We start from the raw sequence: 57,671 nt of genomic DNA on the forward strand, positions 1-57,671 counted from the left end.
GTGTTCTTCTGCTGGGTGCTCGTAAAGGTAAATATGGTAAGAACGGTGAGATCTACCCGATTCCAGGTTCAAACATGCCACTGGCAACGCTAGGTACATTTATCCTTTGGTTTGGTTGGTTCGGTTTCAACGGTGGTTCTCAACTTATGGTTTCTGACTTTGAGAACGCGACAGCGGTTGGCCAAATCTTCCTTAACACCAACGCAGCAGCAGCAGCAGGTGCTATCGCAGCACTACTAGTATGTAAAACGACTTGGGGTAAAGCTGACCTAACAATGATTCTTAACGGCGCGTTAGCTGGCCTAGTAGCAATCACTGCCGATCCTTTATCACCATCACCTTTATTTGCTGTAGCGATTGGTTCGGTATCTGGTGCATTGGTTGTATTCAGCATCATCGCTCTAGACAAAGCTAAGATTGATGATCCAGTAGGTGCTATATCGGTACACGGTGTGTGTGGTTTCTTCGGTCTAATGGCTGTGCCACTAAGCAATGCTGATGCAACGTTTGGTGCTCAACTATTGGGTGCAGCAGTAATCTTTGCATGGGTATTCGGTGCTAGCCTAGCGGTATGGGCAGTGCTTAAAGCAACAATCGGTATCCGAGTAACTGAAGATGAAGAACTTGAAGGTATGGACATGCACGATTGTGGTGTCGGCGCCTATCCAGAGTTTGTGTCTGTAAAATAGAACATTATGTATTAATCCATAATTTACAAATATTTACATATTACCCACTTGAAACCTGCTCTCATGAGCAGGTTTTTTTGTGCTCTATCATTGAAATTAATATTTTAATAAATATAATAACGCAACTGATATAGATTATCATTTCGATATAAAGGACTTTACCAATGAAAAAATTGCTAACTCTTTCAGCTCTAGCATGTAGCGCAATCGCACCAACGGCTGCAATCGCTGCTGAAGAAGTAAACGTATACTCTTACCGTCAACCTTTCCTTGTTGAACCTATGTTTGATGAGTTCACAAAAGAGACAGGCATCGAGGTGAATGTTAAGTTTGCTAAGAAAGGTTTAGCAGAGAAGCTAGCTCAAGAGGGCGAATACAGCCCAGCAGATGTGGTATTAACTGTTGATATCAGCCGTCTATCTGAGCTAACTGAAAAAGGTTTAGTTCAAGCTGTAGAAAGTGATGTTCTAGAAAAGAATATCCCAGCTCAGTACCAAGACACAGCTAACGAGTGGTTCGCTCTAACAACTCGTACACGTAGCGTTTACTCTTCTCGTGACCGTGTTGGTCGTCTAGGTGAAGATTTCACTTACGCTGATCTAGCTAAGCCAGAATTCAAAGGTAAAATCTGTACACGTAGTGGTAAGCACCCATACAACGTTTCTCTAGTATCTTCGATGATTGCTCACAAAGGTGAAGCTGAAACGAAAGAATGGCTAGAAGGCGTAAAAGCAAACCTAGCACGTAAGCCTCAAGGTAATGACCGTGCACAAGTTAAAGCGATCAAAGAAGGTCTATGTGACGTTTCTCTTGGTAACAGCTACTACCTAGGTAAGATGGTTAACGATAAAGAGCAAAAAGCTTGGGCTGACGCTGTTTACCTTAACTTCCCTAACCAAGAGACAACAGGTACTCACGTAAATATCTCTGGTATGGCAATGGCTAAATTCTCTCCAAATAAAGAGAACGCAGTTAAGCTAATGGAATTCCTATCTGGTGACGTGGCGCAAGGCATGTACGCAGAAGTGAACTACGAATACCCAGTTAAAGCTGATGTTAAACCTTCAGAGCTTGTTGCTTCTTGGGGGGAATTCAAAGCTGATACAATTTCTCTAGACCAGATTGCTGACCACCACGCAGCTGCAATCAAGCTACTAGACGAAGTCAAGTTCGATCTATAATTTTTTACTGTAGGCTTCGGCCCAAGTAAAATGACAGCCTCAAGTCGCCATTCCGGTAACTTGGGGTTGTTTTGTTTTGGAAAATCACTTTTTGATACAAAGCTCCCCGTTAATCCCCAGAGTTATGAGCATCTCACCTTGAAGTCATTACAGTATATGGGTATAAATAACCCCCCATTAAAAGGATATGAGATGTATTTGCAAATGCATTTGTGTTTCATTAAGCCTCGTTGTAGTTAGGCGATGAAAGAAAAGAATTATTTATGGAACACCAGTAGCTGCATCATTGCTGTATTGCTGGTTTTACCGATTTTAGCGATTTTTACGACTGCTGTTGGAGAAACTGATGAGCTATTTTCTCATCTTATGTCCACAGTAATGCCCACCTATACTTATAATACGGTGGTTTTAGTCATAGGAACCTTATTCCTGTCTTTGGCTTTTGGTATTCCGTCAGCTTGGATTATGGCAATGTGCCGTGTTCCAGGAGAGCGCGTTTTACAGTGGGCGTTAGTGCTGCCATTAGCAATGCCAGGCTATATTGTCGGGTATATCTTTACCGATTGGTTCGACTTTGCAGGTCCTGTTCAAATTCTGCTACGAGATTTAACAGGTTGGGGGCCCGGAGAGTACTGGTTCCCAGACATTAGAACCTTGTTCGGAGCTATTTTTGTTCTGTCACTTGTTCTCTACCCCTATGTTTATTTGCTATGCCGCGCGGCTTTTATGGAGCAAAACGTCTCCTTATTGCAATCCGCTCGGTTGTTAAAGTGTTCACCTTGGGAAAGCTTTCGTCGTATTTCCTTGCCGCTTGTTCGTCCATCAATGGCGGTCGGGCTATCACTGGTTGCAATGGAAACCATTGGTGACTTTGGTACCGTAAGTTACTTTGCAGTCAATACCTTAACGACTGCGGTTTACGATACTTGGTTAGGTTACTCAAGCTTAACGGCTGCTGCGAAAATATCGGCGATCATGCTGGTTATTGTGATCCTACTATTGAGTTCAGAGCGATACAGCCGTCGCAAACAGAAATTATTCCAGAATCAATTCAGTAGTCGTGAAGATTTTCGTTACGACCTTTCCGGTTGGAAGAAGTGGTTAGCATTGTTTTGGTGCTGGGGGTTGGTGTGTGTCGCATTCTTGTTCCCTCTTGCCCAGTTAATGATTTATGCCTACAAATATTTTGCTCAAAGCTGGACCCCTGAATTTAGAGAGTATGCCGTTAATAGCCTTTATGTTTCGGTAGTTGCTGCAATTATTGGTGTCGTTATTGCTTTGATTGTGAACTTCAATCAACGTGTTAGCCCAAGTAAGAAAAATCAGGCTTATATGCGTATCGCTTCTATGGGCTATGCCGTTCCAGGCACCGTGTTAGCCATTGGTGTGATGGTCCCAGTTTTGTTTATGGATCATTTAGTCAACGACATTGCAAAAGTGATGGAATGGACAGGACCAGGTTTGATCTTCTCTGGTTCTATGTTTGCACTTATCTTTGCCATGGTCGTGCGTTTTTCAGCGGTTGCAATTGGCAGCATTGAAAGCAGCTTGAGTAAAGTTTCTCCTTCATTGGATATGGCATCTAAAACAATGGGCTGCAATACCAACCAGATGTTACGTCGTGTTCATTTACCTTTGATTAAACGAGGCGCATTGATCGCCGGATTATTGGTGTTTATCGAATCAATGAAAGAGTTAAATGCAGCATTGCTGTTACGTCCTTTCAACTTCGAAACATTGGCGACCTATGTTTATAACTATGCCTCAGATGAGCACCTAGAGTTGGCGGCGATGCCTGCTGTATTATTGGTGTTAGTGGGTTTAATTCCTCTGATTATCGTAAACCGTTCCTTGGAGCAGAAACACTAATGAGTTGTGCATTATCAATTAAAGATCTGACTTGTAAGTACGAGTCCCAAACTATTTTGGAATCTCTTTCTTTAGAAGTTGAGCATGGTGAAATTGTTTGTCTGCTTGGTGCCAGTGGTTGTGGTAAGACAACACTTCTTAAAGCGATAGCCGGTTTGCTTCCATTGAGTAGTGGTGTCATGAGCTTGAACTGTCAAACCATCGACGATGGAGACAACTGGTTACCACCTGAGCAGAGAAACATCGGAATGATCTTTCAAGATTACGCCCTGTTTCCGCACTTGACGGTAAACCAGAATATCTGCTTTGGCCTCAAAGGCCTCTCTGATCAGCAAAAGAAAGAGAAAGTTCAAGAGATGTTGGAGCTAGTTCACTTAGATGAATTCGGTGACCGATACCCACATCAACTTTCTGGTGGTCAACAGCAGCGCGTAGCGATTGCTCGTTCTTTAGCGTACAAGCCAGACTTATTGTTATTGGATGAACCCTTCTCAAATATTGATACTCAAGTTCGCCATGAGTTGATCTCTCAGATTCGTAAAATATTTAAAAAGCAGGGTGTTACTGCTATTTTTGTAACGCACAGCCGTGAAGAAGCATTCGCTTTTTCAGATAAAATGGCGGTAATGAACCATGGTGTGATTGAGCAATATGGTTCAGCATCTGAGTTGTACTTCCACCCATCGAGTAAGTTTGTTGCTGATTTCTTAGGTGGTGGTAGCTACTTGAATGCACAGCGTATTTCAGATAATGAATTTGAAACGAGCTTGGGTCTGATAGAAGCGAAAGCACAAACTCAAATCGAAGTGGGAGCGGAATGTGCGTTGTTACTAAGACCACAGCATATAGTGGCGAGTCATGATGTCGACAGTAACCTGTCAGTGTTGGAACAACAATTTATGGGCGACCACTGTCGTTATGTGATTGAAGCTAACGGTCAGAAACTGTTAGCAACGTCTTCTGAGGCTCTAGGTGTTGGTATGCCAGTCACCGTAAAAGTAGATACCAAAGGTGTATTGGCGTTTTAATGATACGCAGTAAGTATCGTTTTGCCGAAAAGTAAAATGCATTCGTAAAAAAGCCCAGTACTTTGATACAGAGTACTGGGCAAGAGTTCTTCACCTATAGGGGTTAACAAGGCAGTGGTTTGTTAAGTCCCATTCAAAACTGCTGCACTCTATAAGTCTATAGAGAGAGGAAGTCTTTCACTTTTTGAAGAACACGTTCTGCAGTGTCTTTATCTTCCATTTCTGCGAAGATTCGCAGTAACGGCTCTGTTCCTGAGAAACGAGCGATCACCCAGCCGCCATTCTTGAAGTACACCTTGGCACCATCTTCATAGCTAACTTTTTCAATTTCGTATTCAAATTCAGGCAGTTGTTTCTCTACGTAAATCTTGGTGTAGAGGGCTTCTTTCTCTGAGGGCTTAAACTGGCAATCTCCTTCTGCCGTATAGGCATAGCCATACTTAGAGTAGATTTCATCAAGTAACTCAGATAGTTTTTTGCCTGTTACACTGATCATCTCAACCAGTAAGCTTGAAGCAAATACGCCATCCTTACCTTTGATGTGACCTCGAATGGTTAAACCGCCCGAGCTTTCACCACCAATCAGTGAATCATCTGCTTCCATTTGAGAGCTGATATGCTTAAAGCCTACAGGAACCTCAAAGCTCTTCTCACCATGATCTGCCGCTACTTTGTCGAGTAGATGCGTGGTGGCGATGTTACGAACGACAGAGCCCTTCCAGCCTTTGTATTCCAGTAAGTAGTAGTAAAGTAGGAGTAGCACTTCGTTGGGGTGAATGAAGTGACCTTTCTCATCAATGATGCCTAAACGGTCAGCGTCACCGTCGGTACCAATACCAATATCATAGCCTTCAGCTGCCACTAAATGTTTTAGGCGGTATAGCGTTGCTGCATTTGGGGACGGCATAAGACCGCCGAAATCTGGGTTCTTACCATCGTTGATTACGTCGACATCACAGCGACCGTTGATCAGTACGGTTTGCAGAGCATTTTTCGCAACACCAAACATTGGATCAATCAGTACGCGCAGGTTGGCTTTCTTAATCGAATCGATATCGATGAAGTTGATGATTGAATCAACAAAGTCGTTCATCGGGTTGATGATCTCGATTTCTTTGTCGTTTAACGCTTGTTCGAAATCGACTCGTATAACATCTTCGTTGGTCAGTGTTGCGATTTGCTGTTCGATCTTCTCTGTGATGATCTCGTCAGCATCGCGTCCACCTTCAATGAAGATCTTTATGCCGTTATAGTCCGCTGGGTTGTGAGAAGCGGTAATACACGCAGAGTAAATACATCCCATCTCTTTTGCTTGGAACATCACGATAGGTGTTGGAACGAACTTATCAATGAAGCTTACTTTGATGTTGTTCGCCGCAAGTACTTCTGCAAACCAGCATGCCGCTTTATCTGAAAGGAAGCGACGGTCATAGCCAATAACGAAGCCATTCTTGGCTGCATCTTCATTATTGATGATGTTAGCGAGCGCTTGCGCTACAAGGCGAACATTGTCTCTGGTGAATTCTTCACCAATGAAAGCGCGCCAGCCACCTGTACCAAATTTAATCATTAGAAAATCCTTTTAGTCTCATTGCCTCAAGTCGATAAAGACTTGAGGCAAGAGCTGTTCGTTAAATTAAGTGACTAGCCTAGAACAACGACAACATCGTTCACGCTGCCTTCTGCTTGTACTGGGATTGCACCTTCAACTGACTCACCGTTGATAGTGATAGAGGTAACCCCTTTGCTTACTGCATTCGGGTTTTGCACTGTGATGTTGTAAGTCGCGCCACGCCATTGACGAGTAACCTCGAATTCCGGCCAATCAGTCGGGATACAAGGATCGACTGTTAATCCTTCAAAGCCAGTGCGAACACCAAGAATAAAGTTGGTTACCGCGAAGTAAGCCCAACCAGAGGTACCCGTTAACCAAGGGTGGTTTGCACGACCATGGTCTTGGTGATCTTGACCCATGATGAACTGCACGTACGAGTAGGGTTCTGCGTAACGCGTTTCAATCATGTCGTTTTGGTTGTATGGGTTCAGTGCGTCGTAGAACTTCATAGCACGGTCACCACGACCTAGCTTCGCTTCTGCTACCCAAGCCCATGGGTTCGGGTGAGAGAAGATTGCGCCATTCTCTTTTACGCCTTGATAAACGCGAGTCACAAAGCCGATATCATCGTTTGGTGTTGCGAATGAAGGAGAATTTAGGTGCAGGCCGTATTCAGAGAAAAGGTTCTCATCGACAGCGTCCATCGCTTTCTCGCCACGCTCTTGAGATACCGCGCCAGATAGAACCGCTAGCGTGTTTGACTCAAGGTGCACACGACCTTCAGCTTGTTGAGCGGTACCGATCTTGTCGCCATTTTTAGTCAGGCCACGGATGTACCAGCCACCCTCGTCATCCCAAAGGTGTGTTTCACACGCTTCACGAACGTTCGCTGCCATTTCAGTGTACTTAGCAACGTCAGCATCGTTATTACGGAACTTAGCAAGATCTAGGAATTCTTGTAGCGCCCAGAAGTGTAGGAATGAAACCATTGAAGATTCACCACCACCTAGGTTCAAACAGTCATTCCAGTCTGCGCGAAGACCCTTACAGATACCGGTTTGACCTACGTATTCTGCAGAGAAGTTCAGTGCCGCTTTCATGTGTTCGTAAACGGTCGCTTCGCCACCGTCTGCGTATGGGATCACTTCATCAAAGAAGTCGTGTTCACCGGTTTCCATTACATATTTGATGATGGTCGGAACGATCCATAAGTGATCATCAGAACAGGTGTCTTCAATGCCATGGATCTTATCGTCGTCTGAAGGCGTTGGAACAACCGTTGGCGATTTTGAAGGTTCAACATCTGCTTTTTCTGGATCGAACCAGTCAGGATCGAACAAGTGTAGACCGTAGCCCGCTTTCACTTGGCCGCGAAGCAGGTCGATAATACGTTTCTTGGTCATTTGTGGGTTGGCATGAGGTACTGAGATGGCATCTTGCGCAGTATCACGGTAACCAAGGCCAGTACGACCACCCACTTCAATGAAGGATGCAAAGCGAGACCAAACCACACAGGTTTCGGCTTGGTATAGCGTCCATGTGTTGATCATGGTGTCTAAGCCTTCGTTTGGAGACTTAACTTGGAATTTGTTGCAACGCTCGTCCCAGTGATCTTTGATGCCTTGGAAAGCGGCATCGACGTTAGCTGTGTCTTGGTACTTTTCACGTAGGCGCTCACCGTTGCCTTTACCGATACCTAGTACATAAGCAAAGCGAACTTCTTCACCCGGCTGAATCGTAAATTGCTTGTGCAGAGAACCACAGTGGTTGTAACAGGTTTGGGCGCTGTTAGAACATTTACCGTTCTCAACGGCAATTGGGTTCGCTTCATCACGGTACATGCCAAGGAAGTTATCACGTTGGCCGTCGTAGCTGTCTGGTGAGAAAGTTGAAGCTAGGTAGTAGAAACCTTCAAAGTCGTTAGTGTTGTAGTACAGGTCGTATTCAAGAACACCTTCTTGGTAAGACGTACCCGCAGAGTACAAAGACATCTGATGGTTCTGATTATCCGATTGGATGTGGCTGAACGAGAACTCAACAAATGAGAAAGTGCTGATGGTTCTTGGCTTGTCAGTGTTATTTTTCAGCACGACGTCCCAAACTTCCGCATCTTCACCCTTAGGAACGAATAACGTTTTGGTTGCTGTAATACCACTGTATTCACACTTGAATTTTGAGTATGACAGGCCGTGACGAACTTCGTAGTTCGCTTCATCTAGGCTCTTTGCCACAGGCTGCCAAGAGATAGACCAGTAATCGCCCGTCTCATCATCACGCAGGTAAACATAGTGCCCTGGACGGTCGAAGGTGCCGTTTGGACGGAATTTAGTAACACGGTTGTATTCCGGAGAATTGTAGAACGAGTAGCCGCCAGCATTGTGCGAAATCACGGTACAAAACTTTTCAGTACCTAGGTAGTTGGTCCAAGGTGCTGGTACATCAGGGCGAGTGATGACGTATTCGCGATTATCGTTATCGAAATAGCCGTATTTCATTGTCATTTCCTTTTTAACAAACTGCATCTATGCAGCTAATTTTTAAATAATGATGCTGAGTCGAATCTGACTGAGCACCTTAATCAGGGGAAGCAAGCTCTCGACTTGAGTGTGCTTTGGCTTCGTTTTATTCAGCTTTCCAAGGGTTGCGATAATCAACATTGAGTCTGTCGAGTAATGGCAGATGGCCCTTTAGGCGAGATAGGTAATCTAGCCAGTTTCGGTTGTGTTTATGTGTCCAACATCCTTCAGCTAAAGCGCTAATTCTTGGAAATACCATGTAATCCATGCGCTTTTGATTGGTAACGATCTCACACCATAAAGCACACTGAATTCCGCGGATCCGCTTACGAATTGGATCGGTGTCGGATATCTCTGCGAGGGCTTCGTAGGTATAAGCTTGTTCTAAGGGGATAACGGCAGCCCAATCTACGCCCGGTTCTTCCGGTGCATAATCTTGGGTCATGTCGAGATAGGTAAACTGTGCTGGTTGCAGCACCACATCAAAGCCTTGGCGAGCACAATTGATAGCGGCTTCTTCACTGAGCCATGAATAGATGATGGTCTCTTTGCTCACCTTGTCGCCGTGCTGTGCTTCTTCCCAGCCCACCATGCGCTTACCAAGTTGTTTGAGTTTGTTCTCGGCATAGCGGAATAGGTGGCCTTGTAGGTCTTTGCTGTCTTGATACTGGTGCTCTTTCATCAGTGCTTGAGCGGCAGGGCTGTTGGTCCACACACCGGGTGGTACTTCATCTGCGCCCATGTGGATCAATTCGCTAGGGAAAAGCTCTGCAACTTCTTCAATAACGGCATCTAGGAATTGGTAAGTACCCGGTAAACCTGGATTTAGCACGTTGTCGTTGTAGTGCTGAATACTCTTGTATTGTGTGGTGTCTGCTTGCTCAACTAGCATGTCTGGTAGTGATTTGATCGCGGCGCGACAGTGTCCTGGGATATCGATCTCTGGGATCACCGTGATGCTGCGTTGCTCTGCGTATTCAATGACTTCGCGAATCTGTTGCTGCGTGTAGAAGCCGCCATAGTTATCCGCAAGGTGGGTGTATTGCGGTTCTAATGCATGATCAGGACCTCGCCAAGCGCCGATTTCAGTCAGCTGAGGCAGGCTCTTAATCTCAATTCTCCAACCTTCATCGTCAGTTAGGTGCCAATGAAATACGTTGAACTTGTAGTGCGCCAGTTGATTGATTAAACGCTTCACTTGCTCTACCGAGTGGAAGTGACGCGCGCAGTCCAACATCATGCCTCGGTACTTAAAGCGAGGGTGATCGGCGATTTTGCAGCATGGAATAGAAAAATTTTCGGCATCCAGTTGTTGAATCAATTGAATCAGACTTGCCACGGCGTGTGTAAACCCAGACTGGCTACCTGATTCAACAATTATTTGTTGTTCAGTAATGCGGAGTTTGTATTCTGCTTCGTCTAATGTTGGATTGCTGCGAAATAGAATGTCGCCGCTTTCGTCTTTTGAAAGTTCAGTTGAAAGCTCATTCGAAATCGACAGTTCAAAGGTAGAAAGTAACTCTTGCTGCAACCAAGAGACGGCTTTATCTGCAAGGTGAGATTGAACCTCAATCTTGCATTCACAGCTTAGCGCGAAACTACCTTGCTTGAGTTCGATCTGATTTGGTTGAGGAATCAATGCTATCTCAGAAGCGTTAACTTCAGGTATTTGATTGCGTTCACGGTATGGCGAAGCCAGTACTATGGGTGATATCGCGACAGGCAGTACCGATGTTTCTCCATCATGATGTGATTGGATAAATGCATCATTAAGGCCATCAGAATAGAAGCGGAATGGGGCGCTTTGAATACTGAATTCAAGGTAGTAATGGTTATTGGCCTTTAACACGGGCGAACTTGGTTTGAACGAGCAATAGCTTCCAACTTGAGTCAGTTCACCTTGCGATAGACTCTCAGGAAGGATGAATCGGTCAAATGCAAAATGCAGAGACCAATCTTTTACGTCGAGGTCACTTAAATTATGTACCGTAAGGCCAAATCGGCAGTTATTTTTTTGTTCAGAAAGAACAGCTAAGTCGATGCGATAATTCATATAACTTCCCTGCTAAGCCTGTTGATACAAGTTGTGTTGTGACTTGCCGGCAAACATCAATGCGCCTTCGATAGCGTCAAATTGAGGTTTAACGATCCATTGTTGTACTGGTGGTGATAGCCAGTTGAGAATACGCTCAGCGATACTTCCCATTAAGCACACCTTGTCAGCGCCTTTTCGATGCAGCGCTAATACAAACATTTCGATATCGGCTGCAGTCTGCTTAAGCATCTCTATAGCCAGTTCATCGCCTTCATTTGCCAGTTGAAAAATGACGGGAGAGAATTGACCGTAATCTTTTGGAATCGCGCCTTTTGACCATGCCACGATCGCATCAACATCATTATTGAAATGATTCATAACATGTTGAGTCAGTGGGGTTTTGTTACGAATACCATCTTCAGCGAGTAGAACTTGCTGAATTAAACGAAGGCCCATCACTGCGCCGCCGCCTTGGTCAGAAATTGGAAATTCACGACCACCAACCACGTGTTGTTCGCCGTTGTTTAGGTAGATACCACATGAACCTGTACCACCAATCATGATCGCGCCGTCTTGGCCATTATGTGCACCAATACATGCACCATAGGCGTCTGTATTGAGTGTCATACTTGCGAAAGGGTGTGCTTGTGCCATGAAGTCGAGCCATGCTGACTTCTGTTCAGCACCAGCTAGCGCCAAACCAACATGCATATTAGAAAAATCGTTAGAGTTGAGTTGCCCTTGTTGTGCGGCTTTAGTAATCGCATCAACAATTGAACTCATTGCAACATCGACACCCAAAAGGATGTTGGCACTGCCACTTTTCGCTTCACCAATGAGTTTGCCTTGGTCATCACGAATGCGAGCACGGCAAGATGTACCGCCACCATCAATACCTACGTAGTAAAGCGTCATGATTATTGCTCCTTACTTTGTGCTAGGAAGTTGAATTGCGCAGCCGTTGCTAGCAAATACCACGCTCCATGAGGGATCCATTGTTCACCCCAGCGCCAGTTTTGAAGCATGTCGTCTTTCTGTGCTGGTGGGTTGAATGCGATGTCTTGTTCGTCTTCGAACCCTGCCGTGATGCCATTGCAAATCCCGCCTTTGGCATTGAAGAAACCAAGTTGTGGTAGATAGTCTGGGTTGTTATGACCGTGGCCATCAAGCATGCACATGTGGTATGGGTTGAGGCCCAAAATCCAGTCAAGGCTATTTTGTGAAAGTTGGATTAGACTCTGCTGAAGGTCATTATCTTTAATGTGCGGTTGAACTAGGTAAGCCATGGTCGCAATTGAGCCAAGACGTGCGTTTTCGCCTTGCCACCAGTAGCCAGTTTCGTTTTGTTGAGCGACAAAGAAGGCATCGCGCTTAACACCATCGACAGACTTTACGTACTGTCTTGGGTAGCCAAATGGATTGATAACTTTGTCGGTAATGTTGATTTCGAACTGACAAGCTTGCTCAACAACCACACGTGCTTGTTCTTTCAACTCAGTGTCAGTTTCATTATCGATGTACTCGCATAGAGCAATTACAGGAAGGCCAGCTTCAGCTGCATGGAAATAGGGGCGAGAGCCATCAGCATTAGCTGACCAAAAGTGCTCAAATGAATCATCAGATTGCTGACGAGAGATCAAGCGACTAGCCCAAACTCTTGCTTCGGATAGGTATTGCTGGTCTTGAGTTACGCGATACAGCTCATTGGCTGCGAGCAGGGCACAATACTCATCGATGATGTTCTCTTCACCATCGTTTAGGTACTGGAGGTTGTACTCTTTTAGGTGCCAGTAACCCTTAACAGCCGTTTCAAGGTAGGTGTGGCTCGAGTAACTGCCAGAGGTTTCAAGCTCAGATGCAGCAGCCAGTGCTGCAATAGCGACGCCTGCACCTTGTCGGTAGCCAGCTTGTAAGTCTGTTGATTTATGGCCTTCTTGAGTCGCATAAGCGCAGATGTCACGTTGATTGATGTCTTTACTCCACTTGTCGAATACCGTCATGTAAAAGTATCCATCAGCGTCCTGCATACGCACTAAGAAATCGGCACCGAATAGGGCTTCTTCCACTAAACGAGTCATAGAGAATTTAGGAAAGTCTGGGTTATTGCTAGTCAAGCGCACGCTTTTGAGCATGTTCCAAACAACCATCGGAATTTGTTGTGGGTTGAGATAATTGCCATAAGATAGGTGGCTAAAGTACTTACTTACATCACCCGATGCGTCGTACCAACCGCCATGAACATCGACGTATCTGTCAGTGCCCATAATTTGTGCTTGTCGATCTTTTTTGTCGAAACTACCGCCACAGCGTTGTGACTTAAAGTAATGAAGCACATCAGAAAACGTGTGGTTCATTAATAGGTTGCTACCAATCTCAAATACTTCAGAGCGTAGGTTGTCAAAACGTAGGTAGTAGCGACCAGATTCAGTGAATGAACTGAAATCGATAGTGAAGAATTGCCCTTGATGCCAATTTGCTACGCGGCCTTGTTTAACCACATCAAAACTTCCGACAGTGATATGGTTGTCGGCACACACCAAAAGTGCAGTCGTACTTGATAAGCGAGCTTTCTTCGTTTGCAGAATAGCCTGCTTTGGAGCCGTGGATTCGTAGCCAATATGGTTGGTCAATAACAGCATCAATATTCTCCGACAGTCCTAGTTTCTATTGGCTAGGTACTTGAATGTTTTGGATATAAATAGTTAGGGCCCGCAGACCCTAACTTGGTTTTATTGCTTAGCTTTCGTGTAGGTAACAACGCACAAAGTGGTTATCAGCTAACTGCGTAACCCCTGGTAACTGCTCTTTACACTTGTCCATTGCATGAGTGCAACGGCCTGCAAATGGGCAACCTGCTGAGACTGGTGTCCAAAGAGGGATCTCACCTTTGTTGCCTGCGAGTTGTTCGTGGATCGATTTTTTAGGATCTGGAACCGCAGAAACAAGCAGTTGGGTGTAAGGATGCTGAGGGTTAGCAATCACATCATCGGTATCGCCCCATTCCACCATGTGTCCTACGTACATCACTGAAAGATCTTCAGCAATGTAACGAGCGGTTGCGATATCGTGGGTGATGTAAAGTAGAGACATTTGTTTCTCAAACTTCATTTCTTCCATCAGGTTCAAAACACCAGCACGAATCGATACATCAAGCATCGATGTTGGTTCATCGGCTAATACAACTTCTGCACCAACTGCAATGTTACGGGCTAGGTTGACACGTTGACGCTGACCACCAGAGAGTTGATGAGGGTACTTCTCTGCCGTTGCTTGTGGTGGCACTAAGCCAACTTGCTCTAGAAGATCGTACACACGTTCCTGTAACTCTTTCTTGTTGCCCGGAGATACTTTTTTGTGGATCAACAATGGTCGAGCTATGTGGTGAAAGATGTTATGTGTTGGGTTCAGGGAACCAAACGGGTCTTGCCATACCATCTGCACGCCTTCACGGTAGTGCATAAGATCTTTTCTGCTTGAGATCTCTTGGATATCACGACCTTTGTATTCGATCGTACCGCCCGAAGGCGCGTACATTTTTGCGATCATTTTTGCTGTTGTTGATTTGCCTGAACCTGACTCACCAACCACAGCTAGGCCGCGACTTTTATACATCTTGAATGATACGTCGTTAATCGCACGCATCATTGGGGTTTGAATTGTGGTACTGCTTATTGGGAAGTCTTTTACGACATTCTTGCCTTCTACCAATAATTGACCGAAATCTTTGCTCATAATTGTCTCCAGAATCCTTATTCGCTTTGCTTGCATTTCGGCGGTCGAGCCGCCTTATTCGTTATTCACGCTGAATCAGCGTGCAAGCTATAGCTTCCTTTGTACTATTGGGTCACCGTACAGGTGGCAGTTAGACAAATGTCCCGGGTCGATAGAACGCAGCTTGGTTGGTACCTTGGTACACGTTTCATGTACACGGTCACAACGAGCTTGGAAACGACACCCTTCAGGGATCTCTAACAGGTTCAGAGGGTTGCCCGGAATACCCGCTAGTTTTGTCTTTGGCCCTGTCAGTGGAGGGAAAGAACTTCCCAGCCCTTTGGTATAAGGGTGGTAAGGGTTTTCTAGAATATCTTGAGCATTGGCAACCTCGATAAGCTCACCTGAGTACATGATGCCGATACGGTCAGAGAACTCGACCATCAATGACAAGTCATGGGTGATGAACAGAATCGAGAAGCCAAACTCTTCTTTTAGTGCATAGATCTTTTGTAGGATTTCGCGTTGAACAACCACATCAAGTGCGGTCGTTGGCTCATCCATGATGATCAGCTTTGGATTCAGTGCTAGAGCGATAGCGATAACTAAACGCTGACGCATGCCACCAGAGAATTGGTGAGGGTAGTCACTCAATCGGCTCGGGTGAATATCTACGATTTCAAGTAGACCTTCAGCACGTTGTTTAGCTTGCTCACGAGTCATGTTGGTGTGACGCATGATTACGTCACAGAACTGCTCTTCCATCGGTAGAACTGGGTTGAGTGCGTTCATCGCGCTCTGGAATACCATCGACATCTCACTCCAACGGAACGACTGCATACGGTCATCACTGTATTCAAGGATGTTCTCACCGTTGAAGATAACCTCACCACCACTGATGTAAGCGGGCGGCTTATGAAGACGCATGAGGGAGAAAGCGACCGTTGATTTACCACAGCCAGATTCACCAGCTAGGCCGAATACTTCACCTGGAGCGATGTCGAAACTTACGTTGTTACACGCACGAACATCGCCAGACTCTGTGATGTAATCCACGCATAAGTTGCGGATAGAAATTAGTGGTTCAGACATGATTATTTATCTCCGCTCCAAAGTGCATTTTGTGGTGGTAGTTCTGGTTCACGTTCTTCTTTGTCTTGTGCTGCTAGTTTCTTCCAACGCTTCATGCCTTTGTGAGAACGCAGTTGCGGGTTAGCAATTTCATCGACAGCGAAGTTAAGTAGAGCAAGACCAGTTACAAGTAGTGTCAATGCGATACAAGGAGCCAACAGTTCCCACCAAGCGCCAATCAGCATTGATGAAGAGGTTTGAACGTTGTAAAGCATGATGCCCCAGCTGATTGTGTTCGGGTCACCAAGACCTAGGAACGAAATCGTTGCTTCCATCATGATTGCGTACATCACCGAACCGATGAAGCTCGCGCCAACGATAGAGATAAGGTTTGGAAGAATCTCTACGAAGATAATACGGAATGAAGATTCACCCAGAACTTCAGCGGCTTTTACAAACTCTTTTTCACGCAGTGCTAAGGTCTGGGAACGAACAACACGCGCGCCCCAAGCCCAGGACATAAAGCCGATAACCAAGGTTATGGTGAGTGGCCCTGCCTCACCGATAAAGGCTGCTACTACGAACAGTAATGGGTATTGAGGGATTACCAGCATGATGTTCATTGCTGCTGTTAGAACGTCATCGACACGGCCACCGAAGTAACCTGCAGAAACACCAATAACCGTTGCCAGTAAACATACGGTTAGACCCGCACCAAAACCTACAGCAAGAGATACGCGTGCGCCGTATACCACTTGAGACCAAACGTCACGACCCATACGAGTTGTACCTAGTACGTGGTCTGCCTTTTTAGACATGATCAATGTACGACGGTCGTCTGCAAAGTTTTGAGCAACCCAGCCATCAGGGTTAGTTTGTGCAGACTTCACCACGAAACCAGGGTATTCATGTGGGTTGCCTGTACGCTTGTCTGGTACGTGTTTAGTGATCAATGGAGCTGCAATAGCGCCAAGAATAAAGATACTTAGGATGATGACGCCTGTTAGGGCCATCGGGTTACGCCAAATGAGTTTTAGAAAGTCTTTCATGATTATTTACCACCCTTACGAAGACGAGGGTCAAGAACAACGTAAAGCATGTCTGCAACTAGGTTAAAGAACAGCATGAATAGCGTCATGATAAGCAGCTGACCTTGCAGTACTTGGTAGTCACGAGCGTTAATTGCGTTGAAAAGTACGCTGCCAAGACCTGGGTAGTTAAAGATGATTTCGATAATTAACTGACCACCGATTGCCATACCTAGCGACATTGAAAGGGCTGTCACACTAGGTAGCATCGCGTTACGAGCTGCGTAGTTGAATACCACTCGGTTCTCGCTCAGGCCTTTGCCTTTCGCCATGGTGATGTAGTCTTCGGCTAGTAGGTTGATCATGTTGTTACGCATGTTTACTAGGAAGCCACCAATTTGAACAACAGAAGCACAGAACAGTGGTAAGAATGCGTGGTAAGCGACATCTTTGATGAATGCCCAGCTTGTCCAATCAGGTATAGTACCTGCGGTGTAGGCATACCCTGTTGGGAACCACTTCAAGCCAATTGCAAAGGTAAATAGTGCAATCATCGCAATAACAACCTGAGGAACAGCTTGTAGAATCAGCATCCCTGGAGTTACGAAGGCATCGTACTTACTGCCGCGTTTCCACGCTGCGAAAATACCTAGGATTGAACCAATCGAGAAAGAAAGAATAACTGCGGTGCCGGCTAAGAAAAGCGACCAACCGAATGCTCCACCCAACAGTGTGTTTACAGAAAGTGGGTAGAATTGAATTGATGTACCAAGTTCCCAGCTAAGAATGTTCTTCATGTACGCCACGTATTGAACTAAGTAGCCACCATCAACGAAGCCTAATAGTTCTTTCATTGCAGCAATACGCTCTGGAGTAACTTGTACAGAAGCGTTCGCAAACATCATGGTAACTGGGTCACCAGGCATTGCTCTTGGAATAATAAAGTTTAACGTCGCAGCAACTAATAGCGCGACAAAATAAAATGACAAACGTCTTAAAAAATAACCCATAACTCACACCTTACTCACCCAGATTGTTTCCCTGTTTCTGGATTCAGGTCGCTCCTAGCGAAATTTGGAACGAAAAATCCCCTGACGACTAGCGCCATACTTTCAATTGAGAGTGTGGGGATTTTTATAAGCGGCGTAAGAGGTTACGCCGCAAGGATTGAACGATTACTTATTTAACTGGTTTTAGGTCCAGTACATGAAGTAGACGCTCTGGAATACCAGCCCAAATGTTTGGACGGCCTTTTGGATTTTCTTCGTTCCACCAACCAGTGAAGCGAGTTGTGTTGTATTGGTACATGTAAGCACCAGACATCACAGGGATTGTCACTTGGTCTGCAGCGATGATTTGCTGGATACCGTGTGCAATGTCTAGCTGCTCGTTCTTATCAGCTGTTTTATAGAAGCTGTTTAGAAGACCATCTAGCTTGTCGTTTTTGTAGAAGTGCATTGCGAAACGAGGCATACCATCACCAGATTGTAGTGATGAGTTGTAAGCACTGTTCCAGTACGTGTATGGATCCGCACCGTGGAAGTAGTTTGTGTATGCTACGTCGTATGTACCTTCAAGCATTGCTTGATTGTAAACAGAGAAGTCAGGTGTACGAGCTTTCGCTTTAATACCGATTTCGTTTAGTTGCTCTACCGCAAGTTGAACTGTGTTGTTGAAGTCAGTCCAGCCGTTTGGCGATTGAATCATTAGTTCGAAAGATTTGCCTGATGGAGTGTCAACAAAACCATCTTTGTTTACATCTTTGAAGCCAGCGTCAGCAAGAAGCTTCTTCGCGCCTTCAGCGTTGTAAGTGTTGAAGCCTTTGTATTTGTCGTGAGTTTTTTCATCAGACCAAGCTTCAAACGCGTAGCCAAGACCCGATGCGAAATCGTTCACAGTACCGCCACCGTAGAATGCGATGTCGATGATAGTTTGGCGGTCAAGAGCCATAGAGAAAGCACGACGGAATTCAACGTTGCTCAATGCTTCATGCTTCGCAGCATCAGGGTGCTTGAAGTTAACGATGAATGCTTGTGTACCTGCTGGCGGGTACCAGTAGTGGTGTTTAGGGCTTGCTGCAGCGTATGTACGATCGATATCTGGAACGAAAGAAGACGTCCAGTCCATTTCACTGTTTACAACTTTACCTAAGAACTGGTCGTTGTTCGCAATTTGTGGAACACGTAGACAGTCAACATCTAGGTTGTCTGCATCCCAGTAGTTCGGGTTAGCACACTGGATGTATAGCTGAGCTGTAAACGTATCGATTTCTGTAAATGGACCAGAACCTACCGGGTTCTCATTGGTAAACGTTGATGGATCTTTAACGTCTTTCCAGATGTGCTTAGGTACTACAGGTACTTTAGCAATCTCGTAAGGTACGTTTGAGTTTGCTTCTGTTAGTGTGAACTTAACTTGGTTGTCGTTCAGTTTTTCTACAGAAGTTACCCAAGAGTTGATACCAGATTGGTCAAGCTCTGGCTTCTCTTTTACAAGGTTGAAAGAAAAAACAACATCATCAGCAGAGAAAGTTTCTCCATCAGACCATTTAACACCCTTACGAATGTCGAAAACAACGCTCATCAGATCATCTGACATTTTGAAGTTTTCAGCTAGACGGAACACCGGAGTGTTACCGTGCATTTCGTTAAATACTACTAAAGGCTCGTACATGAAGTCAGTTGTAGTATGTAGGTTAGTAGCACCAAGGTACGGGTTAAAGTTACGTACGAATGTAGTGTACTCTTTCGGGTGAACGGTCAGTTCGCTGCGCTCTGCAGCTGTTGCTACTGATGCAAAACCTGTTGTAGCAGTTGCAATAATTGCTGTTGCTATTGCTGTTTTTTTTATATTGGCAAGCATAGCTGTTCCTTACTATTTGCTTTCATTTCACTAATGGATTGAATGTTATCTGTCGCTAATTAGTTAGTAGATACACACTCTAGTTAAAGGCCTACCTCTTCTTCGTTGCTCCAGATTCATCTTTGATTCTGAGAAGTGGTAAGAGTGGCCTGTAGGCCTTTGGCAGGAGTAAGAAAACACCTTATCGATGAATTAATCAAACTCGTTTCCCGTCAAAAACGTTAAAAACACACAGCGCCACGTCATTAACGTCAAAATGGCTTGCTTTGGTGGTTTTTTGTGCGCAATTGTTAAGGTGATGTGACTCGCATTTGGTTTTGTGGTGGTAGCCTTTTGTAAGTGATCACTAACCTTTTCGGCTTTTAATTATCGATGCTTATCTTGCTGAGGTGTAATTGTAGATCTCGGTCACTTACCTATCTTACGTTAAATTTTTCTAGAAAATTAAATCTGCCGTTCTGTTGTGACTCGCTTCTCAAACTGCAACAAAGAGCCGGAGGAATGTGAAATTCAGCCAAGAATAAGGCTCAAAATAGTAACTGAACTGGTGATTGTTTAAGATTGAGTAACGTGTCATTTTGCTTGTTTAATGCCGTAAAAGAAGTGTGTTTGAATCGACGTCATTGTCCTTTGGTCGCGTACGATATTCACAAAAAAGCCCACGCTAGGTGGGCTTCATTATTTACAGTAGCTTGAGCTTACTTCAGAGCTAACTGGTCAGTAGTTTTTGTAGCTTATCCCTTAGGGTCTCAATATGAGTTCTTTCAGGTGTCTGTTCTTTACAGTGCTCAAGTATAAACTCGATAGAGCTCAGTACCGTTCGCCAGCGAGGCGTTTTCGGTAGAGTTTCTACACGTAGATATTTGTCTAGCGTTCTAGTTTGCAGGGTACTGCGGTCTAGGTAGACGCGCCACAAGCCACTCTTCTCTGCGAAGGCAAACTTGGTTTCCCCTGTAACAGACTCCCAGTAGATGATGGCATTTGTCATGACATCGACCAGCACTTCACGCATCAGCTCTTGTTTGTTTTTACCTTCACCGGTTGCTTTATCTGCAAGGCGAGTAAATTCTCCGCCAAGCTCTTTCAGTTGTTGAAGTTTATCTTTGTCACCCTCAAAGGCGTAGCTTGAAAGTGCCTCAACCGCCGTTTCAAGGTTATTGACTCGGTTTGAGTTAACCCCACCACCAACATTAAAGATATACATGGTGTCGAGCCCTGAGCCTTCAGGTAGCTTAAGGATATCACTTGGTATGCGCTGACGAGTGTCGTCTATATAGATGTCAATATCACCACAGTAGTGAGCTTGTTCCACCTTAAGGTATTTAGGCGCAATGATCTCATCGGCCATAGAGCGTTTAAGCTGCTCTTGCCCGCGCCTAAATAGTTTTGCTGCAGCTTCGTTGGCAAATCGAATTCGTTGGTCATCACGAATACAGATGATGGCCTCAGGGGCTGATTCTAGCTGCTCTAGCAAGCGCCCTTGAGTTTCTAGCAGGTTCGCTTCAACCATGGCTCTGTGTTTAAGCTCCAGTTGCAATTGAGCATTCTCAAGACGTCTTTGTTCAGCTTTACTTGCTGATAAGTGAGCCGTAATTCGCGCCGCCAGCTCTTGTTTGTTGAACGGTTTAGACAAGTAATCGTTGGCACCAGCTTCAAAGCCACGAACACGGTCTTCTGCTTGATTAAGAGCTGTGAGCATGATGATTGGCAACTGTGCATGATCGTATTGCTTACGCAGTGCTTCACACACCTGATAGCCACTCATACCTGGCATCATAATATCGAGCAGAAGTAACTCTGGCTTCTCTTTCTCAATCAGTTCAATGGTTTCAGGGCCGTCACATGCGGTGCGCACTCGATAACCTTCCAATTTCAAGAAACTGTCTAGCACGCGTAAATTTACTGGTTCATCGTCGGCGATAACCAGTAACGGACCGTCTGGATCTTCACTGATAACACTATTTTCTTGTTGGCTGTTATCAATTAAATCTGGCGCTTGGAAGTGCGAATAGCTTCCTGAATCACTGTAGTTATCCAATTCTTCTTGGGTGGCTAAAGGCAGGGTAAAGCTGAACGTCGTGCCAAGCATTGGTTGGCTACTTACGTACAGTGAACCGCCCATCAGTTCAATCAGTTGACGACTTATCGACAACCCAAGCCCTGCACCTTGGCGATAGTTACTTGAGTCTTGTCCTGCTTGAATCAGTGGTTCAAAGATGTGTTCTAAGTATTCAGCAGGTATGCCTTGGCCTGTATCAACAACTTGTACACGAATGTTCTCGTCGATAACGCTTGCTGAGATAACAATTTTACCTTCTGATGTGTACTTGATGGCATTGCCGACCAAGTTATACATCACTTGTTCTAATCGTTGAGGATCGGACGAAACCAACCCTAAGTCACTGGGTACTTGGTTAATAATTCGGATTGGCTTATTGCCCAACAGATGATGAGACAATTCTAGTACCAAGCTGGTAGCAGCAGATAAATCAACAGCAGATTTATTTATGTCTAAACTGCCGTAGCGCATTTTGTGGTAATCAAGTAGATCATCGACCAGTGTTGCCAATCTCTGGCCACTATTGATGATGATATCCAACTGGTACTTCTGGTTGGCAGGAATAGGACCGTTTGCACCAGATATTAGCGCTTCAGCGATACCTACCATGCCATGTAATGGCGTTCTCAATTCGTGTGATGTTGTTGCTAAGAATTCATCTTTAAGTTTGTTGGCCAGTTGCAACTCTTCATTTTGTTTTTGAATGGTCTTAAGGTTGTCCTCAAGCTCATCATTTTGGCTCTTAATGAGCAGCATCTTTTCACGAATCGAACGTTGCATTCTTTCGAAGCTTACTGCGAGGCGGCCTATCTCATCTTTTCGTTCGGTATTAATCATGGTTTCATCAAGGTCACCCGCAGAGACTTTCTCTGCTGCCCATGTGAGCTTGAGTAACGGTGATGTGATGAAGTTAGACAGATAATGGGATGCGACAAATACAAGAATAATCGCCGTCAACATCACGATCACAAAGATCTTTTCTAACTGATGAATACGGGCAAACGCTTCTTTCTCTGGAAGCTCGACGACGAGTGCCCAAGTCGCATATTTGAGCTCAATTGGAGTATATGCAGCGATGATCGCTTGATCCTGAGCGTTGTCGAAGGTGCCAACGGCCGTTTCTCCTGCCAGAGCTTTATCAACAACATCTAAACTCAGATTAATCGACTCTTGTGAATGGGCAAGGCTACGTGGCAGATGATCATCGCCGACAAGCAAGGTTTGAATATTCGAACTCTTGTTGAGATCGGCAATAAGCTTAGTAATACCATTGATGGGTAGTCTAAACATGGCGTAACTGTGTAGGTAGCCCTGTTGAACGATAGGTGCGCCTAACCATGCGGTCTGTTTACCATTTTCGTCTTTAAAGTCAGAAACGATAACCGGCGTGTAGTCTTCGTTGGATTTGCGTTTGTCTTTTACGTCCTTTTCCAGGCGTTGAAAGGTTTTGCCGAGGTTTGCATCTTTGTACTTACCTGTCAGCAAGTTGGTGCCGTAGTCATCGCGCTTAAAAACTGAATAAGCGATGTTGCCGTTAATGTCGACCAATAAAATGTCGTCAAAATCAGAACGCTTAAGCAGCTCCAAATAAGAGTTGTGGTAGCGCTTGTGAAGTAGACGATAGCGCTCGCTGCCAATAAAGCTGCTGGATTCAGGGAGAATCGATGTTTTGATTTGATCGCCCGATCCTTGAATGTAGCGTTGCTGCGCATTAGCGCGTGCTTCGTCAATGTCTAAGCCGAGGCGTTGGAATGCATTGATCAAACCATAGAATCGTCCGCCACTGGCATTGGCAAGCTCTGAGCGAACAAAACCCATCACTTGGGATTCTTGAGCTTGTAGGTAATCGACAATTTGCTGCTGTTTAGTATCACGGACGGAAACAAGGTGCGAAGTACTTTGTTCCTGAAGATCCTGACTGTGCGATTGGAGGAAAAATATCGCGATAAGTGTTACTGGGGTAATACTAAGGACAAGAAATGCCAGCATTAGGGTATTTTGAAGGCGCTTAAACTTCTGCTTACGATAGAATCTAAACATAAATTGGGTACTACTTTCCTTTGATGTACTGCTTGAAAGGGATGAAAACAAGTACAGAGAATAGAATTAACGGGTTCCAATTTAACGAAATTAACGAGTTTTTTTACTTTGACAAGTAAGTGGTATTTAAAGCGTGTGCAAAAGCTCATTTTTATGGGCTTTTGATAGAAATATGAACAGACAGCGCAGATATTGACCCTGCGCTGTGTTAGATAGGCTATTTGCTTGCGTGATAGATCGCGAATTTGGTGGTCTTATTTAGAGTCGCGCATTTTCCAAAAGCTTGCTCAATAATTGGAATGTATTTTAAAAAACTGTTCGCAACAATAATCATCTCACCAGAACGCTTCATGTGGTTAGGAGCCTGAGCAAGTAAGGTTTCAGTCGCACTGTAGCTTGTATCCAAACCAGAATGGAATGGTGGGTTACTGATGATGAATTGGTAATCTTTTGATGTGTCAGAGTAGACATCTGAGGCGAAGATATTACCTGTTAAACCATTCGCTTCTAGCGTTGCTTGGCTAGACGCCACGGCAAATGCACTGATGTCGCACATTTCCAGTTCGATATCAGGGTGACGAGATGCCATTACCGCGCCCAATACGCCTGCACCACAACCGAAATCCAGTACTTTACCTTTCAGTTTTGGCAGGGTATCAAGTAATAGTTGGCTACCAACATCAAATTGACCATGACTGAAGACGCCTGGAAGACTTTTCACGGTTAGTGATTGCTCACCAATGTTAACCGTGTAGGTTTTAAACCACTCTTGCAGGTTGAAGGCTGGTGGTTGCTCGAAGCATTGACCCCAGTAGAAAGAACAACGACGCGCTGAATCGTATTTCACGACTTTGCCGTAAGGAGTGAACATCTTCTCGATACTTTTAACACCAGAACGATTTTCGCCAACTACGACAATTTCGGTATCTTTACCTAACTTGGCAAATAACATCGCCAACAGAAATTCCGCTTCCGCTTTGGCCTTTGGCCAGTACAGCATCACTAAATCGGCCTTGGTCTCTTCGGTAAACTCCGCACCATAAAAACGTTGGATGATGCTGCAGCCTTCTAATTGACGGTAGTAGCTGTAATTAGAAGTAAACACGGTGACTGATTCACAATGTTTCGCTAATTCAACAGGGAATAAGTCTTCTGCCTCACCTGCAACTAAAACATGTTTGCCTTCAAAGTAGGCGAGTTGACGTTGAGCAATTTGGCTTGGGGCAATATAAGCTGACATAGGACACTCTATTGAATCGTTAGCAAAAAATGAGGGCGGATTTTCGCATAATCCGCCCAAAGCTTGAAGTGTTTAATACGGGTTCGGCAACCAAGTTGCTGAACAGTTGATCAACTCTTGTCTTGCTGGTTTAAAAAGTCTTTAAACTCTTCATCGTAAATATTGAAAAGAACGATAGTAATAGCAAAGATCAGTGGGCCGTAGATAAGACCAATTAGGCCAAAAAGTTGAATACCACCCAACAGTGAGAAGAAGATCATTAGGGTATTCATGCCTGCACTGCCTTGCATCAACAGTGGTCGCAACAGGTTGTCAATTGAGCCAACAATCGCGACACAGTAAACCGTTAGGAAAATTGCCCACGTGGTATCGCCGGTTAGGAACAAGTAGGTTGCGGCTGGGATCCAGATTAGAGCAGTACCGACAACTGGGATGAAAGAGGCAAAGCCCATCATAGTGCCCCAGAACAACCCAGGGAAACCAGCAATCCACATACCTAAACCACCCGCAAAACCTTGCGCTATTGCGGTTAAGAATGAGCCCATAACTGCAGACTTAGAAACTTGCTCAATCTCGGTTAGAAGCTTGTCTTCTTGACTACGAGATAGTGGCAGAATATGACGAACCACACTGATGATTTTGTCGTGATCTCTTAGTAGGAAGAACAGAACAAACAGCATCAAGAAGAAATCCATCAAGAAATTGGTCGCATCACCAAGGATTTTTGCACTGATACCAACCAATTTTGAACCAAAGCTGGTCGCAAATTCACCGACTTTCTGTGCGATGGCTTGAGGCTCAATGTTGTCGAAAGGCAAGTAGTTATTCACAAATGACAGCGCTTTGACCACTAATGGGTGTGCAAACAGAGTCTGAATACCGCCGTGGGTCACCCATTGGTAGGTGTTCTGAGAGAACAGAGAGCCTTGCTGAACAATTGCTGCGAATACTGCCAATAAAGGGATAACAATAATGAAAGTCAGAATCACACAAGACAGCAGAGAGACTACGTTCTCTTTATTCGGTATCTTCTTTTCAAGCCATTCGTGAATTGGAAACATCAGCAACGAGATGATGAATGCCATTACTATGGAATTTACATAAGGCTCGATAAGCAAGTAACAAGCATAAGCCGCCGCAAGTAGGGCAATGATGATCACCCAGTGGCTGGTGTTGATTTTGAGTTTTTCTGACACGTTAATGGTCTCTATATTTGCGTTCTGAGTTTATAATGGCTGCAAAACAGAGAGTTAGCAATGAGGAGTTTTGATAATGGGATGCTGTAATAAAGATAAGAAATGCCAAGACGAAGAACAGCAAATAAAAAAAGAGATCCCTTGGTTCAGAATGTTCCTAGGTACGCTGATGTTGTTGGTTTTTCTTTTCTGGGAACGTTAGACGTTTTTAGTTCAGTTTTAGCCTTAATCGAAGGGTAAATAATCTGTCATATTTGTGGTTAACGAGCGTGATGTATTAAAAAGGGCTGCATCTAATGCAGCCTAAATTCAATCGGTTAGCGACTTATAAAGTGCTTTCGATTATTTGCTTTCAGCAGCAATGATCGCAAGAGAGCGGTCAGCAGCTTCTAGTGTTGCATCCAGTTCTTTTGAACCATGAGCAAGAGAAGTAAAGCTTGCTTCGAATGCTGAAGGTGCAAGGTAAACACCGTGATCTAACATTAAATGGAAGAAGCGCTTGAAGCGTTCTACATCACACTTAGTTACATCTTCGTAGCACGTTACTGTTTCTTGGTCTGTGAAGAAGAAACCAAACATACCGCCAACTTGGTGAACTAGCATAGGGATGCCGTGCTTGTCAGCAAGTTGCTTGAAGCCATTTGCCAACTGCTTAGTTTTAGACGCTAGACGCTTTTCGTTGCCTTCTTCTCTTAGAAGATTCAAACATGCGTATCCAGCAGCCATTGCAACAGGGTTACCTGAAAGCGTACCTGCTTGGTAAACAGGCCCCGTTGGTGCGATGTATTGCATCACGTCTTTACGACCACCAAAAGCACCTACTGGCATGCCGCCGCCAATCACTTTACCAAGACACGTTAAGTCTGGCTTGATGTTGTAGTAAGCCTGAGCACAACCTTCAGCAACGCGGAAACCTGTCATTACTTCATCAAAGATTAGCAATGCACCTTCTTGATCACAGATCTCACGTAGACCTTCGTGGAAGCCTTCTACTGGTGGGATACAGTTCATGTTGCCCGCGACAGGCTCAACGATGATACACGCGATCTCACCTTTGTTTGCTGCGAAGATTTCACGTACTGAATCTAGATTATTGAAAGTTGCAGTTAGCGTTAGTTTCGCAAAATCAGCCGGTACGCCTGGAGAGCTTGGTTGACCTAAAGTCAGTGCACCAGAACCTGCTTTTACAAGTAGGCTGTCTGCGTGACCGTGGTAACAACCTTCAAACTTAAGGATTTTGTCACGACCAGTAAAGCCACGAGCGAGACGAATCGCACTCATTGTTGCTTCTGTACCTGAGCTCACCATACGCAGCTGTTCCATTGATGGAACCATCTCAGATACAAGTTCAGCCATCTTGATTTCAGTTTCGGTTGGAGCACCAAAGCTAAGGCCGCGTTGAGCTGCTGCAATAACAGCGTCACGAATAACAACGTGGTTGTGACCAAGGATCATTGGACCCCAAGAGCCAACGTAATCGATATATGCTTTACCATCAGCATCAAAAATAAGTGGGCCATCAGCGCGTTCAACGAAGATAGGAGAACCACCTACGCCATTGAATGCTCGAACTGGAGAGTTTACGCCACCAGGAATAGTTTGCTGTGCTTTTTCGTACAGCTCTGCTGATTTGGTCATTGATATATCCTCTTTTGACTGTCGGACCAATTGGCACGCATTGTACCTATCCGGAATCCAACTAGGAATGCCTTCGCTGATATAATCACCCGAATCTGGTTGTTTTGTGTGGTTACGCGTTTTAATTGTCAGATATTAGCGAGTTTACAGCAGTAAAAGGAACGATCCTGTGGTGAATACTTGAACGTTTCAGTCAGGTATTAGATAATCACCAGAATATAAGAAAATACTCAACAACTATGGTCTCGATTTAGATTTGTATCATGTTGTTTTTGACACAGGTAAGAGAGGTTGTCGTGAGCGAAGTAAATATCCCATTGTCCTTTTCTGATGCAGCAGCTACCCGCGTACAAACGCTAATTGCTGAAGAAGAAAACCCAGAGCTAAAACTGCGTGTATACATTACAGGCGGCGGTTGTAGTGGCTTCCAGTACGGCTTCACATTTGATGAAAAAGTAAATGATGGCGACACTACCATTGTAAATAGCGGTGTGACGCTGGTTGTTGACCCAATGAGCCTACAGTACTTAATGGGCGGCATGGTTGATTACACTGAAGGCCTAGAAGGCGCACGTTTCTTTGTGAACAACCCGAACGCGACAACAACATGTGGTTGTGGCGCATCATTTAGCGTTTAGCGTGCACTGAAAGGTAGCTTGAACGGAAAGCTACATTAGAAATATTTTAAACGCCGAGCCAATGCTCGGTGTTTTTGTTTGTAAAAAATACACCATACAAAACAGACAGTAAGTCGACTTATTCTAGGCATGTACGCCAAGGTTAATTTGGGTGGTTATATTTAAGCTCTACTTCATTCATTTGTTTTATAGTAAACGCCATATTTTTTAAACTGTCGATAGCGTCCAACTTCGTTGGCTGTGGGTCTGTTAAGGTTACCTCTGTGCATCAGGATGTTGCATATGACGGTGTTAAGCTAATTAGCGCGCCTTAATCACATCGGACAAAAGGATTTGCTATGCCCACTCTATTTTCTAACTCTCCATTTTTTCAGAAACTGAAGCAGCCGTGGTTGGTTTCTCTGGTTCTAGTTGTACTGTTGTCGATTTGGCTTGGTTTAGGAGTGGGGCAAGCGGAAGAGTCGCCAGAAAAAAAAGCGACAGAAATTCCGTTGGCTAAGGTTTCCTTTCAAACATTCACTTCATCCCCCACCTTTAAAACCATAGATCTTTATGGTCGCACAGCACCCGATAGGCATGCTCGATTGGGAGCGGAAGTCGCGGGCAAGATTGTTAGGTTGAACGTTGTGAAAGGCGATACCGTTAAAGTAGGGCAAGCCATTGCTCAGATAGATAAAGGTGACTTAGAGATTCAGCTAGAGCGAGCTTCTGCTTTATATCGCTTGAAGCAGAAGGAATTCAAAGCGGCGCAGTCGCTGAAAAAAAGAGGGCTGCAAGGCGAGATAGCCTACACCACAGCTGAGGCTTCGTTAACTGAAGCGAAGGCTATGAAGCGTAATGCTGAACTGGCTCTAAAAAATACAGTCATCACATCGCCTTTCTCCGGTGTGGTTCAAGACTTGATGGTTGAGCTTGGCGATTTCGTAGGCGTCGGCGATCCGGTTGCGGGTGTGATTGATCTTGACCCTCTGGTCATCGAAGCCGATGTCAGTGAACGTCATATCCAGCATTTGTTAGTCAATCAATCTGCTTTGGTTCGTCTGTTAGGGCGAGAAGAAGCGGAAGGTCGTCTGCGCTATGTTTCTCGAATCTCTTCTGCTTCTACTAATACCTTCCCAATAGAGATTGAAATCGATAATTCCGATGGCCTGTTACCTGCCGGTGTCAGTGCTGAAGTAACACTCAACCTAGAAACAAGTGATGCTATCAAGATAACACCTGCGATGCTGGCACTGGATGAGGCCGGTAATCTTGGGGTCAAAACTTTGGTTTCAGCCGATGACTCACCAACCGTGAAATTTATAGATATTCAGCTAGTAAAGGCAGAACAAGATGGAGTTTGGCTCACAGGGTTAGGTCAGCGAGTTGATATTATAACTGTAGGCCAAGGGTTTGTGCGTGATGGTGATTCTGTGATTGCTGTTGAGCAAGGTGCTGAACTCTCTAACGTAACCGCAGAGTAGGAGATAACCGATGTATTCAATTATTGATGCAGCCTTGTCTCGAGCTCGAACAATGCTCTCTCTTTTGGCACTCATATTGGTCGCAGGTGTCGTTACCTATATTACGATCCCCAAAGAATCGAGCCCCGACATTACCATCCCGATTATCTACGTTTCTGTTGGGCACCAAGGTATTTCGCCAACCGATGCAGAACGCTTATTGGTTAGACCGATAGAACAAGAGCTGAGGTCGATTGAAGGCGTAAAAGAGATGACCGCAACCGCAGCAGAAGGCCACGCCTCAGTTGTGTTGGAGTTTAATGTTGGCGTTGATCTCACCAAAGCGATGGCGGATGTGCGTGATGCCGTCGATTTAGCCAAACCAAAATTGCCAGAAGACAGTGATGAGCCGACCGTAAATGAAGTAACACTCGCGTCTGAGCAACCTGTTCTGTCTGTTGTGCTTTTCGGTACTGTTCCTGAACGCACCATAGTGCAAATTGCTCGAGAGCTCGGAGATAAGCTCGAAAGCTATCGCCAAATTCTAGAGGTCGATATTGCGGGCGATCGCGATGACATCGTCGAGATCATTGTCGATCCGCTGTTGATGGAGAGCTACAGCCTAGATCAAGCGGATATCTATAACCTGATCGCTCTGAACAATCGAGTGGTCGCCGCTGGTTTTGTTGACACTGGCTACGGACGTTTCTCAGTCAAAGTTCCTTCGGTGTTTAACTCTTTAAAAGACGTACTTGAGTTACCTATCAAAGTGGATGGTAAACAGGTCGTAACCTTTGGTGATGTGGCCACGGTTCGTCGAGCGTTTCGAGATCCTGATAGCTTTGCCCGTTTAGATGGTAAATCTGCGGTAGTCTTGGATATCAAGAAGCGTGCGGGTGAAAATATCATCGAAACCGTAGAGTTAGTTAAAGCGGTTATGGCTGGTGCTCAACAACAAGCGGAATGGCCAAATAACTTATTGGTTAAATACACCTGGGATGAATCTAAAGATGTGAAGATCATGCTCAACGATCTGCAAAACAATATCTTGTCCGCCATCATTTTAGTGGTGATCGTTATCATCGCCATTCTTGGTGTTCGAACCGCGTTATTGGTTGGAATTTCAATACCTGGATCATTCCTCACGGGATTGTTGGTGTTGTCTGTGTTTGGTCTAACCGTCAACATTGTGGTTCTGTTCTCTTTGATCATGGCCGTTGGTATGTTGGTCGACGGCGCGATTGTTGTTACCGAGTTTGCCGATAGGCGAATGCAAGAAGGTGAAGGTAGAAAAGAAGCTTACCGAGACGCAGCGAAACGGATGGCGTGGCCGATAACCGCATCGACAGCGACAACCTTAGCTGCATTTGCTCCGTTACTGTTTTGGCCGGATGTGACAGGCGAATTCATGAAGTTTCTGCCACTAACACTGATTGCAACGCTAACCGCTTCATTGATTATGGCGTTGTTGTTTGTACCGGTATTAGGTGGCTTGATTGGCAAACCTCAATACGTATCGCCCAAGAGCCAAGCTCGAATGGTGGCACTGCATAATGGTGATTTTTCACAAGCAACGGGCTTAACCAAGGCGTATTACCACACGCTTTCGATTGCGATTAAGCATCCCTTTAAGATTCTGTTCAGTGCGATATTGCTCGCGGTTGCAGTTGGTTTTACTTATTCCAAAGCGGGCCTAGGTGCAGAGTTCTTCCCTGAGGTTGATCCACCATTCTTTAATGTCAAAGTTCGCTCACATGGTGATCTTTCTATTCAAGAAAAAGATGACATCATGCGCGATATTGAGCAAATGATGCTTAATCATGATGAGTTCGATACTGTTTACACACGCACGGGTGGGGACGACCAGATTGGCTTGATCTCGATTACTCCTGTTGATTGGCAATATCGTCGTAGTGTTAAAGCGATTATTGATGAATTAAAGGTGCAAACCGATCAATACGCTGGTGTTGAGATTGAATATAAGTTTCCAGATGCAGGGCCTCCGGTTGAAAATGATTTAGTGATTGAGCTGTCAGCAACAACACCAGAACAGCTGAATCAGGCTGCAAAAATTGTAAGAAACTGGGCGGATGGTAATCAAGCACTGACTAACATCAGTGATACAGCAAGCAAAGATGGCATTGATTGGAAAGTGGATATTCGCCGAGACGATGCCGCGCGCTTTTCCGCTGATGCGACCTTGGTGGGTAATACCGTTCAATTCGTTACCAATGGTCTCAAGATTGGTGACTACCTGCCTGATGATTCTTCAGAAGAGGTCGATATCTTGGTGCGTTACCCTAATGATAAAAGAGATATCGGACGCTTTGACCAGTTGAGAGTCAAAACACCGGCTGGCTTGGTGCCGATCACCAACTTTGCTCAGATTGTTCCCGACCATAAGCAAGATACGATTAAACGCCTCGATGGTAAGCGCGTAGTGAACATCATGGCGGATATGGAAGAGGGCTATAACCTTGCCCTCGAACTGCCAAAGATTGAGCAAGCGTTAAGTCAATTGGGGCTACCGAGTAGTGTCGAGTTTCGTATCCGTGGTCAGAATGAAGAACAAGAAAACTCTTCTGCCTTCTTACAAAGTGCATTCATGGTTGCACTGGCGGTAATGGCGTTGATTTTGATTACTCAGTTTAATAGTTTCTATCAAGCATTCCTGATTCTGAGTGCGGTGCTGTTCTCAACGGTTGGTGTGTTTGTTGGTTTGCTAATCTTCCAGCGTCCGTTTGGCATCGTGATGTCTGGTATTGGAGTGATTGCGCTGGCAGGTATCGTAGTGAATAACAATATCGTGTTGATCGATACCTATAATCAGCTAATCAAAAGAGGCTTAGATAAGCGCGATGCAATTCTGAGAACCGGTGTTCAGCGTTTAAGGCCAGTAATGCTGACGACCGTGACTACGATCTTAGGCTTGATGCCGATGGTATTAGAGATGAACATTGATCTGATTAACCAAAAAATAGAGTTTGGCGCGCCGAGTACCCAATGGTGGTCGCAACTCGCTACGGCGATTGCGGGAGGGGTGGCATTTGCAACGGTACTAACCTTGGTGCTGACGCCTTGTCTATTAATGCTAGGGCGAGATAAGAAGCCTGAAAAATAGTAGATACAGTGGTTCGATGAACATAAAAAGAGCGCCTTGGTGGGCGCTCTTTTCGTTGGTTTATAGGGCTCTTAACCTAATTGGTATCTAGTTGCCTAATTAGTCGCTAGTAACTGGCCGTATCGCTCAAGGTTATTCAGTCGAATCTCTGAGTTGGCAATAAAGGTTGCTTTTGCTTTACCGGTTAACGACTTAGATTGCGGTAATTTCACGGTTCGCGCATTTTTATGTACGCCATTGACCAAGAATTCATAGTGTAAGTGCGGGCCAGTCACACGGCCTGTACCGCCCAAAGTACCAATGGTTTGGCCTTGTTTTACGCGCTGACCTGTTTTTACCATACGTCGCTTCATATGCAGGTATTTAGTGATATAGGTGTTGCTGTGGCGAATGAACACGTAGTTACCATTGAATTGGTTATAACCCGATTTCTGAACAATACCGTCACCGGCTGCCCAGATAGGTGTGCCAACAGGGGCTGCGTAGTCGGTGCCTCGGTGAGCTCGAACCTTACCGGTTACTGGGTGTTTTCTACGAGGGTTAAAGTTCGATGTTACACGGCGAAAATCAATCGGTGAGCGCAAGAAGGCTTTCTTCATGGCACGACCATTTTCATCGAAGTAGTTGCCGCTTCTATCATCTAATACCGCGGTAAATGAATCACCTTGGTTTTTGAATACTGCCGCCATGATCTTGCCGCGACCTATCACTTCGCCTTCAACGACTTTCTCTTGGTACAAAATCTTAAAGCTGTCGTTGTTGCGAATATCCAACGCAAAGTCGATATCCCAACCGAAGATGCCCGCCAGTTCCATAATTTGGTTTGCAGTTAGGCCTGCATTGACGCCGGCGTTCCAGAAGTTAGACGTGATGTTGGTTTCGGCATAGTTGTATTGGTAGGCCACTTCCTTTTTGTCGAAGCTAGAGGAGAATGAATCGCCAGACTTAGTGATCTTGAAGCTTTCAAACGCACTAAGTTGTCGCTTCAACTGAATAAGGTCGTTGTTTTCATCAAAGCCGAATTGTAATACGTCGCCAGGTCTTAGGTTGGACAGCTGCTTTTTAATATCGTTGTTGGTATTGAGTAGAGTGATCAGCAAACGGTATGAAAGGCCAATACGTTCAAATAAAACAGAGGTGCTTTCGCCAGAGCGAACGGTGTATTTCTCCCATTTGAGTACTGCCGTCGGTGGTGCGTCACTTGAGCTAACAAGTGCTGATGCACTGATCGTCAGTGGGTAGTGTTTTCCAACGACTAAAGCTCCCGTATCGTCACGTAAGCTGTTGACGTCGGGGAGTAAGAAAATAGCGATAAAAATTACGGCACTAAAAAATGCGATAAATGCCCGGTGCAAAATGGGAAGGCGTGCAAAAATAGACAACATGTTCCGGTTCGTTCTGTAAATATTATGAAAATAGACGACGGAATAGTGTAACTGGTTTCAAAATACATCGCTATTCAAGTAAGATGTCTAATTATTATATTTTTGCCAAATCTGTGGGAGTGAACAAGAATGGCGAGTATTGAAGCTGCACTAGCCGAGATCAAACGTGGCGTAGAAGAACTGATTCCAGAAGACGAACTGATTGCGAAACTAAAAGAAGGTCGTCCTTTACGCATTAAACTGGGTGCCGATCCAACCGCTCCAGATATCCACCTAGGCCATACGGTTATCTTTAACAAGCTTCGTGCTTTCCAAGAGCTTGGTCATGAAGTGACGTTCCTTATCGGTGATTTCACAGCAATGGTTGGTGATCCATCAGGTAAGAACTCAACACGTCCACCGCTAAGCCGTGAAGACGTATTGAAGAATGCTGAAACTTACAAAGAGCAAGTATTCAAGATTCTAGATCCTGCGAAAACGCAAATTCGTTTCAACTCTGAGTGGTTATCTGAGCTTGGTGCAGAAGGCATGATTCGTCTTGCTTCTAACCAAACTGTAGCTCGTATGCTTGAGCGTGATGACTTTAAAAAGCGTTACGCTGGTGGTCAACCGATCGCAATCCACGAATTCATGTACCCACTTCTTCAAGGTCACGACTCTGTTGCACTAGAGAGCGATGTTGAGCTTGGCGGTACTGACCAGAAGTTTAACCTTCTAATGGGTCGTGAACTGCAAAAAGCTGCAGGTCAAAAACCACAAGCGGTACTAATGATGCCACTACTTGTTGGTTTAGACGGCGTTAAGAAGATGTCTAAGTCAGCGCACAACTACATCGGTATTAGTGAAGCACCAAGCGAGATGTTTGGTAAGATCATGTCTATCTCTGACGATCTAATGTGGAGCTACTACGAGCTACTGTCTTTCCGTCCTCTTGAAGAAGTTGCGGAACTGAAGGCTGGCGTTGAGGCGGGCAAAAACCCTCGTGACGTGAAAGTACTTCTTGCTAAAGAGATCATTGCTCGTTTCCACAGCGAAGCCGATGCTGAAGCGGCTGAGCAAGAGTTCGTTAACCGTTTTGCTAAGAACCAAGTTCCTGATGAAATGCCTGAATTTGAATTCGAAGCAGGCCTACCAATTGCGAACGTTCTAAAGGAAGCAGGTCTTGTAAACTCGACTTCTGATGCGATGCGTATGATCAAGCAAGGCGCTGCTAAGCTTGAAGGCGAGAAGATTGAAGACAGCAAATTCGTACCTGAAGCAGGTACTGCGGTTTACCAAGTAGGTAAGCGTAAGTTTGCTCGTATTACTATTAAGTAATATTAAATCTCAATGATTTATAGAAAAGGCATCTTCGGATGCCTTTTTTATTGACAGAAAGTTGACGAAGAATTTTTTACAGGATTGCTACACTATGCGCGCTGTCGAGCTGACAGTAATTTTGGAGATTTTTATGAACAATACCGACCATCCTCCTAGTTTGAATGGAGAAGAATAACCTGTCTCGGTATTGATCTATTATCCTTCCGTTCAGGTAGGGTATCTTTGTTTTTCCCCCTCATTCTTTTCCACACTCTAGATTCTAACAAGTAGACACATCAGTGCTTTAAGCTCTTGGTGCGCTTAGTCGTATATTCTTGATGTATATAGCTATACGCTCTTGGTGTACACAGCTTTATACTCTCGGGGTATTCTCTATCGGCTACTTGTTTTGATGGTCGTTACCTTTGCCAATCGGGAGATTCGCCATGACGGTAATGAACAACACTTTTTTATCTATTGAAGCTCTGTACTCAGAGCAAGACATCCAAGCTGTATCGAATGCTTTTCAACAGTACGGACGTGAGCAACAAATTAACCTTTTGAACCGTATGCCACTTGAAGATGCGGTGTTAGTGCTTGGGCAATGCTCTCTTAGTACGATTCAGACTTTACTTAGTGAGCTAGAAGAGCAGGGCTTTGAGAAGCGCTCTCGACATCTAGCTCACCAATTAGGGCTGATCTACTCAGAGGTTGAACCACAACAGGGTTACCTTTCAACTGGAGTGCTTAGCCATGTTAGGCAGCGTATCGGTTGGATTATTGCCTTAGCACTGCTGGGCATCGTCTCTGGGCTTATCATTGCTCAGTATGAAGACATTCTTAGCCAGCTAGTACTTCTGGCTATCTATATGCCGGTAATCGCTGCCGCGGGTGGCAACACAGGAACACAAGCTGCGACTTTGGTCATTAGGGCCTTAGCCACAGGGGAATTGAAGAAACGCCAGTGGGCCAACGTTCTATGGAAAGAGCTTAGAGTTGCTATCTGTTTAGCTCTTGCGATCGCCTTGGTGATGATTGGCCGAATCTTATTATTCAGTGACAACCAGTCAACGGGTGGTTACGACATTAATATGATTGCTTACGCGATTGCTGTTGCTCTGTTTATTCAAGTGACCATATCAACTGTACTCGGCGGCGGGTTACCGATAGTTGCTCGATTCTTCAAACTTGATCCTGCTGTGTTAGTGAGCCCTGTACTGGCTTCGATAGTGGATATCTCTGGAATGTGGATCTACTTCACTGTGGTTAATTCATTCTTAGGGATCGCTTAGCGTTTATAAAATAGCTAAAAGCACCTTAGAGACAAAAATGGCGCTGAAGATTCAAGATCTTCAGCGCCATTTTTATTGCTTAAGTAGAAGCTTAAACAGAGTTGAACATTATTTAGGTTTGCTCTGTGTTTGACTGAATTCAACTACATCTGTGTAGAAAGCTCGTTCAAACTGGGTGATGGGTGCTTCTACTGGTTTTTCTGGATCTGGTGTGTCAGGAAAGTAATCACGGACAAACTGTACAAATAGAGAGTTTGGTTTTCCCGCTTTATCTAAACCAAAGCCTGCCATGTTGTAGCTCCCATACAAAGAACCACTTTTGGCAATAATGTTGCCTTGGATTGGTGCTTTTCGCATGCTTTGACGGTATTTGAGCGTTCCATCAGTACCAGATGTAGGCATAGCCTCAATCAGGTTGAGCTGTTGGTCGTTTTCCCAGATATAACGAAGCACTTGAGCCATGGTTTGCGAGGTCATGCGGTTATTTCTGGATAGCCCAGAACCATCGACCAACTGTGCTTGGCTTAGGTCAATATCGGCTTTGGTCAGTAATATCTGCTTTATCGCTTCAGTGCCGTTATTAAAACTGCCCGGTTGAACATAAAATGTCGCACCCAGCGTTTTAGTTAGATTGTCAGCGATCAGGTTGTCTGATTTCTTGAGCATGATATTAATCAGTTCGGGAAGTTTCTCTGAGCTGTGACTTGCGATTAACGTGCTTTTGCCTGATTTATCTTTTTTACCAACGACCACATTGCCTTTTACTTCAATTCTCAGTTCTTTAAGAATCGATGTAACGACTTGATAGGTGTAAAGCTCTGGATTTTGAATCGCGAACTTGAGCGGCAGTGGTTTCTTACGCTCAACTAAGCAACCAGAGAGCTTGTAAGTGTTGTCTGGTGTCGTTATGAGCTCCAAGTCGCATTGTGTTGCCTTCTGCCCAGAGCGAGTTACCGTGGCGGCAGTGGTCGTCACGTCTATCGGATAGTGAGCTGGGATATATACGCGTGTTGTACCGTTATCTTTTGTATAAATAGAGGCTTGTGCGCAGTTACTGTCTAAGGTCATTGCACTAGAGGGAGCGCTGTAACAAACGCCTAAAATGTCCCAAGGCCAACCAACCGCTCGTTGATAGCCAGTAAAAGCTGAGTTATCGAGGTATAAGTTGCCCTTGATTGTTTTAGATTTCGATTTAGCATATTGATCTAAAAGGTTTTTTAGATGCTCTCTTTGTAGTGTAGGGTCACCACTGAATGCGATCACGACATCTTTATTAGAACGCGCAATGCTGGTCGTGTAGTTAAAATTATCTCCTAACTCCAATTTGGCTGCCAAAGCGGTGACTAGCTTTAACGTACTGGCGGGAGGGTAAAAGCCATCGCTATTGGTGTTCAACTCACTCGAATCATCACTCAATGACTTCAGTATCAAGCTTGTGCTACTGCCATCGGGCAGTTTATCTAGAGGGAGGTATTCGAAAGCACTAATTGAATAGCTACACAGTGACAAACCACATAGGAGTAAGCTGGATAGAAGGCGCATAGAAGGTTTTCTTGGATGACTGATGTTTTCAGTATACAGATATAAAAAACGCCCGCTATAGAGCGGGCGTTTTGATTCTCAATTAACTAATTAATCAATTAGATAATCAGAATTAGAAGTCGTAACGTAGACCTAGAGCTAGCTCGTCTTCAGCTTGTGCAGAAGTTGCGACACCGTTTGAAGCTAGATCTGTAGTACCGATCTTATCACCCGCTGAGATTAGGTTGAAGTTGTACGATACGTAGCCACGGAAGTTAGGCTTGAAGTAGTACGTTGCGTCGATAGCAATATTGTCAGCAGACGTTTCGCTATCAGTTTCTGCGTTGTTATACGTAGTTGAGAATACAGTTTGGCCTAGAGTATAAGCCGCTGCTAGCTCGTAACCTGTGTAATCAACAGCTTTATTTTTGATAGTGCCTGTAGTTTGCTTTTCACCGTCAGTGAATACACCAGCGAAGTACAAGTCAGAGATTGAGTAAGAACCCGACAGCATGTATTCATTCGATTGATCTTGATCTGCGTAACCAGCACCTAGCTTAGCACCAGTTTCGCCAATAGCGTAGATAGCTGATAGAGAGTAGCCGTCTTCACCATTATCAACGTAGTCAGTTTTAGCGTTGTTTAGTGAGCGGTCAGCAAAACGGTAGCTTGCTTTTACGCTTAGGTCTTGGAATTGACCTTTGTAAGAAAGCATGTTGTCAGTACGATCAGCAGCCGCTAGTTTATCTGCAGCAGAGTTACCGTGGTAAGCCATGATATCGGTAAAGTCAGTGATTACGCCTAGTGCGCCATCGTTTTTACCGTAAGTTACTTCACCAAATGTGCCGCCAAGTCCAGCGTACGTGTAACGGTTATCAAGGTCAGAACCGTTATCATTCGATGTTGCTGTAGAGTCAGCTGTAGTGAATTCACCTTCGTAGAAACCAACGCCGTATAGGCCATCTTGGATTTCAACTTTACCTAGAAAGTTAAGACGGATGCGAGATTCGTCAGACGCTTTGCCATCTTTCATAGATAGACGAGCTTCCGCACGGCCACCCATTTCTAGAGAAGTACCGTCTTGGTTGTATAGTTCTGAAGCGTTAGCACCAGTAGCAAGAGCTGCAGCAGATACAGCAAGCGCGATCATAGTCTTGTTCATGTTATTAATTCCTAATTACTGTCCATAAAGGTATTTATCAAGGATTTGAATCCTTTTTGTGTATTGCTCGTATTAATCAAGCTTCATAATCATGCTTAGAACAAAAGCGTGAAACTTGCCAGAACAATCCGTGGGGTACTTTTTAACCCTAAAGTTCCACCATCAGGTAGTAAAATGATATCAATAAAAATTATGCACACTGTTTTATTGAGTTTGACTATGTTTAAGTTGTTGATTTTATGTGATTTTTATAAAAGTGTGATCTGTGTTTATTTGGTTTATTTTTGTTTTTTTTAGATATTTTATCACTAACTTATTGATGGTGAGGTTATTATTCATTTTTGTGATGTCTGTAATTTAGACCTAGATAAAGCTTTTATAACGCAAAGTGGAATAAAGGTGATTTAGCCATAAACTTTGTTTACACTAAGCCAAATCGTTTTGTTTCTATCACCCAATAAGTATGTTGGGTGGATTTATGTTGGCCAAAGAAAGCTTTGGCATAGAGGTAAAAAATGGAAAAGGTTCCAATGACAGTACGTGGCGCTCAGCAGCTACGTGACGAATTAGATCGCCTACTTAAGCTACGTCCTATTATTTCAGCAGCTATTGGTGAAGCTCGTGAACTCGGTGACTTGAAAGAGAATGCTGAATACCACGCCGCTCGTGAAGAGCAGGGTATCTGTGAAGCTCAAATTCGAGATATTGAATATAAGCTATCACTGGCTCAGATCATCGATGTAACGCAGATGGATAACACAGGTAAGATTATCTTTGGCACGACAGTGACTTTGATTGACGTAGATACGGATGAAGAATTCCGCTACCAAATCGTTTCTGAAGATGAAGCCGATATCAAAACGGGTCGCATTTCTGTGAAATCCCCAATTGCACGTGGCCTTATCGGTAAGATGGAAGGCGATGAAGTACTGATCTCTACCCCTGGTGGTGATAAAGACTTCGAAATCGACAAAGTAGAATACATCTAATTGAATTTTCTTTGTTTTTGATAAGTAAAAAGGTCGCTAATGCGACCTTTTTCGTTTCTCACGCTACACTAAAAGCTAAGCGCAGTGGCTTTCTTTTAATGAAGTTAGCTTATATTAAGCTCGCTTACTTGCGTGGAATCTCGATTTTACGTGCTTCTGACTGACGGAACAGTACTAGAACTTTACCGATAGTCTGTACTTTCTCAGCTTTAGATTCACGTACAATTGCATCGATAATCAGTTGCTTAGTCTCACGGTCTTCTGATGCAACTTTAATCTTGATCAGTTCGTGGTGGTCTAGAGCTAATTCGATTTCCGCTAGAACAGCTTCAGTAAGTCCATTTGCGCCCATTAGCACAACAGGTTTTAAACTGTGAGCTAGGCCCTTTAGATGCTGCTTTTGTTTGGTACTTAGGTTCATTACGCGGCCAATTTTATTTAGTATTAGGGTTGAAAAAACCTATTTTAACGCCATCTAAAGCTGAAGACTATAATTTATTCAGCAATTAGTACTTTCCTCCAATTTAGGTATCCAATGAGCAAACAGAAACACTCGGCCAGTTCAGGCCGTTGGTTGAAGGAACACTTCGACGACAAGTACGCAAATGAAGCCAGAAAAAAAGGCTATCGTTCGCGTGCTTATTTCAAAATGGAAGAGATTCAAACGAAAGATAAATTGCTGACTCCAGGGATGACCATTGTGGATTTGGGTGCAGCGCCTGGCGGTTGGTCTCAATATGCTGCTAAGATTATCGGAGACAACGGTCAAATCATTGCGTGTGACTTGTTACCAATGGATCCGATTGCTGGAGTGAGCTTTTTACAAGGCGATTTCCGCGAAGAAGCTGTGCTAGATGCGTTGCTGGAACGTATACAACCAAACATGGTTGATGTCGTGATGTCTGATATGGCACCTAATATAGCAGGCAACAATTCTGTGGATCAGCCAAGAGCTATGTATTTAGTTGAATTAGCTTTGGATATGTGTCGACAAGTTCTAGCTACCAATGGTAGTTTTGTTGTAAAAGTATTCCAAGGCGAAGGGTTTGACCAATATGTTAAGGACGTCCGTGAGATGTTTAAAACAGTCAAAGTTAGAAAACCCGACTCTTCTCGAGCTCGCTCTCGTGAAGTGTTTATCGTAGCAACTGGTTACAAAGGTTAACGATTCTCTTCCAAGAGTGAGAGTTAACAACATGGCTACAGGTTACAAACTGTAGTACCCTACCTTTAATTACAATTAGTTATCGAGAGGCTTACACCTTGAGTGACATGGCAAAAAATTTAATTCTGTGGCTTGTTATCGCGGTAGTGTTGATGTCGGTATTCCAGAGCTTCGGCCCTGGGGAAAGTAACGGCAGAGCAGTAGATTACACCACGTTTGTACAGGAAGTTGGCCAAGGCCAGATTCAAGACGCACAGTTCAATAACAGCGAAATCACTTTCACACGTCGTGGTGGTGGCTCTAAGTATGTAACTTACATGCCTGTTTATGATCAAAAGCTACTTGATGACTTAATTAATCAAAACGTAAAAGTTCAGGGTACACCACCTGAAGAGCAGAGCCTGCTTGGCACTATCTTCATTTCATGGTTCCCAATGATCTTACTGATTGGTGTGTGGATTTTCTTCATGCGTCAAATGCAAGGCGGCGGCGGCGGTAAAGGCGCAATGTCTTTTGGTAAGAGCAAAGCTCGAATGATGAGTGAAGAACAAATCAAAACGATGTTTGCTGATGTTGCTGGTTGTGACGAAGCAAAAGAAGACGTGAAAGAGCTTGTGGATTACCTTCGTGACCCAAGCCGCTTCCAAAAGCTTGGTGGTAAGATCCCGACAGGTATCCTGTTGGTCGGTCCTCCTGGTACGGGTAAGACATTGCTTGCAAAAGCGATTGCTGGTGAAGCGAAAGTACCGTTCTTTACTATCTCTGGTTCTGACTTCGTTGAAATGTTTGTTGGTGTTGGTGCATCTCGTGTGCGTGACATGTTCGAACAAGCGAAGAAAGCAGCGCCTTGTATCATCTTTATCGATGAAATCGATGCGGTAGGTCGTCAACGTGGCGCTGGTGTTGGTGGTGGTCACGATGAACGTGAGCAAACACTTAACCAAATGCTGGTTGAGATGGATGGTTTCGAAGGTAACGAAGGTATTATTGTTATCGCTGCGACTAACCGTCCAGACGTACTAGACCCTGCATTACTTCGTCCTGGTCGTTTTGACCGTCAAGTTGTGGTTGGTCTACCTGATGTACGTGGTCGTGAACAGATTCTTAAAGTACACATGCGTAAAGTGCCACTATCAGGTGATGTTGAACCATCTCTGATTGCTCGTGGTACTCCAGGTTTCTCTGGTGCAGACCTTGCGAACCTTGTTAACGAAGCGGCTCTATTTGCTGCTCGTGGTAACAAACGCAATGTATCTATGGTTGAGTTTGAACTTGCGAAAGACAAAATCATGATGGGTGCAGAGCGCCGTTCAATGGTGATGTCTGAGGAAGTGAAAGAGTCAACGGCTTACCACGAAGCAGGTCACGCAATCGTTGGTCGTTTGGTACCTGAACACGATCCAGTGTACAAAGTATCAATCATCCCACGTGGTCGTGCGCTTGGTGTAACTATGTACTTACCTGAGCAAGACCGCGTAAGCATGTCTCGCCAGCATCTAGAATCAATGATCTCTAGCTTGTACGGTGGTCGTCTTGCTGAAGAGCTTATCTACGGTAAAGACAAAGTTTCGACTGGTGCGTCTAACGATATCGAGCGTGCAACTGATATTGCTCGTAAGATGGTTACGCAGTGGGGCTTCTCTGAAAAACTAGGTCCTCTTCTTTATGCTGAAGAGGAAGGCGAAGTTTTCCTAGGTCGCGGCATGAGCCAAGCGAAACATGTTTCTGACGATACAACTAGATTAATCGATGAAGAAATTCGTATTCTTATCGACCGTAACTATGCTCGTGCGAAACAGATTCTTGAAGAGAACATGGATATCATGCACTCGATGAAAGATGCGCTAATGAAGTTTGAAACGATTGATGCAGGTCAGATTGATGACTTGATGGAACGCAAAGACGACATTCGTGAGCCTGCTGGTTGGGGTGACCAGGCGAAAGCAGAACCTGCAAAGGAAGAAGCTAAACCTGAAGCTAAATCAGAAGAGAAAGCCGAAGCCGAGCCAAAAGCTGAAGAGTCGACAGTTGAAGAAGCTAAATCTGAATCAGATGACGCTCAAAACAAAGATTCTTAATCGCTAAGCTATTAATTAAAACCCTGAGTACGCTCAGGGTTTTTCTGTTTCTAGGCCAAGATGTTTTTTACCTTTAAGACCCACCTTCCATGATATTAAAAGCACACAATAAAACGCTCGTTTTAGACCGCCCACATGTGATGGGTATCCTCAATGTTACGCCTGACTCTTTCTCTGATGGCGGAAAATTCAATTCATTAGATAATGCTTTACTGCAAGCAGAGCGAATGATTCAGGCTGGCGTTAGCATTATTGATATTGGTGGTGAGTCGACTCGTCCGGGTGCTCCAGAGGTGTCCTTAAAGGAGGAGTTAGCTCGAGTTATCCCGGCGATTAAAGCGATTCGCGCCAAGTTTGATGTTTGGATCTCGATTGATACCAGCAAAGCTGAGGTGATGCGCCAAGCTGTTGAAGCAGGGGCGGATTTGATCAATGATGTACGCGCACTGCAAGAGCCCGGAGCTCTAGAAGTGGCCGCAGAGGCTAATGTACCTATTTGCTTGATGCACATGAAAGGTCAGCCAAGAACCATGCAAGCCAATCCAAGCTACGAAGATGTTCTAACAGATGTCGAAGCTTTTTTACAAGAAAGGGTCGAAGCTTGTGAGGCGGTCGGTATATCAAAAGAGCAGCTGATTCTTGACCCTGGTTTTGGTTTTGGTAAAACCATCGAACACAATTACCATTTATTAGCGCACCTTGAAAAGTTTCATACGCTTGGTTTGCCTGTCTTAGCGGGGATGTCGAGAAAATCGATGATCTTTAAGCTACTAGACAAAGTCCCAGCTGACTGCATGGTCGCTAGCGTTACTTGCGCAACAATCGCAGCAATGAAAGGTGCACAAATTATTCGCGTTCACGATGTTGAAGATACATTGGAAGCGATGAAGATAATCGAAGTGATGAATAACAATCACTAATCATAATTAAGGAAAATCAATATGTCTGATAAAAGACGTTACTTCGGCACAGATGGTGTACGTGGAAAAGTGGGCCAGTACCCAATCACACCTGATTTTGTTTTGAAGCTTGGCTGGGCTGCTGGTCGTGTTCTTGCAAAGCAGGGCACAAAGAAAGTGATCATTGGTAAAGATACTCGTATTTCTGGCTACATGCTTGAGTCTGCTTTAGAAGCTGGCTTAGCTGCTGCTGGTCTTCAAGCCACGTTTACGGGGCCAATGCCGACACCGGCTGTTGCCTACCTAACACAAACTTTCCGTGCTGAAGCGGGAATTGTTATCTCTGCATCGCACAACCCCTTCTATGACAACGGCATCAAGTTCTTCTCGTCTGAAGGTACTAAATTGTCGGATGAGATTGAACTCGCCATCGAAGCTGAGCTAGACAAAGATATCGAGTGCGTGGAATCTTCCGAATTAGGTAAAGCGGTACGCCTAAATGATGCAGCAGGCCGTTATATTGAATTTTGTAAAAGTACATTCCCACACAAAATGACGCTAGCGGGTATGAAAATTGTCGTGGATTGCGCGCATGGTGCGACTTACCACATTGCGCCTGCTGTATTTAAAGAGCTGGGTGCTGAGGTTGTTGCGATTGGTGTGGAGCCAAATGGAACTAACATCAACCACGAAGTCGGTGCGACTGATGTGCGCGCCCTGCAAGCTAAAGTGCTTGAAGAAAAAGCGGCGTTAGGTCTTGGCTTTGATGGTGATGGTGACCGCATCATCATGGTTGACGAGCTAGGCAATAAAGTTGATGGTGACCAAATTGCTTACATTATTGCTCGCGATGCACTGCGTCGTGGTGAGTTGAAAGGCGGCGTTGTTGGTACGCTAATGACCAACCTTGGGATGGAAAACGGCCTTAAGCAGTTAGGTATTCCGTTTGTACGTGCTGCTGTCGGCGACCGTTACGTTATGGAACAACTTCTAGCTAAAGGCTGGAAGATCGGTGCTGAGAATTCGGGGCACGTTATCCTATTAGATAAAGTGACGACAGGTGATGCTCTCGTTGCTGCTCTGCAAGTATTAGCCTCAGTTGTCGATAGTGAAATGACACTGAATGAGCTTTCTCAAGGTATGACGTTATACCCTCAAGTTCTAGAAAATGTTCGTTTCAGTGGTGATTCAAACCCACTAGAAGCAGAGGCTGTGAAAGCAGCTGTTATTGAAGTCGAGACGGAACTCGGTGAGAAAGGTCGTGTGCTATTACGCAAATCGGGTACTGAGCCACTACTGCGCGTAATGGTCGAAGGTGAAGATGCTGAACTTGTTCAGAGTTCTGCACTGAAAATTGCTGATGCAGTAAAAGCGAATTGCTAATAAAACATTTGCCGTAACATGCAAAGTCGGTCTCACTTGTGGGGGCCGGGTTTTAGTTATGTGATGATTAAAAAGGGGCGCAAATGAGTTTTGTGTCCCTTTTGCCCTTTTTTTGACCACTTGCTTGGTAAAGGCTTATTTTTTAGTAAATTCCCCTTGTCAGTCATCGCCGCATTCGCTAGTATTGCTCGGCCTTCAGTTAGGAGGTCGCTAGCCTTGTTCTTAAAAATAGTTTTTTGAACGGCGCTGGCTCAACAATTAGGAACATAGGTGGAAAAATGTTTACAGTTCTACTTGTGATTTACCTGTTGGCAGCGCTTGGTGTAATTGGCCTAGTGTTGATTCAACAAGGTAAAGGCGCAGATATGGGAGCCTCTTTCGGTGCTGGCGCTTCAAACACTGTGTTTGGTGCTGGTGGCTCAGGAAATTTCCTTACCCGAATGACTGCAATTTTTGCAACTACATTTTTTATCCTTAGCTTAGTGCTTGGTAATATGTCTACACATAAAACTGAGTCACAATGGATTGACCCGACCCAAGGTCAGGTGATTCAACAAGCTGAAGATGCAGTGAGTGAAGTTCCGGCGCAAGGCGACGAAATTCCACAATAATCTGTAAAGATTTGATGCCGAGATGGTGAAATTGGTAGACACGCTAGCATGAGGTGCTAGTGCCTTAGGGTGTGAGGGTTCGAGTCCCTCTCTCGGCACCATGTTTACAAACTTGTAAAACATCTTGTTGGGCGTATAATGCTCACAAGTCGGACGCGGGATGGAGCAGTTTGGTAGCTCGTCGGGCTCATAACCCGAAGGTCGTCGGTTCAAATCCGGCTCCCGCAACCAATTTCAATGCTATTATATAGCTTGTATTGGTAGCAAGTTTGCACAGTGTGAACCTCACTGTGAGTTAAGTGTGATATCAAATATGATGACACTTAACATATAAGGGTCCAGCAACAAAAACCCCGGCTTATACGGGGTTTTTTGTTATCTAAGCATTTATAAATGCATTTAGATGATAATGTTTGCTTGGAATTTAAATTGGGCTTTGAGCCCTTTTTTTGTTTCTGGAGTGGTTAAATGACTGGTTTAGAAAGACAACTTACTGAAATGCTTGACGCTCCAGTAGCAGCATCGGGTTATGAGTTAGTTGGATTAGAATTTATTCGTGCTGGTGAGCACTCAACGCTACGCATTTACATCGATTCACCAAATGGTATCAATGTAGATGATTGCTCTGAAGTTAGTCACCAAGTAAGTGCCGTAATGGACGTTGAAGATCCAATTTCAGTGGCTTATAACCTTGAAGTGTCTTCACCAGGTTTAGAGAGACCACTGTTCAAAGCTGAGCATTACCAACAATTTATTGGTCACGAGGTAAGCATCGTTTTGAAAATGGCTGTCGGCAACCGTCGTAAATGGAAAGGTGATATCCAATCTATCGAAGGCGAGACAGTGAAAGTATTGGTTGAAGGACAAGAAGAAGAATTCGTCCTGAGCAATATTGCGAAAGCTAACCTGATCCCTAAATTTTAGTTCTCCTAGAGAGAAGAGCTTAAGAGGCTAGATTAATGAACAAAGAAATTTTGGCGGTAGTAGAAGCTGTTTCTAATGAGAAAGCAGTTCCTCGTGAGCGTATTTTTGAAGCGCTTGAAATCGCGCTTGCAACGGCAACAAAAAAGAAAAGCGAACTAGAAATCGAAGTTCGCGTTGAGATTGACCGTAAAACGGGTAATTTCGAAACTTTCCGCCGTTGGGAAGCTGTTGAGGAAGTTGAATTCCCAACAAAAGAAATCTCTATTGAAGCTGCAAAGTACGATGATCCAGAGATCGAACTTGGCGGTTTCATTGAAGATGATATCGAATCAGTAACGTTTGACCGTATTACGACTCAAACAGCTAAGCAAGTTATCGTACAGAAAGTACGTGAAGCTGAACGCGCTCAAATCGTTGAACAGTTTATTGATAACGAAGGCGAGCTAGTCACTGGCGCAGTTAAGAAAGTTAACCGTGACACAGTGATTCTAGATCTAGGTAACAACGCTGAAGCGGTAATCCTTCGTGATGACCAACTTCCTCGTGAAAACTTCCGTCCAGGTGACCGTGTTCGTGGTCTTCTATACGCAGTTAAGCCAGAAGCTCGTGGCTTCCAGCTTTTTGTTACTCGTTCTAAGCCAGAAATGCTAGCTGAACTATTCCGTGTTGAAGTGCCTGAGATTGGTGAAGAGCTAATTGAACTTAAAGGTGCTGCACGTGACGCTGGTTCTCGTGCTAAAATCGCCGTTAAAACAAACGACAAACGTATTGACCCTGTTGGTGCGTGTGTTGGTATGCGTGGCGCACGTGTACAAGCTGTATCTAACGACCTTGGCGGTGAGCGTATCGATATCGTGCTTTGGGATGATAATCCGGCGCAATTCGTTATCAATGCAATGGCTCCTGCTGATGTTGCTTCTATCATCGTTGATGAAGATACGCACTCAATGGACATCGCGGTTGAAGCTGACAACCTAGCGCAAGCTATCGGTCGTAGCGGTCAAAACGTACGTCTAGCGTCTCAACTTACTGGTTGGGAACTGAACGTAATGACTGTTGCTGATCTAGAGAAGAAGCACCAAGAAGAAGCTGTTGCTTCTATTGAAAACTTCATGAAGCACCTAGATATCGAAGAAGACTTTGCTCAAATGCTTGTTGAAGAAGGCTTCTCTACGCTTGAAGAAGTAGCCTACGTTCCTGTGAACGAGCTTCTTGAAGTAGATGGTCTAGATGAAGGTATCGTTGAAGAATTGCGTAACCGCGCGAAAGACGCACTGACAACTCTAGCGCTAGCGAAAGAAGAAACTTTCGATGGTGTTGAGCCAGCTGAAGACCTACTTGCACTTGAAGGTCTTGAGCGTGAAATGGCTTACAAGCTAGCAGCAAAAGGCGTTGCGACATTGGAAGACCTAGCTGACCAAGGCGTTGATGAACTAGAAGGCATCGAAGACCTAACTGCAGAGCGTGCAGGCGAGCTAATTATGGCTGCGCGTAACATCTGTTGGTTCGGCGACGAAGAATAATTCAGCAAGGAGAGAGAGCGGTATGACACAATTAACAGTTAAAGCACTGAGTGAAGAGATTGGTACGCCAGTTGACCGCTTAATTGAACAACTTGCTGATGCAGGCATGAAGAAAGCAGGGTCGGACCAAGTGACTGATTCAGAGAAGCAAACATTGCTAACGCACCTTAAAAAGGAGCACGGCGATACTTCTGGTGAAACAGAACCGACTCGTTTAACTCTTCAACGCAAGACCCGCAGCACGCTAAGTGTTGCCGCTGGAGGCGGTAAGAGTAAGGATGTTCAAGTTGAGGTACGTAAAAAGCGTACTTACGTGAAGCGCAGCACTATTGAAGATGAAGCGAAACGTGAAGCTGAGGAAGTAGCTAATCGTGAAGCGGAAGAGAAAGCACAACGCGATGCTGAAGAGCAAGCGAAACGTGATGCTGCAGAGAAAGCACAGCGCGAAGCCGAAGCAAAAGTAACACGTGAAGCGGATGCAAAACGTGAAGCTGAAGAGAAGGCTCAACGCGCACAAGCTGAAAAGGCTAAAAAAGACATGAATTCAAAAAATGCAGACGCTAACGCACAAGCGAAAAAAGAAGCGGATGAACTTAAAGCTCGTCAAGAGCAAGAAGCAACTCGTAAAGCCGAAGCTGAAGCAGCTAAGCTTGTTGAAGAAGCTCGTAAGTTAGCAGAAGAGAACCAAGAACGTTGGTCTGAAGAAGAGAAGAAGAAGAAAGAGCAAGAGAAATCTGCGGATTACCATGTGACGACTTCTACTTACGCTCGTGAAGCTGAAGATGCGGCAGACAAAAAAGATGAGAAAGCACCTCGTCGTCGCAAGAAGAAACCAGCTCCAGCAACTCAACCTGGCAATAACCGTGGTGGTCGTAACCAACGTGGTCGTGGCGGTAAAGGTAAGCTTGCTAAACCAACTTCAATGCAGCAAGGCTTCGATAAGTCAGCAACTGTTGCTAAATCTGACGTTGCTATCGGCGAAACTATCGTTGTTTCTGAACTGGCTAGCAAAATGTCAGTTAAAGCAACTGAAGTTATCAAAGTAATGATGAAGATGGGCGCTATGGCGACTATCAACCAAGTGATCGACCAAGAAACAGCACAACTTGTTGCTGAAGAAATGGGTCACAAGGTAATCCTACGTAAAGAAAACGAACTTGAAGAAGCAGTACTAGCTGACCGTGATAGCGATGCTATCGCTGAAGGTCGTGCTCCTGTTGTTACTATCATGGGTCACGTTGACCACGGTAAAACTTCAACACTTGACTACATTCGTAAAGCACACGTTGCTTCTGGCGAAGCTGGCGGTATCACGCAGCACATTGGTGCTTACCACGTAGATACTGACAACGGCATGATCACGTTCCTTGATACTCCTGGACACGCGGCCTTTACTGCTATGCGTGCTCGTGGTGCTCAAGCGACAGATATCGTTGTACTTGTTGTTGCGGCAGACGATGGCGTAATGCCACAAACAATCGAAGCAATCCAGCACGCGAAAGCGGCAGGCGTTCCTCTGATTGTTGCTGTGAACAAGATCGACAAAGAGGGTGCAAACCCAGACAACGTTAAGAATGAGCTAGCTCAATACGACGTTATCCCTGAAGAATGGGGCGGTGAGAACATCTTCGTTCACATCTCTGCAAAACAGGGTACAAACATTGATGGTCTTCTAGAGTCTATCCTTCTTCAGTCTGAAGTTCTTGAGCTTACAGCGGTTAAAGAAGGCATGGCATCTGGTGTTGTTGTTGAATCTCGTCTTGATAAAGGTCGCGGTCCAGTTGCAACAGTACTAGTACAGTCTGGTACTCTAAACAAAGGCGATATCGTTCTTTGTGGTCAAGAGTACGGCCGTGTTCGTGCAATGCGTGATGAAAACGGTAAAGACATCGAAACTGCAGGTCCATCTATCCCTGTAGAAATTCTAGGTCTTTCTGGCGTTCCTGCTTCAGGTGATGAAGCGACTGTTGTACGTGATGAGCGTAAAGCTCGTGAAGTTGCAAACTACCGTCAAGGTAAATTCCGTGATGTTAAACTAGCTCGCCAACAAAAAGCGAAACTAGAGAACATGTTCGCGAACATGACGGCAGGCGAAGTTGCTGAACTTAACGTTGTACTTAAAGCTGATGTTCAAGGTTCTGTAGAAGCGATTGCTGACTCTCTACTGAAACTGTCAACTGACGAAGTTAAAGTGAACATCGTAGGTTCTGGTGTTGGTGGTATTACTGAAACTGACGCAACACTTGCTGCAGCTTCTAACGCTATCATCCTTGGTTTCAACGTTCGTGCTGACGCAACTGCGCGTAATACAGTTCAGAACGAAAACCTAGATCTACGTTACTACTCAATCATCTACCAACTGATTGACGAAGTTAAACAGGCAATGGGCGGTATGCTTGCTCCTGAATTCCGTCAAGAAATCATTGGTCTTGCACAAGTTCGTGACGTATTTAAGTCGCCTAAACTTGGTGCAATCGCTGGTTGTATCGTTACTGAAGGTACGATTAAGCGTAGCAACCCAATCCGTGTACTTCGTGAAAACGTTGTTATCTACGAAGGTGAACTAGAGTCACTTCGTCGTTTTAAAGATGATGTTCAAGAAGTTAAGAATGGTTACGAGTGTGGTGTTGGCGTTAAGAACTACAACGACGTTCGCGTTGGTGACCAGATCGAAGTATTCGAAATCGTTGAGGTTAAACGTACTCTAGACTAATCAGTCTGTACGACTCGACATATTGACTAAGGTTACTAACATTACTAATAAAGGTAATAAGGTAATCGGTTGTTGAATACACCATGGGGGGCTGGTAATTACCAAGCCCCCCATCTTTCTAAGTGAGAAAAGAAAATGTCAAAAGAATTTAGCCGCACACAACGTGTGTCTCAGCAGCTTCAAAAGGAGCTTGCGCTTATCCTACAACGTGAAGTTCGTGACTCACGTATCGGTATGGTAACTATCTCAGACGTAGAAGTGTCTCGTGACCTTGCTTACGCAAAAGTGTTCGTTACTTTCCTATGTATCGGTGAGCAAACACCTGAATCATGTCTTGCTGCTCTTAAAGAGCATGAAGTGCCAGTTCGTATGGCTCTTGGTAAGCGTATTCGTCACCGTCTAACGCCTGAAGTGCGTTTTACTTACGACAACACACTAGTAGAAGGCATGCGTATGTCTAACTTAGTAAGTGAAGTTTTGAACGACGATAAGCGTAAGCAAGAAGAGTCTGGCCGTGCTGACGAAACTCAGTCTAAGGGCGAAGAGTAATGGCTCGCCGTCGTAAAGGTCGCCCTATCAACGGGGTAATTCTGTTAGATAAGCCAACGGGCATTTCGTCTAATGATGCACTGCAAAAAGTAAAACGTATTTACTTTGCAGAGAAGGCTGGGCACACCGGTGCTCTTGATCCTCTTGCGACTGGCATGCTGCCAATTTGTCTTGGTGAAGCAACGAAGTTTTCTCAGTTTCTATTAGATTCTGACAAGCGCTACGTAGTAATCGCTAAGCTTGGTGAGCGTACCAATACCTCTGACTCTGATGGTGAAGTGGTAGAGACACGAGATGTTAACGTGACTCAAGAGCAACTTGAACGCTGCATTGCAAGCTTCAAAGGGGAAACCGACCAGATTCCATCAATGTTCTCAGCATTGAAGTATCAAGGTAAGCCTTTGTATGAATACGCACGTGCAGGTATCGAGGTGCCTCGTGAATCTCGTAAAATCACTGTTTACTCTATTGAACTGCTTCGCTTTGAAGGTGATGAAGTTGAGATGGAAGTGCATTGTTCAAAAGGCACTTACATCCGCACAATTACCGACGATCTTGGTGAAATGCTAGGTTGTGGTGCCCACGTGACCATGCTTCGCCGTACTGGTGTTGCTAAGTATCCGTACGATCGTATGGTGACTTTGGAGCAGTTGAACGAGATCCTAGAGCAAGCGCAGGCGCAAGAAATTGCACCCAAAGAGCTGCTTGATCCACTATTAATGCCAATGGACACAGCCGTTGAAGACTTACCAGAAGTTAACTTAAACGCGGAACTGACTGACCTAGTTCAGCACGGTATGCCCGTTCAGGTTTCTGGTGCGCCAACTGAAGGTACGGTTCGCATGACAAGTGGTGAAGAGAAACTGTTTGTTGGTGTTGCTCAGATTGCTGAAGATGGCCGAGTTGCACCGAAGCGTTTGGTTGTTTTCAGAGATGAAGAGCCACAAGCATAACGCTGAAACCTAGTTAGGTATTGGCGCTTAGCCTGGAAAAGCGAATCAATAATATAGAAAGCGAGCCCTTAATTTTAATGGTTCGCTTTTTTCGTTTTTCATCAGTTCGATTGTTATTGCACCAACTCGTAAACTTCCCTATAATCCTCGGCTCGCGTAGCGGCTGAATCAGAGATTGGCTGCTACAAATATAAACTTACTCTTATCAGGAGAGATTTATGTCTCTGAATGCAGAAACTAAAGCAGCAATCGTTGCAGAATACGCACAATCTGAAGGCGACACAGGTTCACCAGAAGTACAAGTAGCACTACTTACTGCTTCTATCAACCACCTACAAGGTCACTTCAAAGCGCACAAACACGATCACCACAGCCGTCGTGGTCTATTACGTATGGTTTCTAGCCGTCGTAAGCTTCTTGATTACTTGAAAGGCAAAAACCTTACTCGTTACCAAGACCTAATCAAGCGTCTAGGCCTACGTCGCTAATAGCGATGTCTGCAAAGACAGTTTGAAGAAAAGGAGCATTTATGCTCCTTTTTTTGTGCCTGTTATATTTTTAATGTTAAAAATGAAGGTTCTCTGTGCGGTTAACCTGATTTTTAATCGTGAAAATGTCTCTTGCCAAGAAAATAGTTTATACTCTCGCACGCGAATAATTGTTTGATTATTTCGCACCCTAATTAGCTCAACAATAACAGTCACAGATGTCGGCCAATAGGTCGCGACTATTAAAAGCAGATGTTTAGTCTGATTGAACTTCTCGTCTTTTTTTACTAGTCGCGATTAGTTATTGCTGAGCATTCATTCACTTATTCTGAAAAGAGATTTTCAGATGAAGGATATACAATGTTTGAAAAACCAGTTGTAAAGTCATTCCAGTACGGTAACCACACCGTTACTCTAGAAACGGGCGTAATGGCACGTCAAGCTACTGCTGCTGTAATGGCGACTATGGACGATACATCAGTATTCGTTTCTGTTGTTGCTAAAAAAGAAGCTGTTGCGGGTCAAGATTTCTTCCCTCTAACAGTTAACTACCAAGAGCGTACATACGCTGCGGGCAAAATCCCTGGTGGTTTCTTCAAGCGTGAAGGTCGTCCATCTGAAGGCGAAACACTAACAGCTCGTCTGATTGACCGTCCAATTCGTCCACTTTTCCCAAGTGCGTTTAAAAACGAAGTTCAAGTTATCGCTACGGTTGTTTCTATCAACCCTGACGTAAACCCAGACATGATCACTATGATCGCAACGTCTGCTGCGCTTGCTATCTCTGGTGCTCCATTCAATGGTCCTATCGGTGCTGCACGTGTTGGTCACATCGACGGCGAACTTGTTCTTAACCCATCAAATACTGAGCTTGAAAACTCTAAACTAGACCTAGTTGTGTCTGGTACAGAAGGCGCAGTACTTATGGTTGAATCTGAAGCAGATAACCTATCTGAAGAAGAAATGCTTTCAGCTGTTGTTTACGGTCACGACCAACAACAAGTTGTAATCAAAGCAATTAACGAGTTTGCTGCTGAAGTTGCAACTCCATCTTGGAACTGGGAAGCGCCAGCAGTTAACACTGAGCTTAAAGCTAAAGTTGCTGAGCAAGCTGAAACACGTCTATCTGACGCGTACCAGATCACTGAGAAAATGGCTCGTTACGAGCAAGTTGGCGCAATCAAGAACGACACTGTTGAAGCTCTAATTGCACAAGACGAAAACCTAGATGAGCGCGAAATCCGCGGCATGCTTGGTTCTCTAGAGAAAAACGTAGTACGTAGCCGCATTATTGCTGGCAACCCACGTATTGATGGCCGTGAAAAAGACATGGTTCGTGCGCTAGACGTACGTACTGGTGTTCTTCCACGTACACACGGTTCTTCTCTATTCACTCGTGGTGAAACTCAAGCACTTGTTACTGCAACGCTTGGTACACAACGTGATGCACAAATCATCGATAGCCTAATGGGTGAGAAGAAAGACAACTTCCTTCTACACTACAACTTCCCTCCATACTGTGTAGGTGAGACTGGTTTCGTTGGTTCTCCTAAGCGTCGTGAAATTGGTCACGGTAAGCTTGCTAAACGTGGTATCCAAGCAGTAATGCCTTCTGTTGACGAATTCCCATACACAGTTCGTGTTGTATCGGAAATCACAGAATCTAACGGTTCTTCTTCAATGGCTTCTATATGTGGTACATCTCTAGCACTTATGGATGCTGGTGTTCCAATCAAAGCTTCTGTTGCGGGTATCGCAATGGGTCTTGTTAAAGAAGGCGACGATTTCGTTGTTCTTTCTGACATCCTTGGCGACGAAGATCACCTAGGTGATATGGACTTTAAAGTAGCAGGTACTAACGCTGGTATCACTGCACTTCAAATGGACATCAAGATCGAAGGTATCACTAAAGAGATCATGCAAATTGCTCTTAACCAAGCGCAAGGTGCACGTAAGCACATCCTTTCTGTAATGGATGAAGCTATCTCTGGTGCTCGTGAAGATATCTCTGAATTCGCTCCACGTATCCACACAATGAAAATCAGCTCTGATAAGATCAAAGATGTTATCGGTAAAGGCGGCGCAGTTATCCGTGCTCTTTGTGAAGAAACGGGTACTACAATCGAAATCGAAGACGATGGCACAATCAAGATTGCTGCTACTGAAGGCGCAGCTGCTAAAGAAGCTATCCGTCGTATCGAAGAGATCACTGCTGAAGTTGAAGTTGGCCGCATTTACCAAGGTAAAGTTGCTCGTCTAGCTGACTTCGGTGCATTCGTTACTATCCTTCCAGGTAAAGATGGTCTAGTACACATCTCTCAAATCGCTGATAAGCGCGTTGAGAAAGTGTCTGACTACCTAACTGAAGGTCAAGAAGTACCAGTTAAGGTTCTTGAAATTGACCGTCAAGGCCGTGTACGTCTAAGCATGAAAGAAGCAGTTGAAACGCCAGCTGAAGGTGAAGCACCTGCTGCTGAGTAATTCTTAGCCTATTAATGGGACTATCGCTTTTTAGTGATTTCTAACCCATTGGTAAAAAAGCATGTTATAAAGGGGAGCATATCGCTCCCCTTTTTTATTGCGGTCATAACAGGAGTAATTATTTGTGAAATGGTTTCAAACCGCGAGTATGTGTTTACTGCTTGTACTGACAGGTTGTGCGACAACATCAGATAACACCTCACGTTGGGTTTATCCACCAATGGCTGTGCCGCTGCAACCAAGCGTTCAGCAAGAGGTTCAAATTGCACGTCTTAGTCAATTATTACAGCGCCCGGACTTGAATGATGAAGTTCGATCTAAGATGCTGTTTGAACGTGGTAACTACTACGATAGTGTTGGCCTGCGTGATCTAGCACGTCTCGACTTCAACCAATCTCTTTCATTGAACCCTGCTCAACCTGATATCTTCAACCTTTTGGGGGTTTACTTTACGCAGGTAGGGGAGTTTGATGCGGCTTATGAATCTTTTGATTCTACGTTAGAGCTTGATCCTGCAAACTCTTACGCAGAAAGAAATCGTTCTATCGCACTCTACTACGGCGAGCGCTATGATTTAGCCAATGAAGAGATGACGAAGCATTATACCGATGCTCCAAGTGATCCATTCCGTGCGCTTTGGTTGTATATCATTCAGCACGAAATCACGCCAGAGCAAGCCAAGCTTGATTTGCAAAAACGTTACGAAAGCCGTGATGAGCAGTGGGGTTGGGTATTAGTCGCGATTATGCTTGATGACATTACTGAAGAGCAGGCTTTTAAGGCCATCTTGACCGGTACTCGTGACAACACGTTACTTGCGCAGCGTCTAACTGAGACATATTTCTACCTTGCTAAGCGTTACCACATGAATGGGGACTACGCGAATGCGATCTCTCTGTACAAGTTGTCAGTGTCTTTCAATGTGTATGAATATGTAGAGCATCGTTACTCTTTCTTAGAGCTAAGCCGTATATTTACTACTCTTAAAGCCGAGCACTTAGCAAAAGTTAAGTTGGCTGAGGCCGAAGAAAAAGCCGACACAAAGTAAACGATATATTTTGATTCCGAACAACCGCTGCCTGTCAGCGGTTTTTTTATGTTCCTTTTTTATAAACAGGTGGGGGGGGGGGCTCGTTTTTGATTGCTTTTTATTTAAACAACACTAAAATAGTTAGCCTTGCTAACTAAATGCTATTCTTGATTAGGTGAGTATGCTGAACCAGAATTTAGAAAAGATTGAGCGCTTCGCCTCTAAGATATGGCGAACTCAGGTAAATGAAGATCCTATTTGCCAATTGAGCTTCAATGAGTATGACTATTTGAAGGTCATTCAATCT

General features: G+C 44.6%; 43 protein-coding genes and 2 tRNA genes (2 of these 45 cut by a window edge). 27 read left to right on the forward strand and 18 right to left on the reverse strand.

Annotation, left to right across the window (positions count from 1 at the left end; all coding sequences use genetic code 11):
- From AB6C75_RS00895 to AB6C75_RS00910, 4 genes are all read left to right on the forward strand, one after another.
- Positions 1 to 689 carry the 3' portion of an ammonium transporter gene (locus AB6C75_RS00895; RefSeq protein ID WP_017097325.1) on the forward strand. Its footprint begins 541 nt before the window's first position, so 689 of the gene's 1,230 nt are visible here — the last part of the coding sequence; its start codon lies off the left edge, out of view; the stop codon is at positions 687 to 689.
- Positions 690 to 853: 164 nt separating this feature from the next.
- A complete protein-coding gene (locus tag AB6C75_RS00900; protein ID WP_012604721.1) occupies positions 854 to 1,870 on the forward strand; it encodes a Fe(3+) ABC transporter substrate-binding protein in 1,017 nt (338 codons plus the stop codon).
- A 243-nt stretch (positions 1,871 to 2,113) separates the two neighbouring features.
- Positions 2,114 to 3,739 carry an ABC transporter permease gene (locus AB6C75_RS00905; RefSeq protein WP_372106438.1) on the forward strand — a complete coding sequence of 542 codons (1,626 nt, stop codon included), beginning with the start codon at positions 2,114 to 2,116 and terminating at the stop codon, positions 3,737 to 3,739.
- Positions 3,739 to 4,767, forward strand: coding sequence for an ABC transporter ATP-binding protein (locus AB6C75_RS00910; protein WP_012604719.1), 1,029 nt, complete (start codon positions 3,739 to 3,741; stop codon positions 4,765 to 4,767). The genes AB6C75_RS00905 and AB6C75_RS00910 overlap by 1 nt, the downstream gene beginning before the upstream one ends.
- 157 nt (positions 4,768 to 4,924) lie before the next feature.
- Here the strand turns inward: AB6C75_RS00910 and AB6C75_RS00915 are convergent, their stop codons facing one another.
- From AB6C75_RS00915 to AB6C75_RS00975, 13 genes are all read right to left on the reverse strand, one after another.
- Positions 4,925 to 6,337 carry a phosphoglucomutase/phosphomannomutase family protein gene (locus tag AB6C75_RS00915; RefSeq protein ID WP_009847570.1) on the reverse strand — a complete coding sequence of 471 codons (1,413 nt, stop codon included), beginning with the start codon at positions 6,335 to 6,337 and terminating at the stop codon, positions 4,925 to 4,927.
- Positions 6,338 to 6,411: 74 nt separating this feature from the next.
- The gene (locus AB6C75_RS00920; RefSeq protein WP_372106440.1) at positions 6,412 to 8,817 is read right to left on the reverse strand and encodes a GH36-type glycosyl hydrolase domain-containing protein; all 2,406 of its coding nucleotides are present in this window, start codon (positions 8,815 to 8,817) and stop codon (positions 6,412 to 6,414) included.
- A 127-nt stretch (positions 8,818 to 8,944) separates the two neighbouring features.
- Positions 8,945 to 10,891: a beta-N-acetylhexosaminidase gene (locus tag AB6C75_RS00925; protein WP_372099105.1), complete on the reverse strand. Its 1,947-nt coding sequence runs from the start codon at positions 10,889 to 10,891 to the stop codon at positions 8,945 to 8,947.
- A gap of 12 nt (positions 10,892 to 10,903) precedes the next feature.
- Positions 10,904 to 11,788, reverse strand: coding sequence for an N-acetylglucosamine kinase (locus tag AB6C75_RS00930; protein ID WP_017103857.1), 885 nt, complete (start codon positions 11,786 to 11,788; stop codon positions 10,904 to 10,906).
- Positions 11,789 to 11,790: 2 nt separating this feature from the next.
- A complete protein-coding gene (locus tag AB6C75_RS00935; protein ID WP_371709515.1) occupies positions 11,791 to 13,512 on the reverse strand; it encodes a glycoside hydrolase family 9 protein in 1,722 nt (573 codons plus the stop codon).
- Positions 13,513 to 13,609: 97 nt separating this feature from the next.
- Entirely contained in the window at positions 13,610 to 14,605 is a 996-nt protein-coding gene (locus tag AB6C75_RS00940; protein ID WP_009847565.1) for an ABC transporter ATP-binding protein, read from the reverse strand.
- Positions 14,606 to 14,692: 87 nt separating this feature from the next.
- On the reverse strand, positions 14,693 to 15,676 hold the full coding sequence (locus AB6C75_RS00945; RefSeq protein ID WP_372106441.1) for an ABC transporter ATP-binding protein: 984 nt from the start codon (positions 15,674 to 15,676) through the stop codon (positions 14,693 to 14,695).
- Positions 15,677 to 15,678: 2 nt separating this feature from the next.
- Entirely contained in the window at positions 15,679 to 16,704 is a 1,026-nt protein-coding gene (locus tag AB6C75_RS00950) for an ABC transporter permease (protein ID WP_372106443.1), read from the reverse strand.
- A 2-nt stretch (positions 16,705 to 16,706) separates the two neighbouring features.
- On the reverse strand, positions 16,707 to 17,693 hold the full coding sequence (locus AB6C75_RS00955; RefSeq protein WP_017059409.1) for an ABC transporter permease: 987 nt from the start codon (positions 17,691 to 17,693) through the stop codon (positions 16,707 to 16,709).
- A 169-nt stretch (positions 17,694 to 17,862) separates the two neighbouring features.
- Positions 17,863 to 19,545 carry an ABC transporter substrate-binding protein gene (locus AB6C75_RS00960; RefSeq protein WP_009847561.1) on the reverse strand — a complete coding sequence of 561 codons (1,683 nt, stop codon included), beginning with the start codon at positions 19,543 to 19,545 and terminating at the stop codon, positions 17,863 to 17,865.
- A 709-nt stretch (positions 19,546 to 20,254) separates the two neighbouring features.
- Positions 20,255 to 23,644 carry a response regulator gene (locus tag AB6C75_RS00965; protein ID WP_372106445.1) on the reverse strand — a complete coding sequence of 1,130 codons (3,390 nt, stop codon included), beginning with the start codon at positions 23,642 to 23,644 and terminating at the stop codon, positions 20,255 to 20,257.
- A 217-nt stretch (positions 23,645 to 23,861) separates the two neighbouring features.
- Positions 23,862 to 24,884 (reverse strand): 16S rRNA (guanine(1207)-N(2))-methyltransferase RsmC, encoded by a 1,023-nt coding sequence (gene rsmC, locus AB6C75_RS00970; protein WP_372106447.1) that lies wholly within the window; start codon positions 24,882 to 24,884, stop codon positions 23,862 to 23,864.
- A 110-nt stretch (positions 24,885 to 24,994) separates the two neighbouring features.
- Positions 24,995 to 26,080: an AI-2E family transporter gene (locus AB6C75_RS00975; RefSeq protein WP_009847558.1), complete on the reverse strand. Its 1,086-nt coding sequence runs from the start codon at positions 26,078 to 26,080 to the stop codon at positions 24,995 to 24,997.
- Positions 26,081 to 26,156: 76 nt separating this feature from the next.
- On the opposite strand from AB6C75_RS00975, the gene AB6C75_RS00980 reads away from it, so the two are divergent.
- Positions 26,157 to 26,282, forward strand: a complete 126-nt coding sequence (locus AB6C75_RS00980; protein WP_009847557.1) for a hypothetical protein — start codon at positions 26,157 to 26,159, stop codon at positions 26,280 to 26,282.
- A 140-nt stretch (positions 26,283 to 26,422) separates the two neighbouring features.
- Here the strand turns inward: AB6C75_RS00980 and hemL are convergent, their stop codons facing one another.
- Complete coding sequence (gene hemL / locus AB6C75_RS00985) at positions 26,423 to 27,718, reverse strand: glutamate-1-semialdehyde 2,1-aminomutase (RefSeq protein ID WP_012604713.1); 1,296 nt, start codon at positions 27,716 to 27,718, stop codon at positions 26,423 to 26,425.
- A 296-nt stretch (positions 27,719 to 28,014) separates the two neighbouring features.
- Between hemL and erpA the strand changes: the two genes are divergently transcribed.
- From erpA to AB6C75_RS01000, 3 genes are all read left to right on the forward strand, one after another.
- The gene (gene erpA, locus AB6C75_RS00990) at positions 28,015 to 28,356 is read left to right on the forward strand and encodes an iron-sulfur cluster insertion protein ErpA (RefSeq protein WP_004734539.1); all 342 of its coding nucleotides are present in this window, start codon (positions 28,015 to 28,017) and stop codon (positions 28,354 to 28,356) included.
- 338 nt (positions 28,357 to 28,694) lie between these two features.
- Positions 28,695 to 29,819, forward strand: coding sequence for an efflux RND transporter periplasmic adaptor subunit (locus tag AB6C75_RS00995; RefSeq protein WP_372106450.1), 1,125 nt, complete (start codon positions 28,695 to 28,697; stop codon positions 29,817 to 29,819).
- A gap of 10 nt (positions 29,820 to 29,829) precedes the next feature.
- A complete protein-coding gene (locus AB6C75_RS01000; RefSeq protein WP_372106452.1) occupies positions 29,830 to 32,919 on the forward strand; it encodes an efflux RND transporter permease subunit in 3,090 nt (1,029 codons plus the stop codon).
- Between the two features lie 95 nt (positions 32,920 to 33,014).
- Here AB6C75_RS01000 and AB6C75_RS01005 read toward each other — a convergent pair whose 3' ends face one another.
- Positions 33,015 to 34,304 carry a peptidoglycan DD-metalloendopeptidase family protein gene (locus AB6C75_RS01005; protein ID WP_372106454.1) on the reverse strand — a complete coding sequence of 430 codons (1,290 nt, stop codon included), beginning with the start codon at positions 34,302 to 34,304 and terminating at the stop codon, positions 33,015 to 33,017.
- A 129-nt stretch (positions 34,305 to 34,433) separates the two neighbouring features.
- Between AB6C75_RS01005 and tyrS the strand changes: the two genes are divergently transcribed.
- Complete coding sequence (tyrS, locus tag AB6C75_RS01010; RefSeq protein WP_004734518.1) at positions 34,434 to 35,621, forward strand: tyrosine--tRNA ligase; 1,188 nt, start codon at positions 34,434 to 34,436, stop codon at positions 35,619 to 35,621.
- A gap of 428 nt (positions 35,622 to 36,049) precedes the next feature.
- Positions 36,050 to 36,895, forward strand: a complete 846-nt coding sequence (locus AB6C75_RS01015) for a magnesium transporter (RefSeq protein ID WP_009847552.1) — start codon at positions 36,050 to 36,052, stop codon at positions 36,893 to 36,895.
- A gap of 108 nt (positions 36,896 to 37,003) precedes the next feature.
- On the opposite strand, the gene dacB is transcribed toward AB6C75_RS01015, so the two are convergent.
- Positions 37,004 to 38,437 (reverse strand): serine-type D-Ala-D-Ala carboxypeptidase, encoded by a 1,434-nt coding sequence (dacB, locus tag AB6C75_RS01020; protein WP_372106457.1) that lies wholly within the window; start codon positions 38,435 to 38,437, stop codon positions 37,004 to 37,006.
- Positions 38,438 to 38,549: 112 nt separating this feature from the next.
- Entirely contained in the window at positions 38,550 to 39,578 is a 1,029-nt protein-coding gene (locus tag AB6C75_RS01025; RefSeq protein WP_372106459.1) for a porin, read from the reverse strand.
- Between the two features lie 515 nt (positions 39,579 to 40,093).
- On the opposite strand from AB6C75_RS01025, the gene greA reads away from it, so the two are divergent.
- A complete protein-coding gene (greA, locus tag AB6C75_RS01030) occupies positions 40,094 to 40,567 on the forward strand; it encodes a transcription elongation factor GreA (RefSeq protein ID WP_009847549.1) in 474 nt (157 codons plus the stop codon).
- 124 nt (positions 40,568 to 40,691) lie between these two features.
- Here the strand turns inward: greA and yhbY are convergent, their stop codons facing one another.
- On the reverse strand, positions 40,692 to 40,988 hold the full coding sequence (gene yhbY / locus AB6C75_RS01035) for a ribosome assembly RNA-binding protein YhbY (protein WP_004734509.1): 297 nt from the start codon (positions 40,986 to 40,988) through the stop codon (positions 40,692 to 40,694).
- Between the two features lie 114 nt (positions 40,989 to 41,102).
- On the opposite strand from yhbY, the gene rlmE reads away from it, so the two are divergent.
- From rlmE to AB6C75_RS01115, 16 genes are all read left to right on the forward strand, one after another.
- On the forward strand, positions 41,103 to 41,732 hold the full coding sequence (rlmE, locus tag AB6C75_RS01040; protein ID WP_009847548.1) for a 23S rRNA (uridine(2552)-2'-O)-methyltransferase RlmE: 630 nt from the start codon (positions 41,103 to 41,105) through the stop codon (positions 41,730 to 41,732).
- Between the two features lie 107 nt (positions 41,733 to 41,839).
- Entirely contained in the window at positions 41,840 to 43,810 is a 1,971-nt protein-coding gene (gene ftsH / locus AB6C75_RS01045; RefSeq protein WP_029223088.1) for an ATP-dependent zinc metalloprotease FtsH, read from the forward strand.
- 89 nt (positions 43,811 to 43,899) lie between these two features.
- Positions 43,900 to 44,730 (forward strand): dihydropteroate synthase, encoded by an 831-nt coding sequence (gene folP / locus AB6C75_RS01050; RefSeq protein ID WP_372043799.1) that lies wholly within the window; start codon positions 43,900 to 43,902, stop codon positions 44,728 to 44,730.
- A 21-nt stretch (positions 44,731 to 44,751) separates the two neighbouring features.
- Positions 44,752 to 46,092: a phosphoglucosamine mutase gene (glmM, locus tag AB6C75_RS01055; protein ID WP_372106463.1), complete on the forward strand. Its 1,341-nt coding sequence runs from the start codon at positions 44,752 to 44,754 to the stop codon at positions 46,090 to 46,092.
- A 278-nt stretch (positions 46,093 to 46,370) separates the two neighbouring features.
- Positions 46,371 to 46,703 carry a preprotein translocase subunit SecG gene (secG, locus tag AB6C75_RS01060; RefSeq protein ID WP_009847546.1) on the forward strand — a complete coding sequence of 111 codons (333 nt, stop codon included), beginning with the start codon at positions 46,371 to 46,373 and terminating at the stop codon, positions 46,701 to 46,703.
- Positions 46,704 to 46,719: 16 nt separating this feature from the next.
- Positions 46,720 to 46,804 (forward strand) — tRNA-Leu (locus AB6C75_RS01065).
- A 53-nt stretch (positions 46,805 to 46,857) separates the two neighbouring features.
- Positions 46,858 to 46,934: transfer RNA gene (locus AB6C75_RS01070), tRNA-Met, on the forward strand.
- Between the two features lie 237 nt (positions 46,935 to 47,171).
- A complete protein-coding gene (rimP, locus tag AB6C75_RS01075; protein ID WP_004734501.1) occupies positions 47,172 to 47,627 on the forward strand; it encodes a ribosome maturation factor RimP in 456 nt (151 codons plus the stop codon).
- A 35-nt stretch (positions 47,628 to 47,662) separates the two neighbouring features.
- A complete protein-coding gene (gene nusA / locus AB6C75_RS01080; protein WP_009847542.1) occupies positions 47,663 to 49,150 on the forward strand; it encodes a transcription termination factor NusA in 1,488 nt (495 codons plus the stop codon).
- 22 nt (positions 49,151 to 49,172) lie between these two features.
- Positions 49,173 to 51,863 (forward strand): translation initiation factor IF-2, encoded by a 2,691-nt coding sequence (gene infB, locus AB6C75_RS01085; protein WP_009847541.1) that lies wholly within the window; start codon positions 49,173 to 49,175, stop codon positions 51,861 to 51,863.
- A 135-nt stretch (positions 51,864 to 51,998) separates the two neighbouring features.
- Entirely contained in the window at positions 51,999 to 52,412 is a 414-nt protein-coding gene (gene rbfA, locus AB6C75_RS01090; protein ID WP_372106466.1) for a 30S ribosome-binding factor RbfA, read from the forward strand.
- Positions 52,412 to 53,365, forward strand: a complete 954-nt coding sequence (gene truB / locus AB6C75_RS01095; protein ID WP_012604702.1) for a tRNA pseudouridine(55) synthase TruB — start codon at positions 52,412 to 52,414, stop codon at positions 53,363 to 53,365. Before rbfA ends, truB begins: the two co-directional genes overlap by 1 nt.
- A gap of 218 nt (positions 53,366 to 53,583) precedes the next feature.
- A complete protein-coding gene (rpsO, locus tag AB6C75_RS01100; protein ID WP_004734493.1) occupies positions 53,584 to 53,853 on the forward strand; it encodes a 30S ribosomal protein S15 in 270 nt (89 codons plus the stop codon).
- A 360-nt stretch (positions 53,854 to 54,213) separates the two neighbouring features.
- The gene (gene pnp / locus AB6C75_RS01105; protein ID WP_372106469.1) at positions 54,214 to 56,334 is read left to right on the forward strand and encodes a polyribonucleotide nucleotidyltransferase; all 2,121 of its coding nucleotides are present in this window, start codon (positions 54,214 to 54,216) and stop codon (positions 56,332 to 56,334) included.
- A 124-nt stretch (positions 56,335 to 56,458) separates the two neighbouring features.
- Positions 56,459 to 57,382, forward strand: coding sequence for a lipoprotein NlpI (gene nlpI / locus AB6C75_RS01110; RefSeq protein ID WP_372106471.1), 924 nt, complete (start codon positions 56,459 to 56,461; stop codon positions 57,380 to 57,382).
- A 163-nt stretch (positions 57,383 to 57,545) separates the two neighbouring features.
- A protein-coding gene (locus AB6C75_RS01115; RefSeq protein WP_041472897.1) for a MarR family winged helix-turn-helix transcriptional regulator crosses the window boundary here: on the forward strand, positions 57,546 to 57,671 show its start. 282 nt of this gene lie beyond the right edge of the window; the window shows 126 of its 408 coding nt (coding positions 1–126); its start codon is at positions 57,546 to 57,548; its stop codon lies beyond the right edge, outside the window.

The organism is Vibrio sp. 10N.237.312.B06 (assembly GCF_041464685.1).
Classification (GTDB): Bacteria; Pseudomonadota; Gammaproteobacteria; order Enterobacterales; family Vibrionaceae; genus Vibrio; species Vibrio tasmaniensis_A.

Excerpts from the sequence above, each read along its gene's own strand:
- AB6C75_RS00900 (WP_012604721.1), top strand. The coding sequence starts at position 854 with ATGAAAAAATTGCTAACTCTTTCAGCTCTAGCATGTAGCGCAATCGCA.
- AB6C75_RS00905 (WP_372106438.1), top strand. The coding sequence starts at position 2,114 with ATGAAAGAAAAGAATTATTTATGGAACACCAGTAGCTGCATCATTGCT.
- AB6C75_RS00910 (WP_012604719.1), top strand. The coding sequence starts at position 3,739 with ATGAGTTGTGCATTATCAATTAAAGATCTGACTTGTAAGTACGAGTCC.
- AB6C75_RS00915 (WP_009847570.1), bottom strand. The coding sequence starts at position 6,337 with ATGATTAAATTTGGTACAGGTGGCTGGCGCGCTTTCATTGGTGAAGAA.
- AB6C75_RS00920 (WP_372106440.1), bottom strand. The coding sequence starts at position 8,817 with ATGAAATACGGCTATTTCGATAACGATAATCGCGAATACGTCATCACT.
- AB6C75_RS00925 (WP_372099105.1), bottom strand. The coding sequence starts at position 10,891 with ATGAATTATCGCATCGACTTAGCTGTTCTTTCTGAACAAAAAAATAAC.
- AB6C75_RS00930 (WP_017103857.1), bottom strand. The coding sequence starts at position 11,788 with ATGACGCTTTACTACGTAGGTATTGATGGTGGCGGTACATCTTGCCGT.
- AB6C75_RS00935 (WP_371709515.1), bottom strand. The coding sequence starts at position 13,512 with ATGCTGTTATTGACCAACCATATTGGCTACGAATCCACGGCTCCAAAG.
- AB6C75_RS00940 (WP_009847565.1), bottom strand. The coding sequence starts at position 14,605 with ATGAGCAAAGATTTCGGTCAATTATTGGTAGAAGGCAAGAATGTCGTA.
- AB6C75_RS00945 (WP_372106441.1), bottom strand. The coding sequence starts at position 15,676 with ATGTCTGAACCACTAATTTCTATCCGCAACTTATGCGTGGATTACATC.
- AB6C75_RS00950 (WP_372106443.1), bottom strand. The coding sequence starts at position 16,704 with ATGAAAGACTTTCTAAAACTCATTTGGCGTAACCCGATGGCCCTAACA.
- AB6C75_RS00955 (WP_017059409.1), bottom strand. The coding sequence starts at position 17,693 with ATGGGTTATTTTTTAAGACGTTTGTCATTTTATTTTGTCGCGCTATTA.
- AB6C75_RS00960 (WP_009847561.1), bottom strand. The coding sequence starts at position 19,545 with ATGCTTGCCAATATAAAAAAAACAGCAATAGCAACAGCAATTATTGCA.
- AB6C75_RS00965 (WP_372106445.1), bottom strand. The coding sequence starts at position 23,644 with ATGTTTAGATTCTATCGTAAGCAGAAGTTTAAGCGCCTTCAAAATACC.
- rsmC (WP_372106447.1), bottom strand. The coding sequence starts at position 24,884 with ATGTCAGCTTATATTGCCCCAAGCCAAATTGCTCAACGTCAACTCGCC.
- AB6C75_RS00980 (WP_009847557.1), top strand. The coding sequence starts at position 26,157 with ATGGGATGCTGTAATAAAGATAAGAAATGCCAAGACGAAGAACAGCAA.
- hemL (WP_012604713.1), bottom strand. The coding sequence starts at position 27,718 with ATGACCAAATCAGCAGAGCTGTACGAAAAAGCACAGCAAACTATTCCT.
- AB6C75_RS00995 (WP_372106450.1), top strand. The coding sequence starts at position 28,695 with ATGCCCACTCTATTTTCTAACTCTCCATTTTTTCAGAAACTGAAGCAG.
- AB6C75_RS01000 (WP_372106452.1), top strand. The coding sequence starts at position 29,830 with ATGTATTCAATTATTGATGCAGCCTTGTCTCGAGCTCGAACAATGCTC.
- AB6C75_RS01005 (WP_372106454.1), bottom strand. The coding sequence starts at position 34,304 with ATGTTGTCTATTTTTGCACGCCTTCCCATTTTGCACCGGGCATTTATC.
- tyrS (WP_004734518.1), top strand. The coding sequence starts at position 34,434 with ATGGCGAGTATTGAAGCTGCACTAGCCGAGATCAAACGTGGCGTAGAA.
- AB6C75_RS01015 (WP_009847552.1), top strand. The coding sequence starts at position 36,050 with ATGACGGTAATGAACAACACTTTTTTATCTATTGAAGCTCTGTACTCA.
- dacB (WP_372106457.1), bottom strand. The coding sequence starts at position 38,437 with ATGCGCCTTCTATCCAGCTTACTCCTATGTGGTTTGTCACTGTGTAGC.
- AB6C75_RS01025 (WP_372106459.1), bottom strand. The coding sequence starts at position 39,578 with ATGAACAAGACTATGATCGCGCTTGCTGTATCTGCTGCAGCTCTTGCT.
- greA (WP_009847549.1), top strand. The coding sequence starts at position 40,094 with ATGGAAAAGGTTCCAATGACAGTACGTGGCGCTCAGCAGCTACGTGAC.
- yhbY (WP_004734509.1), bottom strand. The coding sequence starts at position 40,988 with ATGAACCTAAGTACCAAACAAAAGCAGCATCTAAAGGGCCTAGCTCAC.
- rlmE (WP_009847548.1), top strand. The coding sequence starts at position 41,103 with ATGAGCAAACAGAAACACTCGGCCAGTTCAGGCCGTTGGTTGAAGGAA.
- ftsH (WP_029223088.1), top strand. The coding sequence starts at position 41,840 with ATGGCAAAAAATTTAATTCTGTGGCTTGTTATCGCGGTAGTGTTGATG.
- folP (WP_372043799.1), top strand. The coding sequence starts at position 43,900 with ATGATATTAAAAGCACACAATAAAACGCTCGTTTTAGACCGCCCACAT.
- glmM (WP_372106463.1), top strand. The coding sequence starts at position 44,752 with ATGTCTGATAAAAGACGTTACTTCGGCACAGATGGTGTACGTGGAAAA.
- secG (WP_009847546.1), top strand. The coding sequence starts at position 46,371 with ATGTTTACAGTTCTACTTGTGATTTACCTGTTGGCAGCGCTTGGTGTA.
- rimP (WP_004734501.1), top strand. The coding sequence starts at position 47,172 with ATGACTGGTTTAGAAAGACAACTTACTGAAATGCTTGACGCTCCAGTA.
- nusA (WP_009847542.1), top strand. The coding sequence starts at position 47,663 with ATGAACAAAGAAATTTTGGCGGTAGTAGAAGCTGTTTCTAATGAGAAA.
- infB (WP_009847541.1), top strand. The coding sequence starts at position 49,173 with ATGACACAATTAACAGTTAAAGCACTGAGTGAAGAGATTGGTACGCCA.
- rbfA (WP_372106466.1), top strand. The coding sequence starts at position 51,999 with ATGTCAAAAGAATTTAGCCGCACACAACGTGTGTCTCAGCAGCTTCAA.
- truB (WP_012604702.1), top strand. The coding sequence starts at position 52,412 with ATGGCTCGCCGTCGTAAAGGTCGCCCTATCAACGGGGTAATTCTGTTA.
- rpsO (WP_004734493.1), top strand. The coding sequence starts at position 53,584 with ATGTCTCTGAATGCAGAAACTAAAGCAGCAATCGTTGCAGAATACGCA.
- pnp (WP_372106469.1), top strand. The coding sequence starts at position 54,214 with ATGTTTGAAAAACCAGTTGTAAAGTCATTCCAGTACGGTAACCACACC.